42 protein-coding genes and 3 pseudogenes (1 of these 45 only partly in view) are annotated in these 57,671 nt (G+C 70.9%); 13 read left to right on the forward strand and 32 right to left on the reverse strand.

Going from position 1 to position 57,671, the window contains the following annotated elements; genetic code table 11:
• The 6 genes from AB0L21_RS22165 to AB0L21_RS22190 all read right to left on the reverse strand — a co-directional run.
• Positions 1 to 120: the start of an excinuclease ABC subunit UvrA gene (locus tag AB0L21_RS22165; protein ID WP_365785877.1), read on the reverse strand. The gene continues 2,175 nt to the left of window position 1, outside the view; only the first 120 of its 2,295 coding nucleotides appear in the window; it begins with the start codon at positions 118 to 120; its stop codon lies beyond the left edge, outside the window.
• Positions 121 to 184: 64 nt separating this feature from the next.
• Positions 185 to 1,978 carry a gamma-glutamyltransferase family protein gene (locus tag AB0L21_RS22170; RefSeq protein WP_365785879.1) on the reverse strand — a complete coding sequence of 598 codons (1,794 nt, stop codon included), beginning with the start codon at positions 1,976 to 1,978 and terminating at the stop codon, positions 185 to 187.
• 123 nt (positions 1,979 to 2,101) lie between these two features.
• Entirely contained in the window at positions 2,102 to 2,977 is an 876-nt protein-coding gene (locus AB0L21_RS22175) for a PhzF family phenazine biosynthesis protein (RefSeq protein ID WP_365785881.1), read from the reverse strand.
• The gene (locus tag AB0L21_RS22180; RefSeq protein ID WP_365708071.1) at positions 2,974 to 3,873 is read right to left on the reverse strand and encodes an LLM class flavin-dependent oxidoreductase; all 900 of its coding nucleotides are present in this window, start codon (positions 3,871 to 3,873) and stop codon (positions 2,974 to 2,976) included. Before AB0L21_RS22180 ends, AB0L21_RS22175 begins: the two co-directional genes overlap by 4 nt.
• A 43-nt stretch (positions 3,874 to 3,916) precedes the next feature.
• Positions 3,917 to 4,870: a hypothetical protein gene (locus AB0L21_RS22185; RefSeq protein ID WP_365708073.1), complete on the reverse strand. Its 954-nt coding sequence runs from the start codon at positions 4,868 to 4,870 to the stop codon at positions 3,917 to 3,919.
• Positions 4,867 to 5,367: a VOC family protein gene (locus AB0L21_RS22190; protein WP_365785883.1), complete on the reverse strand. Its 501-nt coding sequence runs from the start codon at positions 5,365 to 5,367 to the stop codon at positions 4,867 to 4,869. Before AB0L21_RS22190 ends, AB0L21_RS22185 begins: the two co-directional genes overlap by 4 nt.
• Positions 5,368 to 5,620: 253 nt before the next feature.
• On the opposite strand from AB0L21_RS22190, the gene AB0L21_RS22195 reads away from it, so the two are divergent.
• Positions 5,621 to 6,289 (forward strand): O-methyltransferase, encoded by a 669-nt coding sequence (locus AB0L21_RS22195; RefSeq protein WP_365785884.1) that lies wholly within the window; start codon positions 5,621 to 5,623, stop codon positions 6,287 to 6,289.
• An 81-nt stretch (positions 6,290 to 6,370) separates the two neighbouring features.
• On the opposite strand, the gene AB0L21_RS22200 is transcribed toward AB0L21_RS22195, so the two are convergent.
• The 6 genes from AB0L21_RS22200 to AB0L21_RS22225 all read right to left on the reverse strand — a co-directional run bounded on the left by AB0L21_RS22200 (position 6,371) and on the right by AB0L21_RS22225 (position 18,376).
• A complete protein-coding gene (locus AB0L21_RS22200) occupies positions 6,371 to 7,942 on the reverse strand; it encodes a 4-hydroxyphenylacetate 3-hydroxylase N-terminal domain-containing protein (RefSeq protein ID WP_365785886.1) in 1,572 nt (523 codons plus the stop codon).
• A 4-nt stretch (positions 7,943 to 7,946) separates the two neighbouring features.
• Positions 7,947 to 8,549: a flavin reductase family protein gene (locus AB0L21_RS22205; protein WP_365785888.1), complete on the reverse strand. Its 603-nt coding sequence runs from the start codon at positions 8,547 to 8,549 to the stop codon at positions 7,947 to 7,949.
• The gene (locus AB0L21_RS22210) at positions 8,546 to 10,528 is read right to left on the reverse strand and encodes an anthranilate synthase family protein (RefSeq protein WP_365785890.1); all 1,983 of its coding nucleotides are present in this window, start codon (positions 10,526 to 10,528) and stop codon (positions 8,546 to 8,548) included. Before AB0L21_RS22210 ends, AB0L21_RS22205 begins: the two co-directional genes overlap by 4 nt.
• Positions 10,525 to 11,745: a 3-deoxy-7-phosphoheptulonate synthase gene (locus AB0L21_RS22215; RefSeq protein ID WP_365708085.1), complete on the reverse strand. Its 1,221-nt coding sequence runs from the start codon at positions 11,743 to 11,745 to the stop codon at positions 10,525 to 10,527. The genes AB0L21_RS22210 and AB0L21_RS22215 overlap by 4 nt, the downstream gene beginning before the upstream one ends.
• 119 nt (positions 11,746 to 11,864) lie before the next feature.
• Positions 11,865 to 16,472: an amino acid adenylation domain-containing protein gene (locus AB0L21_RS22220; protein ID WP_365785892.1), complete on the reverse strand. Its 4,608-nt coding sequence runs from the start codon at positions 16,470 to 16,472 to the stop codon at positions 11,865 to 11,867.
• 71 nt (positions 16,473 to 16,543) lie between these two features.
• Complete coding sequence (locus AB0L21_RS22225; RefSeq protein WP_365785894.1) at positions 16,544 to 18,376, reverse strand: non-ribosomal peptide synthetase; 1,833 nt, start codon at positions 18,374 to 18,376, stop codon at positions 16,544 to 16,546.
• Positions 18,377 to 19,086: 710 nt separating this feature from the next.
• Between AB0L21_RS22225 and AB0L21_RS22230 the strand changes: the two genes are divergently transcribed.
• The 3 genes from AB0L21_RS22230 (at position 19,087) to AB0L21_RS22240 (ending at position 21,488) form a co-directional block, all read left to right on the forward strand.
• A complete protein-coding gene (locus tag AB0L21_RS22230; protein ID WP_365708091.1) occupies positions 19,087 to 19,527 on the forward strand; it encodes a MarR family transcriptional regulator in 441 nt (146 codons plus the stop codon).
• A 985-nt stretch (positions 19,528 to 20,512) separates the two neighbouring features.
• A complete protein-coding gene (locus AB0L21_RS22235) occupies positions 20,513 to 21,115 on the forward strand; it encodes a GNAT family protein (RefSeq protein WP_365708118.1) in 603 nt (200 codons plus the stop codon).
• A gap of 40 nt (positions 21,116 to 21,155) precedes the next feature.
• Positions 21,156 to 21,488 (forward strand): antibiotic biosynthesis monooxygenase, encoded by a 333-nt coding sequence (locus AB0L21_RS22240; RefSeq protein ID WP_365785896.1) that lies wholly within the window; start codon positions 21,156 to 21,158, stop codon positions 21,486 to 21,488.
• Positions 21,489 to 21,616: 128 nt separating this feature from the next.
• Here the strand turns inward: AB0L21_RS22240 and AB0L21_RS22245 are convergent, their stop codons facing one another.
• Both AB0L21_RS22245 and AB0L21_RS22250 read right to left on the reverse strand, forming a co-directional pair.
• A complete protein-coding gene (locus tag AB0L21_RS22245) occupies positions 21,617 to 22,933 on the reverse strand; it encodes a N,N-dimethylformamidase beta subunit family domain-containing protein (RefSeq protein ID WP_365708097.1) in 1,317 nt (438 codons plus the stop codon).
• A 629-nt stretch (positions 22,934 to 23,562) separates the two neighbouring features.
• Positions 23,563 to 23,703, reverse strand: a pseudogene (locus AB0L21_RS22250) (IS5/IS1182 family transposase); the annotation flags it as partial.
• Here AB0L21_RS22250 and AB0L21_RS22255 point away from each other — a divergent pair.
• Positions 23,689 to 23,974: pseudogene (locus AB0L21_RS22255) on the forward strand (transposase); the annotation flags it as partial. The pseudogenes AB0L21_RS22250 and AB0L21_RS22255 overlap by 15 nt on opposite strands.
• A 36-nt stretch (positions 23,975 to 24,010) precedes the next feature.
• On the opposite strand, the gene AB0L21_RS22260 reads toward AB0L21_RS22255, so the two are convergent.
• Positions 24,011 to 25,126: an acyltransferase gene (locus AB0L21_RS22260; RefSeq protein ID WP_365708120.1), complete on the reverse strand. Its 1,116-nt coding sequence runs from the start codon at positions 25,124 to 25,126 to the stop codon at positions 24,011 to 24,013.
• Between the two features lie 558 nt (positions 25,127 to 25,684).
• Between AB0L21_RS22260 and AB0L21_RS22265 the strand changes: the two genes are divergently transcribed.
• Positions 25,685 to 26,227: an RICIN domain-containing protein gene (locus AB0L21_RS22265; RefSeq protein ID WP_365708099.1), complete on the forward strand. Its 543-nt coding sequence runs from the start codon at positions 25,685 to 25,687 to the stop codon at positions 26,225 to 26,227.
• 388 nt (positions 26,228 to 26,615) lie between these two features.
• Here AB0L21_RS22265 and AB0L21_RS22270 read toward each other — a convergent pair.
• The 9 genes and pseudogenes from AB0L21_RS22270 to AB0L21_RS22310 form a co-directional block, all read right to left on the reverse strand.
• Positions 26,616 to 26,717, reverse strand: a pseudogene (locus tag AB0L21_RS22270) (IS5/IS1182 family transposase); the annotation flags it as partial.
• A 146-nt stretch (positions 26,718 to 26,863) separates the two neighbouring features.
• The gene (locus tag AB0L21_RS22275; protein WP_365708101.1) at positions 26,864 to 27,139 is read right to left on the reverse strand and encodes a DUF6510 family protein; all 276 of its coding nucleotides are present in this window, start codon (positions 27,137 to 27,139) and stop codon (positions 26,864 to 26,866) included.
• A 37-nt stretch (positions 27,140 to 27,176) separates the two neighbouring features.
• Entirely contained in the window at positions 27,177 to 27,875 is a 699-nt protein-coding gene (locus AB0L21_RS22280; RefSeq protein ID WP_365785898.1) for a ferredoxin reductase, read from the reverse strand.
• A complete protein-coding gene (locus tag AB0L21_RS22285; RefSeq protein WP_365708104.1) occupies positions 27,872 to 28,474 on the reverse strand; it encodes a sulfite oxidase-like oxidoreductase in 603 nt (200 codons plus the stop codon). Before AB0L21_RS22285 ends, AB0L21_RS22280 begins: the two co-directional genes overlap by 4 nt.
• 259 nt (positions 28,475 to 28,733) lie before the next feature.
• On the reverse strand, positions 28,734 to 29,459 hold the full coding sequence (locus tag AB0L21_RS22290) for an alpha/beta hydrolase (RefSeq protein ID WP_365708106.1): 726 nt from the start codon (positions 29,457 to 29,459) through the stop codon (positions 28,734 to 28,736).
• 901 nt (positions 29,460 to 30,360) lie between these two features.
• On the reverse strand, positions 30,361 to 31,383 hold the full coding sequence (locus AB0L21_RS22295; RefSeq protein ID WP_365785901.1) for a LacI family DNA-binding transcriptional regulator: 1,023 nt from the start codon (positions 31,381 to 31,383) through the stop codon (positions 30,361 to 30,363).
• 75 nt (positions 31,384 to 31,458) lie between these two features.
• Entirely contained in the window at positions 31,459 to 32,295 is an 837-nt protein-coding gene (locus AB0L21_RS22300; RefSeq protein WP_365708110.1) for an ATP-binding cassette domain-containing protein, read from the reverse strand.
• The gene (locus tag AB0L21_RS22305; protein WP_365708112.1) at positions 32,292 to 33,305 is read right to left on the reverse strand and encodes an ABC transporter permease; all 1,014 of its coding nucleotides are present in this window, start codon (positions 33,303 to 33,305) and stop codon (positions 32,292 to 32,294) included. The genes AB0L21_RS22300 and AB0L21_RS22305 overlap by 4 nt, the downstream gene beginning before the upstream one ends.
• Positions 33,306 to 33,448: 143 nt before the next feature.
• Positions 33,449 to 34,471, reverse strand: a complete 1,023-nt coding sequence (locus AB0L21_RS22310) for a sugar ABC transporter substrate-binding protein (RefSeq protein WP_365708114.1) — start codon at positions 34,469 to 34,471, stop codon at positions 33,449 to 33,451.
• Positions 34,472 to 34,693: 222 nt separating this feature from the next.
• Here AB0L21_RS22310 and AB0L21_RS22315 point away from each other — a divergent pair, with 222 nt between their 5' ends.
• From AB0L21_RS22315 to AB0L21_RS22325, 3 genes are all read left to right on the forward strand, one after another.
• Positions 34,694 to 35,656, forward strand: coding sequence for a carbohydrate kinase (locus AB0L21_RS22315; RefSeq protein WP_365708116.1), 963 nt, complete (start codon positions 34,694 to 34,696; stop codon positions 35,654 to 35,656).
• Positions 35,657 to 36,056: 400 nt separating this feature from the next.
• Complete coding sequence (locus AB0L21_RS22320; RefSeq protein WP_365785903.1) at positions 36,057 to 38,618, forward strand: GH32 C-terminal domain-containing protein; 2,562 nt, start codon at positions 36,057 to 36,059, stop codon at positions 38,616 to 38,618.
• 37 nt (positions 38,619 to 38,655) lie between these two features.
• Entirely contained in the window at positions 38,656 to 38,949 is a 294-nt protein-coding gene (locus AB0L21_RS22325; protein WP_365710943.1) for an antibiotic biosynthesis monooxygenase family protein, read from the forward strand.
• A 245-nt stretch (positions 38,950 to 39,194) separates the two neighbouring features.
• On the opposite strand, the gene AB0L21_RS22330 is transcribed toward AB0L21_RS22325, so the two are convergent.
• The 3 genes from AB0L21_RS22330 to AB0L21_RS22340 form a co-directional block, all read right to left on the reverse strand.
• Positions 39,195 to 40,469: an MFS transporter gene (locus AB0L21_RS22330; protein WP_365785905.1), complete on the reverse strand. Its 1,275-nt coding sequence runs from the start codon at positions 40,467 to 40,469 to the stop codon at positions 39,195 to 39,197.
• A gap of 251 nt (positions 40,470 to 40,720) precedes the next feature.
• Positions 40,721 to 40,912 carry a hypothetical protein gene (locus tag AB0L21_RS22335; RefSeq protein WP_365785907.1) on the reverse strand — a complete coding sequence of 64 codons (192 nt, stop codon included), beginning with the start codon at positions 40,910 to 40,912 and terminating at the stop codon, positions 40,721 to 40,723.
• A 116-nt stretch (positions 40,913 to 41,028) separates the two neighbouring features.
• The gene (locus tag AB0L21_RS22340) at positions 41,029 to 41,385 is read right to left on the reverse strand and encodes a hypothetical protein (protein WP_365710949.1); all 357 of its coding nucleotides are present in this window, start codon (positions 41,383 to 41,385) and stop codon (positions 41,029 to 41,031) included.
• A gap of 204 nt (positions 41,386 to 41,589) precedes the next feature.
• Here AB0L21_RS22340 and AB0L21_RS22345 point away from each other — a divergent pair, with 204 nt between their 5' ends.
• Both AB0L21_RS22345 and AB0L21_RS22350 read left to right on the forward strand, forming a co-directional pair.
• A complete protein-coding gene (locus AB0L21_RS22345; protein WP_365785909.1) occupies positions 41,590 to 42,078 on the forward strand; it encodes a hypothetical protein in 489 nt (162 codons plus the stop codon).
• 3 nt (positions 42,079 to 42,081) lie between these two features.
• Entirely contained in the window at positions 42,082 to 46,653 is a 4,572-nt protein-coding gene (locus tag AB0L21_RS22350; RefSeq protein ID WP_365785911.1) for a caspase family protein, read from the forward strand.
• Between the two features lie 26 nt (positions 46,654 to 46,679).
• Here the strand turns inward: AB0L21_RS22350 and AB0L21_RS22355 are convergent, their stop codons facing one another.
• The gene (locus AB0L21_RS22355; RefSeq protein ID WP_365710955.1) at positions 46,680 to 47,051 is read right to left on the reverse strand and encodes an antibiotic biosynthesis monooxygenase; all 372 of its coding nucleotides are present in this window, start codon (positions 47,049 to 47,051) and stop codon (positions 46,680 to 46,682) included.
• 220 nt (positions 47,052 to 47,271) lie between these two features.
• Complete coding sequence (locus AB0L21_RS22360; RefSeq protein ID WP_365785913.1) at positions 47,272 to 48,552, reverse strand: MFS transporter; 1,281 nt, start codon at positions 48,550 to 48,552, stop codon at positions 47,272 to 47,274.
• Between the two features lie 348 nt (positions 48,553 to 48,900).
• Between AB0L21_RS22360 and AB0L21_RS22365 the strand changes: the two genes are divergently transcribed.
• Positions 48,901 to 50,823 (forward strand): hypothetical protein, encoded by a 1,923-nt coding sequence (locus tag AB0L21_RS22365; protein ID WP_365710959.1) that lies wholly within the window; start codon positions 48,901 to 48,903, stop codon positions 50,821 to 50,823.
• Positions 50,824 to 51,075: 252 nt separating this feature from the next.
• Here AB0L21_RS22365 and AB0L21_RS22370 read toward each other — a convergent pair whose 3' ends face one another.
• Entirely contained in the window at positions 51,076 to 54,831 is a 3,756-nt protein-coding gene (locus tag AB0L21_RS22370) for a serine/threonine-protein kinase (protein ID WP_365785915.1), read from the reverse strand.
• A 298-nt stretch (positions 54,832 to 55,129) separates the two neighbouring features.
• Positions 55,130 to 55,600, reverse strand: coding sequence for a nuclear transport factor 2 family protein (locus tag AB0L21_RS22375; RefSeq protein ID WP_365710964.1), 471 nt, complete (start codon positions 55,598 to 55,600; stop codon positions 55,130 to 55,132).
• A gap of 100 nt (positions 55,601 to 55,700) precedes the next feature.
• Between AB0L21_RS22375 and AB0L21_RS22380 the strand changes: the two genes are divergently transcribed.
• On the forward strand, positions 55,701 to 56,279 hold the full coding sequence (locus AB0L21_RS22380; protein ID WP_365785917.1) for a TetR/AcrR family transcriptional regulator: 579 nt from the start codon (positions 55,701 to 55,703) through the stop codon (positions 56,277 to 56,279).
• A gap of 285 nt (positions 56,280 to 56,564) precedes the next feature.
• Here the strand turns inward: AB0L21_RS22380 and AB0L21_RS22385 are convergent, their stop codons facing one another.
• The gene (locus tag AB0L21_RS22385) at positions 56,565 to 57,578 is read right to left on the reverse strand and encodes a YihY/virulence factor BrkB family protein (RefSeq protein WP_365711548.1); all 1,014 of its coding nucleotides are present in this window, start codon (positions 57,576 to 57,578) and stop codon (positions 56,565 to 56,567) included.
• Positions 57,579 to 57,671: the final 93 nt, after the last annotated feature.

A 57,671-nucleotide genomic window follows, 5' to 3' on the forward strand; every position in this document is an offset into this window, starting at 1 on the left:
GCCGGTGAAGACGGTCAACCGTCCCTTGGGGATGCGCAGGCTGATGCCTTTGAGGTTGTTCTGCCGTGCTTCTCCCAGAACGATGTGGTCACCCGGGTCCAGTGACGGGTGGGGCACCATGCGTTCCCCTTCCATTCGCCAAGACGATTTCCTTTTGGAAAGTTATCGCATCCGGGTGGCATCCTCAATCCGCGACGGCGTAAGCCTGCGCGCCGCGCGGACTGGCCGCCGCGATGACCATGTCATCGCTGGCCAGGCCGGTGACACACACCTTGCTCAGGCTGTAGTCGGCGACCGTGCGCACCTGGTGGCCGCGCCGCCGGAGCTCCTGGATGGTTTCCGCCGGCATGCCGCTTTCGAGGGTCACCGTCCCGGGAGCGAAACGCCGGGGGGTGAAGGACGTCGGAACGTGGTCGGTGTGGAAGGTCCGCGCCTCGACGGCCTCCTGAAGCCCCATGCCGTGCTCGGTGTGCCTCAGGAAGAACTGCAGCGTCCACTGGTCCTGCTGGTCGCCGCCCGGTGTGCCGAACGCCAGGGCGGGCCTGCCCTCCCGGAGCACCAGGGTCGGGCTGAGGGTGGTGCGCGGGCGCTTGCCGGGAGCCAGCGCGTTGGCGTGTCCCCGGGTGAGCGTGGCCATCTGCCCACGGGTGCCGAGCGGGAAGCCCAGCCCTGGCACCACCGGCGAACTCTTCAGCCAGCCCCCGCTCGGTGTCGCGACCACCATGTTCCCGCGGGCGTCGGTGGCGGTGACGCAGCAGGTGTCGCCCCGGGCGGCCGTGGAGCGCACCACCGCCGGGATGCCCTCCTCGAGCTCGCCGAGCCAGGAGGGACCGGCCGGACCTGCGGACTCGTCGTGGACGGGCGGCAGCACCGGTGTCCGGCCTCCCGGCGAGCCCGGCCGCAGCTCCGTGGACGCCTCACTGCCGATCAGCTCGCGGCGGGCCGCCGCGTAGGCCGGGTCCAGCAGGTCGCCGACCGGCACCTGAGCGTGCGCGGGATCGCCGTACCAGGCCTCGCGGTCCGCGAACGCCAGTTTCGCCGCCTCGGTGACGGTGTGCACGAACTCCGCGCTGTGCGGTCCCATACCGGCGAGGTCGAACTCCCGCAGCAGCGCGAGCTGTTGCAGGAAGACCGGGCCCTGGGACCAGGGCCCCGCCTTGTGCACCGTCAGGCCGCGGTGGTCGAAGGAGAGCGAGGGCTCCACCGTCGCCCGCCAGCCGGCCAGGTCGGCGCCGGTCAGCAGGCCGCGGTGGCGGCGGCCGGTGGCGTCGATCTCCTCCGCCTTGGCGAGGTAGCCGTCGATGGCCTCGGCCACGAAGCCCTCGTAGAAGGCGCGCAGGGCCGCGTCGATCTGCTTGTCGCGATCGGCGCCCGCCGCCCTGGCCTCGTCGAGGACGCGCCGGTAGGTCCGGGCCAGGTCGGGGTTGGTCATGCGCTGACCGGGCCGCGGCGCGGCCCCGCCGACCAGGTACGTGCGGGCGGACTCCGTCCACTCGTCGCGGAAGAGTTCCTGGAGGGCCTCGATCATCGCCGCCGCCTTGGGAAGCAGCGGATAGCCGCGTTCTGCGTAGCCGATCGCCGGCTCCAGGACGTCCTCCAGACGCAGGGTGCCGTACTCGGCGAGGACCCGCAGCCACGCGCCGAAAGCGCCGGGCACCACCGCGGGCAGCAGGCCGGAACCGGGGACCACGGACAGGCCGAGCTGCTCGAACCTCTCGATGGTCGCCGCCCGGGGCATGGGGCCCTGGCCGCAGACGACGTCGACCCGCCCGCTCCCGGCCCGGTGGACGAGGACGGGTACGTCTCCCCCGGGCCCGTTGAGGTGGGGTTCCACGACCTGGATGACGAACGCGGCGGCGACGGCCGCGTCGAACGCGTTGCCGCCCTTGTCGTACATGCGGAAGCCCGCGGCCGAGGCCAGCCAGTGGGTCGAGGCGACCGCGCCCCGGGTACCGCGCAGCTCTGGACGGAACAACACAGTCGGGTTCCTCTCCTCTTCGTTTCCTCTTCGTTCTGCGGTGCAGGGTTGGGCGTTGTGTGCCCTGGGTGCCGGTCCGGGTGCCTTCCGCGGCTCCGCGCGGCACACGGCCCGGGCCCCGGCTCAGCGCGCGACGGCCTCCGTGCGGGGCAGGCGCATCCGGCCGCTGGCGGTGGCCACCACCTCCCCGGTCACCTCGGCGGCGACCGCCCGGCCATCGCGTACGGTCACGGCGCAGTCGAGCCGGGCGGGGCGGCCCAGCCCGTGCCCCTGCCGGACCCGGTAGGCGCGGGTACCGTCCGTCGCCGGCACCAGGCCCGCGCAGGTGAGCCAGGCGCCCAGTGCCAGGGCCGCGGAGGCGCACGCCGGGTCCTCCGGCATGCCGTAACCGGGGGCGAAGACCCTGACGTCGGCCAGGTGTTCACGGCTGTCGTAGGCGACCACCACCGCGTCCGGGCAGGTGGACCACACCGGGTGCGCCGGGTGGTGTCCGGCGCGGGCGACCGCCTCGGGTCCGACCGGCAGCACGTGGAAGGCCGGCCCGAACCCGGTCACGCGGGGCTCGGCGACCAGATCGTCCTCGGTGAGGCCGCACGCCTCGAGCAACGGCACGGGATCCCAGGCGCCGGGTGCCACGGGCTCCCCCCGGACGCTGAGCGTGGCCTGACGGGCACTGGCGCGCACGGTCATCAGGCGGCCCCCGCACTCCTGCACCAGCTCCCCCGCCCGCAGACGGCCCAGCCGCACCAGGGTGGTGGCCGTGCCGATGGCGGAGTGCCCGCCGTACGGTGACTCTCGCTCCGGGGTGAAGACCCGCACCCGGTGGGTGGCGTCGGGCGACTCGGGTGGCAGGACGAACGCCGTCTCGGTGAGGCCGGTCTCGCGGGCCACCGCCTGCATGCCGTCCTCGTCGAGTGCGGTCGCGTCCGGGACCACGCCGAGCGCGCAGCCCTCGAACGGCGTGCCGGTGAACATGTCGACGATCTCGTAGGCGATCACGGCCGCTCCTCCCCCCGGACGGTCAGCACGTCCCGCGCGACCTGCTCCAGCACCCCCACCCTGCCCTGGTAGGGGAAGGAGGGCCGCGGCCAGTGGACGACGAAGTCGGTGACGCCGAGTTCGCCGAAGCGGCCGGCGGCGTCGCGGTACGCCTCGACGGAGTCCAGCGTGCCGCCCACCATGGCGCCGGTCAGCAGCAGCCGGCGCAGGGTGGCGGGATCCCGCCCGGTCTGCTCGCACGCCTCGTCCAGGCGTGCCAGCTGCTCCTTGATCACCGGCAGTGTCTCCTCGTACGGGAGGGCGTCGAAGTCGCCGGGCCGGCCCGCGGTGATCCACACGTCGGCATGGCGGGCCGCCAGCCGCATGCCGCGCGGCCCGGTCGCCGCGATGGCGAACGGCACCCGGGGCGTGGCCAGGCAGCCCGGGTGCATGGGCACCTCCCGGACGTCGTAGTAGGTGCCGGCGTGTGTGGTGCTGCGCCGGCTCAGCAGCTTGTCGAGCAGCTCGACGAACTCCGAGAAACGGTCGGCACGTTGCCGCGGCGAGTAGGCGGCCGGATCGACGACGCGGTCGTCGAGGCCGCCGGCCCCGGCTCCCAGCCCGCAGATGAACCGGCCGCCCGCGATGTCCTCCAGGGTCATCACCTCCTTGGCCAGCGTCACCGGGTGCCGATAGGTGGGTGTGGCCACCATGGTGCCCAGGGTCAGGGTCGAGGTGGCCTCGGCCGCCGCCGCCAGGGTGGGCACGGCGCCGAACCAGGGCTCGTCACGCAGCCACCGCCACATCAGCTGGTCATAGGTCCAGGCGTGGTCGAATCCGAACTCCTCGGCGCGGACCCATTGTTCACGGGCCTGCCGCCACCGGCGTTCGGGCAGGACGACGACTCCGTACCGCACGGTCCACCGCTCCTTTCGTGTCGCGTGATCGGGTGGCGGAGGCTCAGCGGGCGATCGTGCCGTCGAGCAACCGCCGGTCGAGTGCGGCGGCAAGGCCGTCGACGCGCCGCAGGACGGCGTCGAAGTCCCGCTCGCAGGCCTGTGTGTCCTCGCTGCGCAACTCCTCGGGCAGTGCGGCGTCCTCCTGCGCGGTCAGCCCGGGGTACAGCCCGTTGACCGAGACGTCCAGGCGCACCGCGGCCAGCCGGCGCCGGAGCTGGTCGACGACCTCGGCGGTCGGGACGTCGGCGCGCAGGGTGAGGAAGTAGTTGTCGTAGACCAGCGCCTGCATCCGGGGGTCGTGCGGCCGGGCCGTCGGGGCGGTGTCCTGAAGCAGGGACCTGCCGCCGGGCACGAGTTTCGCGGCGACCCCCGAGTGCACCAGGTGGTAGAGCCGGACCTCGTCGGCCAGCCGGCCGCCCTCCGGGGTGTCGTGCCACGGCGTCTTCCTGCCCCGCAGCAGCCGGCGGACGGGTACGAAGTCCGGCGCCCAGGTCCCGCTGAAACCGCGGTGCTGCAGGAACATGCTGGGCCGGATCACGTCGCTGTAGACGTCCTTGGGGCAGGAGCCGGTGTAGAGCAGCATCGCGGTGTACGCCCGTGTCAGGTCCGTCATGGCCCTCAGCGACGGGCCGGGATCGGTGCGGGCGTGCGCCTGGTGCAGCGCGTGGCCGAGTAACTGCCAGATGGCGAAGGTCACCTGGTGTCCGGTGATCCAGCGGAACCAGAAGAGCTGGTGGGCCAGCTCCGGGACGCCGGGCGCCGGTCCGGTGCGCGGGCAGGACGGCCGCGCACCGCCGGGGGCGGGCTCGGCGCACAGCACGTCCGGAACGTCGGCAGCGGGCTCGTGCGGGGGCTCGGGCAGGGTCAGCGGCTCCAGGCCGTAGGGGAAGTCCCCGAAGTCCCAGCCTTCGGGGACCGGCAGTTCGGTGACGGTCCGGTGCGGTCCCGCGCTCATGCCGCACCTCCCGGGACGTAGGTGAACTCGAACTCGAGGCCGTTGGGGTCGAACAGGTAGCAGCTGTGCACTCCGTCGGCGTCGACCACGATGTCCGTGGGCTGCTCCTCGGTCGCGAAGTCGTAGCGGCCCGAGCGGTAGAGCTCGATCCAGCGTTCGCGCCAGGCGCGCAGTTCCTCCGGGGAACCGGTGGCGAGGCAGACGTGCTGGAACTGGGCCTTGTTGCCGCCGGGCAGGGCCGGGTGGTGCCCGTCGCGTTCGAAGAGGTGGAAGCGGACGTCGGCGACGCTGATCTCGGTGAGCCGGGTGATGCCGGGGAGCCTGCTTCGGGTCAGGTCCGAGAACGTGCTGAGCGTCCATGTCTCGGCGCAGCCGAAGAAGTCCTTGTACCACGCCAGGGAGTTGTCCAGGTCGCGGGTTTGGACGCCCAGGTGGTGCATCGCCGGCACCAGGTGCACCGGGGGTGCGGCCGTTGTGGCGGCAGAGCCTTCTCGCATGGAATGACACTCCTGTCCGGGATAGGTTTTTCCACCAGGTTCCAGAAAGGGAGGCTAGGCGACCGAAAGGACGACGGTCAACGCCACACCCAAGGAATTTCCGAACATGACCGACCGCCTCATGAATTTCTTTGACGGAGGTTTCTGGGCAGCCTTAAATAGGCCGCTGACCTGGCCCTTCCCAGGTTGGCGACAGCATGGACGCCGAATTCAGCTCTTGCCATCCACGGGTTTCTCGTGAATTATTGCAACCATGGAACAAGAGCGATGGAACAGTGTCGACGCCTATTTCAGCTCCCTTCTCGTGAAGGAGGACGAAGCACTTTCGAAGGCCGCCCGGGCCCATAGGGACTTCGACCTGCCGGACCTGGCCGTCAGCGCCCCTCAGGGAAAACTGCTTCATCTGCTGGCGCGTGTGCGGCAGGCGCGGCGCATCCTGGAGATCGGCACGTTCGGCGGGTACAGCAGCATCTGGCTGGCCCGCGCGCTGCCGCCGGACGGCCGCCTGGTCACCATCGAGTGGGAGCGGTCCTTCGCCGAGTCGGCCGCGTCGCGCCTCGCCGAGGCGGGGGTCGCCCACCTCGTCGAACAGCACGTCGGCCGGGCGCTGGACATCCTGCCGGCCCTCGACCGGCCCGGTACCGCCCCCTTCGACATGGTGTTCGTCGACGCCAACAAGCCCGACATCCCCGAGTACTTCACCTGGGCGCTGAAACTGTCCCGGCCGGGCTCGGTGGTGGTCGTCGACAACGTCGTCCTGGGCGGCGCGGTGACCGAACCGGACCATCCCGACGCCGGCGTCCAGGGCGTGCGCCGGTTCCACGAGATGCTGGCCGGCCGCTCGGACGTCACCGCCACCTCGATCCAGACCGTCGGCACCAAGGGGTACGACGGTTTCACGCTGGCCCTGGTCACCGGCTGAGCGGCAGGGGCGGGGGGCCTCCTCCCGCCCCCCCTGCCGTTCCGCCCGGCGGGCCCGTCCGGCCGGGCGGGGCCGCGGCGCTCAGTCGACGTCGGGCGGCACCAGGTCCGGTGCCGTCCAGCCGTCCAGGTCGTACTCCGCCATGCACTGTTCGGCGAAGCCCCGGTACTGGTCGACGAGACCGGAAGCCGTCTGGGCGTGCAGCAGTTCGATCCGCACGCTCTCGTGGTTGCCGGAGTAGTTCCGCTCGTACAGCTCGTGCCGGCCCGCGAACTCGGTGCCCACCGAGTCCCAGATGAGCTTCATCAACTTGGCGCGCTCCACCGCCTCGTAGCCGTTGGAGCCCCGCATGAAGCGGTCCAGATGGGGGCGGAGTTCAGGTTCGTTGAAGTCCTTGGCGTGCGACGTGAGGTAGATCAGCCCGCTGCTGAGGTCCTGCAGGATGATCTCCCGGACCCTCGGGTAGCCGACGGTCATGAACCACCGGTAGGCCATGCCGTAGTCGAGGTTGGGCAGCAGGGCTCCGTCGTGCCACGGGTCGGGGTTGTGCGCCATCGCGTCGCTCAGCGCCCAGAACATGTTGCGCCAGGCGAGGACCTCGCCGACCCGGGTCTGGATGCCCCGGAAGTCCTTGGTGCCGGTGACCTCCACGCCCTTCAGCAGCAGGCCCGCCAGGAAGTCCAGTTTCACGGCCAGCCGGGTCACCCCGTGGAAGGTGAGCCGGTGGGTGAAGCCGGAGGTCTGCAGGAAGGTGCCGGCCCTGGCGGTGTCCCCGTAGATGAGGACGTTCTCCCAGGGGATCTTCACCTTGTCCAGGATGAAGATGGTGTCGTTCTCGTCGAGCCGGCTCGACAGCGGGTAGTCGAACGGGCTGCCCGTGCGGCTCGCGGCCAGTTCGTAGGACTGGCGGCAGATGAGCTTCACACCGGGTGCCGCCAGGGGCAGGGTCGCGACGAGGGCGAACTCCTTCTTCTTCACGGGCAGTCCGTAGTGCGCCACGAAGTTGAAGTGGGTGAGCGCGGACCCGGTCGCCACCACCTTCGCCCCGCTCACCACGAGTCCGTCGTCGCACTCCTTCTCCACGTGCACGAAGACGTCGTCCACCTCGTCGGCGGGACGGTGCCGGTCGACCGGAGGGTTGATCACCGCGTGGTTCCAGAACAGCACGTTCTCCTGGGCGGTGGCGTACCACCGGCGGGCGTTGTCCGCGAAGTCGCCGTAGTAGTCGGGGTTGGCGCCGAGGGTCACCAGGAAGCTGGCCTTGTAGTCGGGGCTGCGTCCCATCCAGCCGTAGGTCAGCCTGGCCCAGTCGGCGATGGCGTCCCTGTCCCCGACGAGGTCCTGCACGCTGCGCGGCACCCGGTAGAACTTGTGGGTGAAGCCGTCGCTGCCGGTGTCGGTGGGCGCGGTGAGGGTGTCGTGGTGCTCGGGGTCGTGCAGGGCGTCGTACAAGCGGGCCGTCATCCGCACGGTGTTGCGGAACGCCGGGTGCTTCGTGACGTCGTCGACCTTCTCGCCGTACGCCCAGATCTCCCGTCCGTCGCGGATGCTCTCGATGTACTCCTCCCCCGTCAGCGGCCGGGTGACCCGGGCCTTGCCGGTGGACGCCCCGGAGGTGCCGGGTGCTGCGGGCTGTCCGTTGTCGGGTGCCATGTCCCTACTTCCGTGTCTCGTGATCGGTGACGAACTGATCCGTGGCCGGTCCTGGGCCGTCCAGGCAGAGCGACCACACCTCCGCGGGTCCCTCCGGGTCTCCTCCGTCCGGCATGAGACGGGGGAAGACGCCCCGGTAGAAGAGCAGCGGCCGTCCCCCTCCGGCGGCGAACTCCTCGACACGGCCGACGTGCAGCGTGTGGTCGCCTCCGTCGTAGGTGCGCCAGGGGCGGCACACCAGGTGCCCGAGGGTCCCCGCCAGCCGGGGCCGGTCGCCGTCGCCGTCCACCCACGGCACGGAAGCGGCCGGCGAGCCGCCGGCGAAGTGCAGGGCCAGGTCCTGCTGGTGTTCGCCGAGCAGGTTGACGACGAACGGGCCGTCGTCCAGGAGGCCCGCGGCGCGGGTGCGGCGGTCCAGGGCGACCAGGGCGAGCGGCGGATCGAGCGACACCGAGGTGAAGGAGTTCACCGTCGCCCCGTGCAGCCGGTCGCCGCGCCGGCAGGTCACCACGGTGACGCCGGTTGCGAAGTGCCCCATGGTCCGGCGCAGCTCCCGGGGGTCGAGGGCGGCGCCGGCCACGGCGATTGCGGTCCGGGGCGGGTTCACGCGTGCTCCTTGGCCGGGCGGGACATCAGGACCTCGGTGCGCCGCCCGGTCCGGGCCGCCCGGTCCACCAGTTCGCGCAGGATGTCCGGGCCGTCCTCGGTGAGCAGCGACTCGGCGTGGAACTGGACGGTGGCCAGCCCCGGGCCGTCCAGCGCGACCACGTCTCCCCCGTCCCGGCGCCACACCCGGGCCGTGGCGTCCCGGCCGGGCAGCGGGCGGCGATCGGTGTCGGAGCGCGCGGTGAAGCTGTTGTAGAAGCCGACGTACCGGTCGCGTCCCCACAGGCCGACCCGCATCCGGGCGCCCTGGCGGGGCCGTGCGAGCCGGACCAGGGGCAGGCCCAGCACCCCGCAGACGGCCTGGTGGCCGAGGCACACCGCGGCCAGCGGCAACCGCCGGGCGAGCCGGCGGCCGGCCAGGGAGCGCAGCCGTGCCACCCGCGGGTCGGCCACGTCCCGTGGGTCGCCGGGCCCCGGCCCCAGAAGCAGCACGGTGCCGGGGTCGTCGGCTGCCTCCGGGACCGACCACCAGGGGTGGAGGGTGACGTGGCAGCCCACCGCGCGGAGCTGCTGCGCGAGCATGCTGGTGAACCGGTCCTCCGCGTCGATCACCGCCACCCGCGGTCCGTGAGGCGAGGGCGCCGGCAGGCGCGCCCCGCCGTCGAGCCAGAAGGCGGCGATGCCGTCGTTGCGGGAGCGCAGCGCCGAACGCACCGCCGGATCGGCTCCCAGGGAGCCGTCCGGTGCCGCGGGCGCCGCGGCCGGGGACCGGCCGGCCGGGCCGCGGGTCAGCGCGGTGAGGAGCCCCGCGGCCTTCGCCGTGGTCTCCGCCGCCTCCTCGCGGGGCACCGAGTCACGCACCACGGTCGCGCCGGTGGTCAGCCGCACGGATCCGTCCGCGGTGATGTCGGCGGTGCGCAGCACGATGACCGCGTCCAGGGCGCGCCGTCCCCCTTCCTGGCCGGCCAGCGCGAGCACACCGCTGTAGTAGCCCCGGCCTCCCGGTTCGTGGCGGGCGATGACCCGGCAGGCGTTCTCCACCGGGCTGCCCGTCACCGTGGGCGCGGGCAGTGTCCCGCGCAGGATGTCGGTCAGGGGCAGCGGGGACTCGCCGTGCAGGTGGTACTGCGTGTGGGCGAGACGCGACATCCACGCGAGCGTGGGGCCCGACACGCGCACGCGGGAACCGCACAGTTCGGTCATCATCTTCAGTTCCTCGTCCACCACCATGTACAGCTCGTGGATCTCCTTGGGGTCGGCGAGGAACCGGAGCAGGCTTTCGCGGTCGGGGCGGCCCCCCTCGGGGTAGCGGTAGGTGCCGCTGATCGGGTTCATCGACACCCGCGAGCCGGCCACCCGTACGTGCTGCTCGGGGGAACTGCCGATCAGGTACCGGTCGCCGGTGCAGACCAGGTAGGTCCAGTAGGCGCCGCTCTCCGTGATCAGCAGCCGCCGCAGTGCGGCCAGGGCCCGGGTCCGGTCGAAGTCGCGGATCCGGCCGTGCAGGCTGCGGGCGAGGACGAAGTTCGCGCCCTGCCCTCGCTGGATCTCCTGGCGGGTGAGCGCGTCGACGCCGGCCGCGTACCGGTCGTCGTCGAGGTCGAACCCGGTTTCCTCGACGTGCAGTTCGCGGTCGGGCAGGAGTGCCAGCATCCGCTCCAGCGGCACCGTGTGCTGGGTGTCGATGTCCATGGCCAGCAGCGGGGTGCCGTCGTCGGGAGCCGCGAAGCCTCGTTCGGCGATCTGCCGGTGGGGCACCAGGGCAAGGACCCTGTGCGCCGGTCCGGGACCGTGGCAGGCCGGGGCGGGCTCGTCGTCGAGGCTCAGCTCGGCGAGGGTGGCGGCGGTGCGGAGTGGTCCGCTGACGACGTCCACGGTGCCCGGATGCCCGGCACCCGGCCGGTGCAGGACGGCGAAGGGGGTGCCCGGCGGGGGCAGCAGGGCGGCCGGGCCGCGCGCGTTCTGCGCGGTCTCGCTCATGCGGCGGCCTCCAGGGCCGGCAGCCGCCAGTAGGCGGTCGCCGCGACGGCCTGGACCAGGTTCAGGCGGGGATCGCACAGCGTGCGGTAGGCCGGCCCGGGGGCCGGGGTGAATCCGGCGCCGGTGCACTCGACGATGTCGTCCGGTGAGGCCTCCAGGTGCAGGCCGGCGCTGCGGCCTCCCTCGGCGGAGACGATGTCCACGAACCGGCTGATCTCCGCCATGACGGCGCTGAGCCGGCGTGTCTTCAGCCCGTGCGCGGTGCGTTCCCCGTTGCCGTGCATCGGGTCGCACAGCCACAGCACCGGGTGACCGGCCCGCCGTACCGCGCGCACCAGGGGCGCCAGAGCGTCGACGCGGGAGGCGCCGAACCGGGCGACCAGGGACAGCCGGCCCGGTGAGCGCTCCGGGTCCAGCGCGGTGCACAGGGTGAGCACCTCCTCCACGGTCGTGGTCGGGCCGATCTTGCACGCCACCGGGTTGTCCACTTCCGCCAGCAGCCGTACGTGGGCTCCGTCCGGCTGCCGGGTCCGTTCGCCGACCCACGGCCAGTGGGTGCTGGCGAGGTAGCTGCCGCCCGAGCGGTGCCGGCGCACGAGGGGCAGCTCGTAGTCGAGCAGCAGTGCCTCGTGGCTGGTCCACACCCGGGTCTCGGCGGGCGACCCCTCGCCGCGGCCCAGCCGGTCCAGGGACTCCACGGCCCGGCGGGCGGCCTGGTAGCAGCTCAGGATGCGGGCGGGATCGGGCCGGCGCGCGTCGGCGTCGGGGTGGGGGGCGTTGACCATGGGACCGCGGTAGACCGGCAGCCGGACGCCGTCGTGCAGCTCCTCCGGCTGGGAGCGTGGTTTGGCGTACTGCCCGGCGACACGGCCCACCCGGACGACCGGCCGTCCGGCGCCCGTTCGCACGATGTCGCTGAGGACGTCCAGCATCTCGGCCTTGCGGGCCAGCGGGTCCGGGCCGCACTCGGCGGGGTCCTCCGCGCAGTCACCGGCCTGCAGGACGCACAGTTCGCCTTCGGCGGCGCGGGACAGCAGCCGGCGCAGGGCACGCACGCTGTCGTACGTCACCAGCGGATCCGCGCGGGCCAGTTCGGTGTGGACGAGGGCGAGTCGTCCGGGGTCCGGCCACTGCGGCTGCTGTGCGGCCGGGAGTGCCGCGACGACGGAGGGTATGAGGGTGTCGTATGCGGTGTCGGGGCAGGAGCTCGTTGGCATGGCTGCTGGTGCTTTCGGTGTCCGGCGACCGCTTCGGCGATTGCCGTGGTGGTGGATGGTCGGATCGGCGCCGGCGGCTGCGCGGCGCTGCCGGGAAGGCCCGGGACACGGAAGTCCCCTCAGTCGCCGGTCAGTTCTCCGACGGAGCGGAAGTAGCGGAGCATCCGCGTGATCGCCTGCTCGTCGATGGCGGGCCAGGGCAGTCCGAGGTCCGTCAGCAGGCGGGTGGTGGCGGCGTTGCCGTAGGTGTTGTCGCCCAGTTCCAGGGCGCCCTCGCGGAAGAGGGGCACGGCTGCCGCCAGGGCGTTGCCGCCGGGCCGCCGGGCGGACTCCTCCAGCCGGGCCAGCCAGGTGTCGGCCGGGACGATCTCCAGGCGGTGGCCGTTAGCGCGCAGGGCCGCGTGGACCGGGGTGAAGTCCGATCCGCTCGGGTGGAAGACGTGCAGGGTGCGGTTGTGGGCCGCGGGGTGGCGGGAGAGGGCGACGACGGCGCGGGCGACGAAGTCGACGGGCAGCAGATCGGTGGTGAGGTCCTCGGCCGGCGGGGCCGAGCCGAGTTCGATGAAGCTCTTGATCTGCCGCCACAGGAAGTCGTCGCTCTGGCAGGCGCCTGTGACGCTGTCGCCCGAGATGCGCCCGATGCGGTGGATGGTGACCGGGACGCCGTGGGCGCGGGCCGCGAGAGCGATGCGTTCGGCGACCCACTTGCTCTGGGTGTAGCCGATGCCCAGCCGTTCGCACGCCTCGGGCACGTCGTCCTCGGTGAGGACCGTGCCGTCGGGCGCCTCGTCCGGAGGGAACACGGCGATGGTGGACATGTACTGCACATGCTTGGGCCGGTCCGTCGCGGCGAAACGGACCACGTGGCGGAAGCCGTCCACGTTCGTCGGTTTCACCGAGGCGTACGGCAGCACGAAGTTGATGTGCGCGGCCGCGTGGTAGACGACGTCGACGGTGCCGGCCAGCGCGTCGTACTCCTCACCGGGCAGGCCGAACCCGGGCCGGCTCAGGTCGCCGGGCACGGCGCGCACCCGGTCCCAGTCGATCTGCCCGTCCAGCCGGTAGCGCTCGGCGGTGGCCCGCAGCCGCCCCATGCCGGCCCGTTCGTCCGCCGCCCGCACCAGACAGTGCACCCGGCCGCCGGCCGTCCCGGTCAGCTCCCGCAGCAGGTAGCTCCCGAGGAATCCGGTCGCGCCGGTGAGCAGGACCTCACGGGCCCGGGCGACCGGTGCCGGGGTGCCGGTGACGGCGGGCAGGTCGTCGGGAAGTGTGGCGTCCTCCCGCAGCGCGGCGGGGGCGGTGGTGGGAGCGCCGGGGCCGGAGCGCAGCCGGGCGGCCATGCCCGCGACCGTCGGATTCTCCAGCAGGGCGCGCAGCGAGAGGTCCTGGCCGAACGCCCGGCGCAGCCGATAGACCAGGTCCGTGGCGATGATCGAGTTCCCTCCGACGGAGAAGAAGTCGTCGTCCCTGCCCACGGCGGGCACCTTCAGCACATCCGCCCACTCCCGCGCGATCCGCTGCTCCAGGCCCGGCCTGGGCGGCCGGACGGGTGGCGCGGGCGCGGTCCGTGCCGCGGTCGCCTGTGCCGCGGCCAGGCCGGCGACGGCCCGGCGGTCGATCTTCCCGCTCGGGGTCGTCGGCATGTGTTCCACCGCGACCACCAGCGCGGGCACCATGTAGTCGGGCAGCGTGCCGGACACGGCGCGGCGCAGCTCCGCGGTCTCCCAGGTACGGGAGGTCTCCAGGACGGCCACGAGTCGGCGGTCGCCGGGGGCGACGTCCACGGCGGCGACCGCGCAGGAGGCGACGCCGTCCAGGTCGTCGAGTGCGGCCTCGATCTCGGCGGGCTCGATCCGATAGCCGCGGATCTTGATCTGGTCGTCGGTCCGGCCGAGGTACTCCAGGTCGCCCTCGCTGTTCCAGCGCACCAGGTCGCCGGTGCGGTAAAGCCGGTCGGCCGGGCCGCCGAAGGGGTCCGGGAGGAACCGGCGGGCCGTCTCGTCGGGCCGGTTGCGGTATCCGGGGGACAGCACGGGCCCTCCGATGTACAGCTCGCCGGGGACACCGGGGGGGACGAGCCGCATGTGGGCGTCCAGGACCACCAGCCGCACGCCGTCCACCGGGCGGCCGATCGGCGGCCTGTCGGGCCAGGTCGCGGGCGAGCCGGTGAGCGGGTACCAGCTGGCCAGGTGGGTTTCCGACGGCCCGTACATGTTCACCAGCCGGAGCGCCGGGTGACGGGTGGCGAACTCCCGGATCTGCGGGGAGACGACGAGGGCCTCGCCGACGGAGGTGATCTCGCGCAGGTCGCCCAGGCGCACACCGGCGTCGGTGGCCAGGGAGGCCAGCTGCTGCAGCGCGATGTAGGGCAGGTACACCCGGGTGACACGCCGCTCGGCGAGGAATCCGGCGAGCGCGTGCAGATCTCTGCGCAGTTCCTCGGAGACCAGAACGAGGGTGCCGCCGACGCACAGGGTGCCGAGGATCTCCATCACGGACACGTCGAACGACAGCGACATGTACTGGAGCGTCCGTCCGGTCGCGCCGGCCGGCGAGCAACGGTGCTGGGCCCGCACGAGGTTGGCGACGGTCCGGTCGGCGATGACCACCCCCTTGGGCAGGCCGGTGGAGCCCGAGGTGTGCACGACGTAGATCTCGTCATCGGGTGTCTTCACCCGGCCGAGGCCGGTGGCGGGGGCCGCGGCGATCCGCTCGGCGTGCCGGTCCAGCACGAACAGCGCTTCTCCCGGGGGGAGTTCCCGGGCCAGTGAGCTGTCCGTCACGGTCAGGAAGACCCCGGCGTCGCGCAGCGTGTGGGTGATCCGCCGCCTGGGATAGGACGGGTCGAGCGGTACGTATGCCGCCCCGGTCTTCAGGATGGCGAACAGGGCGACGACCATGTCGTGGGAGCGCGGCAGGCAGATGCCGACCCGGGTGCCGGCCGCCGCGCCGGACGCGCGCAGCACGTGGGCGAGCCGGTTGGCGCGCTCGTCGAGTTCGCGGTACGACAGGGTGGTGTCGCCGTCCTCCAGCGCCACCGCGTCGGGGGTCGCCCGGGCCTGGGCCTCGAACAGTTCCATGACGGGTGCGTCGTGCACGGCGTGCGCGGTCCGGTCCCCGCGGACCAGCACCGACCGCCGCTCCTGCGCACCGAGCGCCTCCAGTTCGTGCAGGGACGCGTCGGGACGCCGGACGAACTGCTCCATCAGGTGCCGTAGCCGGTCGCCCATGGCCCGTACCGTCGGCTCGTCGAAGAGGTCCGCGTCGTACTCGATCAGGCCGTGCAGGCCCTCGGCGTCCCGCTCGAAGACCAGGGACAGGTCGTACTTGGCGCCGTGCGCGGCCCCGCGCTCGATGCGCAGTTCCGTGTCGCCGTGGGAGATCCGTCCGGCGCCGCCCTGGGTGAGCACGAGCATGGTCTGCACGAGCGGGGTGTAGCCGCTGCTGCGCGGCGGCTGCAGACGCTCGACAACCTTGTCGAAGGGCGCCCACTTGTGCCGCAGCGCCTCGCTCACCTCCTCCCGCGCCCGGCGGAGCACGTCCCGGACGGTCATCCGGTCGTCGATCTCCTGCTGAAGGACGATCAGGTTGACGAAGTAGCCGATCAGCTCGTGGGTGGCCGGGTCGTCGCGGAGCGAGACGGGGCTGCCGATCAGCACGCGCCGCTGACCGGTGTGGCGGGAGAGGAAGACCGCGTACGCGGCGACGAGGGCCATGAACAGGGTCACCCCCTCGGCCCGGGCGAGCGCCTCGAAGTCGTCGGCCGCGGCGGCCGGCACGTGCAACGGGACGGTGCCGCCCCGGTGTCGTTTCACCGGGGGGCGGGGCCGGTCGGTGGGCAGGTCGAGCACCGGGAGTTCCCCGGCGAGCCGGGCGGCGAAGTGGTCGAGGGAGCGGGTGAGGGCCTCGTGGTTCATCAGCTCCCGGTACCACTGGCTGAAGTCCCCGTAGGTGGGCCGCAGCGGGTCGGCCTCGACGGGCAGACCGCGGCCGAGGCGGTCGTAGGCGTCGAGGAGTTCCCGCAGGAAGACACCGGCGGAGGCGGCGTCGGAGGCGATGTGGTGGATGTTGCAGATGACGGCCGACCGGTCCGCGGGACCGAGCGCGCACGTCACGGCGATGACCGGCCCGCGGGCCAGATCGAGGCGGAGATTGGCCACCCGGTGGACGAGGGCGTCGAGTTCCTTGTCGTCGCCGTAGCGGGCGACCTCGAAGACGACCGCGTCGTCGTCCTGCGAGACGTTCTGCCGGAGCGTGCCGTCGCTCAGGGCGTAGGTGGTGCGCAGGACCTCCTGGCGGCGCAGCATTCCGCGCACGGCCGCGTGCAGGCGGTCGGGACTGGCTGAGAACGGCAGCCGGACGAAGAAGGGGCCGTTGTAGGCGGCGGGGTTGGGCAGGTACTGGTCGATCAGCCAGATGCCGCTCTGCCCGAAGGACGCTTCCACCGCCCGGCCGTCGCGGGGGGCGAGCCCGGCGCGCAGTTCCGGGATCCGGGGGGCGCCGCGCCGGTCGTCCAGTCGCGCGGCCACGTCGGCGACGGTGGCACCGGCCGCCAGCTCCGCGCCGGTCATCTCGACCGCGAAGACGGCGGTCAGCGTGGTGGCGAGGTCGTCGAGCAGGGCCGGGTGTGCGCACCGGTCGGCTAACGGTTCGTGCGCGGTGAGGTCGGCGCTGCCGAGGGTGGTCCGCGCAAGGTCGAGTACGGCGGTTCGGAGGGGGGAGTTCACCGGTCGTTGTCCTCTGCAGAGATGCCCCGGCCGCCGGCGACGGGCGCCGCACGGCCGCAGCCGGATAACGCCTACTGGGTCTGTGCGGCGGGGTTGCGCCCGGTGTCCCGTGACTGCTCGACGAAGCGCGCCAGCTGCTCCACCGTGCCGTGCCGGAAGACGTCCTCGGTGCTGACCTCCACACCGAAGATCTTCTGCAGCCTGGAGGCGAGCTGGACGAAGTGCAGGGAGTTCCCGCCGTGGCCGAGGAAGGAGTCGGTGGTGGTGAAGTCCTCGGCGCCGGAGATGTCCTTCCACGCCTGGAGTACGACGGTCTCGAGCGGGTTCTGCATGGCTGTGTGGCCTTTCTTCGGGTTGCGGGAGGTGTCCGACGGGTCCGTGAGGGCGGACTGGTCGATCTTTCCGTTCGCGTTTCTCGGCAGGTCGCCGAGGTGGTGGAACGCGGAGGGGACCATGTAGGAGGGCAGTTGGTCTCCCAGGCGGCGTGCCAGGTCGGCGCCGTCCAGCGGCCGTCCGTCGACCGTGGTGTAGAAGGCGGTGAGCGACTTCTCCCCGGCGCCCTCCGGGAACGCCTTGACCACGGCGTCGCCGATCCCGTCGAGAGCGCGCAGGGCGAGGGTCACCGCGGTCAGTTCGACGCGGTAGCCGCGGATCTTGACCATGCTGTCGGCGCGGCCGATGAGGACGATGTCACCGTCCTCGGTGGCGCGGGCCAGGTCACCGGTCAGGTAGCGCGGCCGTCCGTCCGGCCCGGTGACGAACTTGCGGTCCGTGAGTTCCGGGTCGTTCACATAGCCCTGGGCGAGTCCGAGCCCGCCGATGACGAGCTGTCCGGGCGTTCCGGGCGGGCAGGGCCGCAGCGAGTCGTCAAGTACCTCCAGGGTGACCCCGGGCAGGGGGCGGCCCACCGGCACCCGGTTCTCGCGGGTGACGTCCCCGGCACCGTGGATGGGGTACAGGGCGGTGATGGAGGAGTTCTCGGTGCAGCCGTAGCCGTTGTAGATGACCGCGCGCGTCGACCGTGCCGCGCGGCTGAGGTGCTCCGGCGACGGAAAGTCGCCGCTGAGCAGGATCGTCCTGAGGCCCCGCAGGCATTCCGGCTCCTCGTCCACCAGGAGGTTGAACAGACCGCAGGGCAGCGACAGCGCGGTGACGCCGTGCCGGACGATGGCGTCCTTCAGGGCCGGGAGGCTGGGCAGCCCCTGGGGCATCACGACGAGTCGTGCGCCGTGCAGGAAGGCGAGCCAGATCTCGATGGTGGACGCGGCGAAGGAGAACGCCGCGGACTGGACCAGGCAGTCCTGCGGGCCCATGCGCAGGTCCCCGCTGTACGGACCGAGTCGGGCCAGCCCGCGGTGGGCGATGCGGACGCCCTTCGGCCGGCCGGTGGATCCGGAGGTGAACATCAGGAACGCGGTGCCGTCCGGATCGGACACGGCGGGCAGCGCGGCGCCGTCGTCCGGTTCCGCGGCCGTGGTGAGCTCCTCGACCGGTATCCACAGCGGTGCGCCGGGAACACCGGCCGCGACGCCCGGTGTTCCCGCATCGTGCACGACGGCACGGGGCGCTGATTCGGCCACCACGCGGGAGACGAACGGCGCAGGGTGGTCCGGGTTGACCGGCACCACGCAGGCGCCCGCCTTGAGGACGCCGAGCATGACCGCGTAGAGGTCGGGAGACCGGCGCAGATACACGCCGACCCGGTCACCGGGCACCACCTTGCGGGCGCCCAGCCCGCGGGCCACGCGCTCGGCGCGCTCGTTCAGTTGCCGGTAGGTCACGGTCTCCGTGCCGGAGACGAGAGCGACCTGGTGACCGGCGGTCCGCACCACGCGGTCGAAACCCTCGGTGAGGGTCAGGGGAACAGCGGATCGCGCCTCGCCTGATGCATTCTCCGTGAGCACACGTGCTCCTTGCCTCGCTGGCGGATGGCCACGGGGCGTCCACAGCGAGGAGCACATCCGACGTCCAGTGACCGGCTTTTCAAGGAATAAGCACAAATCAACCGAAAGGTGATGGTTGCTGTTCGGAAATCACGTTAGGTCGGTGCTCTTCGGCGTGTCAACCCCGATCTTGAGGCTCCGGACCGGCGCACCGCCCACGCCGGAGCTGCCACTACCCCCGCTCTTCGCGCCCATGCCTGGGCTACCGGCCCCGAACAGAGGGAATTTCGCAGCCGTCGCCGCCGCCGGACCCATGACCGGCACGGCGAACCCTGGCGCCGGGGAGCGCGTTTTCAGCCACCTGTTCACCGTGGGCAAAGCAAACGAGTTACTGACGATGCGTCAACCACTGGTTAACCGGAATAAATCAGTCCGCCCGATGGGAGGAGCCGGAGCGCCGCGCGGCGCGCGTCCGGTCTCGATGGCGCTCACCAGAGATCATCGAACAGATGTTTTCCCCATGGAAATAACTGTTGCGCGAGGGATCGCCTCACCGAGTGGAGCGGTAGACGCTGCCACCCCCGGATCGTTGATAATGGGTAACCAATAGGAGGTCGCCGTCGGCCCGCTCCCGCCCCGAGCCGGCCATGGCGCCTCGTCCCCGACCTGATCATCCGAGGGCGTTGATGACCCGAACCGACAGCCCACGAAGCGCCTCCGAGACCTCGGCCGTGCCAGGCGAACTCGAGGACGCGCTTTCCCACTTGCAGTGCATCCTGGTCGCCCGCCGCACTCGCTCGAATCCGGAAGGCGTCACCTGGCAGCAGTACGACGTCCTGGAGCTGTTGCGCATCCGCGGCCCCATGACTCCCTCGGTGCTGAGTGCCTCGCTGGGGGTGTCACGGGCGACCACGTCCAAGGCACTGCGCGTCCTCAAGGACCTGGAGCTGGTCGGCCAGCGGACGCTCGGCGAGGACCGGCGTGAACTCACCACCTCGCTCACACCGGCCGGCGAGGCCTTCCTCACCCGCGTCGCCGAGCAACGGCGTGAGAACGCCCGCATCGTGGAGGCCGCACTGAGCCCGGGTGAGCGGGCGATGTTCGTCGAGCTGTGCCACAAGGTCGCCGGCGCCCTGGAACCGCACCTCGAACCGGTGGAGGCGCGTCCCTGAGCCGCGGGCCGGGGTGCCGGCCGCGCGGCGCCGCCGGCGTGGGTGGTACCGCCTCGGCCGGGCCAGGCAGGCCCCGCCCGTCCGGGCCCCCCGGCGTGCGCGGCGGCACCACCCGGGGTCCGTACCCACCGGACCTGCTGGTGAGCGCCGTACGGCGGTGCGACGCGCTGTCCGGCCGAGGAGCCGGCGCTGCCGCGCGGGCTCGCACACCACGGCCTGCCCGGACCGCGGCGTGACGTCGCGGGCCCCGCCCTTCATCGCCCCGTTCAGGGTGTCCGCGACCGGTGCGCCGCGGGGCCTGCCCGGCGCCGCCCCCGTAACGCGCCGCCCGTTCGCCGGCAGCGGACGGAGCTACGGGATCGCCGCGGGTCACCGCCCGCCCGGCGGGTTCTCGCACACCGGGTGCGGGTGGAAGTCGTCGAGCGCAGCCCGGCCGGGACGGGGTCCGTGCCCCGGCACAAGCGGTGGATCGGTCAGCAGACGAACGGGATCTTGATGCTCCACCGCGGGCTGGTACGCGACCACGAGCACCGGCCCGCCCGGCCGGGTCCCGGGGGTACCGGGCGATGAGCGACCGGATGTCGAAGATGCCCACCGGCACCTCCACGCCCGCCTGGCGCGGAGCATGACCGGCGGGGAGCTGACGTTGGGGGCGCGGCCGGCGCGGCTGGAGGAGCGGGACCGGGAGATCGCCGAGCAGGCCGAAGGGGCCGCGGAGAGCACCGCGGAGCCGACCGCACTGCTGGACGGGTTCGACACCGCCGCCGAGGAGATCCGGATCACTCGCAAGACGCTGCTGGAGCTGCCCGATCCGCCACTGCCCGTGCCGCCGGCCGCGAAGCTGCCGGACCATCCGGCCTACCGGCAGATCAGCTCCGTCGCGCCGATGAGCGGAGCGGACACGTCTGCCGGCCCGCCGGGAAAACCCGTTGCGAGTGACCCGCGTCGGATGTCTGATGGGTCGGCCACCGACCAGGGAGGGAACATGAGGGCGTCGCTGCCCACCCCCTCGTTGCACACCGCTCGCCTTCGACTGCGTGCCTTCGAAGACGCGGATGCGGACGACCTCTTCGCACTGCAGAGCAGCGCCCACATCCTGCGTTACTGGGACTCGCCACCGTGGACCGAACGCTCGCGCGCCGAGAAGTTCATCACTGCTTGCCGGCGGATGGAACAGGAGGGCACCGGGGTACGGTCGGCCGTGGATCGTGTCTCCGACGGGGCGTTCATCGGCTGGTGCACCCTGAGCAGTTGGAATCCGGACTTCCGCAGCGCGTCGCTCGGCTACTGCTACGACGATGCGGCGTGGGGCCAGGGCTACGCGACCGAGGCCGCGCGCGCTCTGCTGGGGTGGGCGTTCGACACGCTGGACCTGAACCGCGTCCAAGCCGAGGTCGATACGCGCAATGTGGCTTCTGCCCGCGTGCTGGAGAAGCTCGGCTTCGTGCGTGAGGGGACGTTGCGGGAGGACTGCGTCGTCAACGGCGACGTCTCCGACTCGTGGGTCTACGGGCTGCTCAGGCGGGAGTGGCAGCCGTCGTCCGAGCCGGTTCCCGAGGCCGTAGCCACCGAACGATCATGTCAGTAGCCTGGGCTTCATATGCGCCTTACTGTGGAGGGCTTCTCGCATGACCACCTCGTTCGTCCGTCCCGAACCGCCGTATTACGCAGTGATCATCACCACCCGGCCGGCCGCGGATCTCGAGGGCTACGCGGCGATGAGCGAGCGCATGGCCGAACTCGGTGAGATGCAGCCCGGCTATCTCGGCCGCGAGTCACTGACGGACGAGGACGGCCGGGACCTCGTCGTCATCTACTACGCCGACGAGGCGTCGATAGCGGCATGGAAGGCTCACCCCCAACATCTCGAGGCGCAGCGGCTCGGACGTGAACGCTGGTACTCCTCGTACAGCGTGGAAGTCGCGCGGGTGGAGCGCGCCTACGCCTTCAGTCGCGACTGAGGGCGGGATCCCGAGTGCCGGCTGACGCCGGGCCCGTGGGCAGGGGTCGCGGTCCTGCGCGTTGCCTCCCCGGATCTTTCCGTCGTGGGTCCCTACGAGTCGCAGGGCAGGGTTCCGCGGATGCCGCCTCATGCCGGGGTCTTGTACAGCTCGCTGACGTTCGGGCGGGCTGCCGGGCGGTGATGGGCGGCGGGGCCCTGCGCGAAGGCTCGTAGGGCGTTCTCCGTGGTGCGGGTCACGAAGGTGCGGGTACGGGCATCCATTCCGTGGTCGCGGCCACCGTCGGGGGTGCCGGCCATGAGGGCCTCCACCCAGCGCATGGTGCCGGTGGCGAACACGCCCGCGCCGCTGGCAGCCGTGTAGTAGGCCGAGTCGCTGTGGCTGCGGCGGCCACCGCACACCAGGGGAGAGTGGGCCGTTATCTCCAGCGGCTCGGGGACGGGGGCAGCAGGTGTGACCCGGTCGTATTCGACGCCGACCAGGTGGTCGAAGCCGTCGCCGGGCCGTACGCCCGTTCCTTCGTAGAGCCAGTGGTCCGCCGCGTGGACGACGTACGGCGCGTCCGTCGGGTAGCCCTCGTAGAGCACTCCGGTGAGGGAGGACTCGGGGTCCGGTGCCGGGGCCTGGCGGAAGTCGGTGGTCACCAGGGCGGGCTGGGTGGTGTAGAAGGGGTCGTCCTGGGCGGAGGACTTGTAACAGACCACCGTACGGTCCGGCTGCGTGTGCCCCTGCTCGAGGCGGACCCGGCGGAAGCAGGTGTTGGCGCCGAGGAAGAGCACGTTGGTGCCGGTGTCGCGGGCCTTGGTGACATTGCGGCGCTGCTGTGGGGTCCAGTACTCGTCGTGCCCGAGGCAGACGACTGTGGCAGCGCCGTGCAGGACCTCCGGGTCGCGGTGTACATCGGTTCCGGTGGTGTAGGCGAGGGGTATGCCGAGCCGTTCCGCCAGCACCACCGCCGCCCGTTCGTACACCATGAACTTCTCCGCGCCGTCGGCGTCGTAGGGCCGGTCGAAGCTGACGGCCAGGGAACGGGTGGCGTACGCGCCGGAGGCACCGGCGTAGAGGCTGTAGCCGCCCCACCGGTTGTAGGCCTGCCAGGTGGCCGGGGCGTGGATCAGGACGGTTCGGCCGGTGCCCTGCGTGGAGCGCACGATCAGCGGGATGTAGCGCTGGTGGCCGCTGTCCGCCTCCAGCCGCAGCAGATACGCGCCCTCCGGCCACCCGGCCGTGCCGAAGGTGAGCGTGCGCGGCCACTGCGCGCGCACGGTGCGGGTCTCCGGCAGGAAGCGGGGTTCCGGCTGGACGCGCCCGCGTATGCGCTCGGACGACCACACGAGGCGGGCCTGGCTGCCGCCGTACCAGCCGACGCGGAAGGCCGAGACCCGGAAGGACGACGCGGTCGTCGAGACGTACAGGCCGCACTCCTCGCCCGGCGTCACGCTCACCCGGTCCGCGTAGCCGGCGACGGCTTGGGCAGGACCCCGGGACGTGATACGCCAATCGGGTGTCCCCGGCCGGTCCCGTTCCGTTTCCGGCCGGTGGGAGAGGGTCGTCCGGTGGTGCCCGCGCGCGGGAGTGGCCGCGTCGCAGGCCGCGGCCGTCACCGAGGCCATCCCGAGGCCGGCGCACGCTCGGAGAAAGCGCCTGCGTCCCGGCCGCCCCGCGTGTGCCGTCCCGTGGTCCGGACCCCCTTGCCGGGCAGGATCCCTCACCATAACGCCTCCCGTGGTCGGGGCTCGCGCGTCATCCGTCTGTCCGGGCCAAGGTGACACAGCCATGCGGGCCGCGCGCTCTGCTCCCGGGCGCTGGGCGTCACCGGGGGCCGCGGGCGGCGGCGCCCGTGCCACCGCCTGGACCATCCAGACCGTCCGGCGCCGGTGCGCCGGACGATTCCGCGGCGGTTTCCTGAGCCGCGCACGGCTGTCATTCGCTGGGCGGTACGGGGTCCTGGGTCCGCCGCAGGGGTGTCGGTCAGGCGGATGGGGTGGGGCCGGCGGGAGGCATCCCGCCAGCGGCCCGGCCCGGGGTGGAAGGCGTCGGACAGGGGGGACGCCGCCCGGTCTTGGGCCGTGTCCTATGTGGTGAGGCGGACGAGGCGCTTGTAGCAGCAGAGGGCTGCGGCGAGGCCAAGAAAGGCCAGGTAATTGCGGGGATTGCATTCGTAGCGGGGGCTGAGTCGGCGGTAGCCGGACGGCCACGCCCCTCGCCGGTCGACCGGGGCCGGGCCGGCTCAAAGCACCGTCTGATCACCGACGGGCACGCAACCCCGCTCGCGGTCCTGCTGACCGGCGGCAACCGCAACGACGTCACCCAGTTGCTGCCTCTGCTCGACGCGGTCCCACCGGTTCGCGGTCGGGTCGGTCGGCCCCGCCGCAAGCCGGACTCGCTCTTCGCCGACCGCGGCTACGACCACGTGGCTCCCCATCCGCTGGGAACGACGAGCCGACATCCACGAAGCCTTCCTCGCACTCGCCTGCTGCCTGATCACCCACCGACAACTCAGGTCATTATGTTGGCCGTTGTTACTCGCAAAGCCGCTGTCCGTCTTTCGTGCTCCTACCGGACCAGAGGGAACTTCCTTGCGCAATCAAGGACTTCCAGGATCTGTTCTGCTTAAAGGGCATCTCGAAGATCTGGGAGAACAGCCACGCCCCGAGCACCGAAACCGGCAAGGCCAGGACAAGCGTGAACCAGAATGTGGGCAGACCGGGCGACACGAAATGCGGGGCTACTCGGCGAATCACGGCCATGACGATCGGCAGATGGATCAGGTAGAGACTGTAGGAGAAGCTACCGAGGCTCTGAATGGGGCGCGTGGTCAGGAGCCACACGAGGATGGCGGGCCTGCCGGTGGCAACCGCGGCGAGCAGCATCGTCATGGCGGGAGCGATGGCGAGATCCACCCAGAAGTAGTGGTTCACCGTCCAGACGGAACCCTGGATGAGGCCGAGAGCCAGGACGGGCAGAGCGGCCAGTCCGGCGAACCATGCCCACGGCAGGCGTTGGACTCGTTCCGACGCGACAACCACCCCTGCGCCGATCATGCCGGCAACGAATACGGGAGCGAGATGTGGAGCGAGCCAGTTGTTGCCCTCCACGGGAGATGCGTCAGCCGCCATCAGCCCACGGGCGATCACCGGTAGTGTCACGCAGGCGATCAGTACCGTCGCGCTCAACCGCCGCCGCACGAAGAGGAAGAGCGGGAAGAGTAAATAGAGTTCGGCCTCCACTCCGATCGACCAGAACGCGCCGTTCGGTGTGGGAGCGGTGAACATGTCTTGGGCAACGAGGCCGTACACCAGGATTGACGCGCCGGTCGGTGATCCGTAGTGCGAAGCCGACACCACGAACCAGGAAATGATCAGGCTCATGGCCAGCGCTGCCCAATACGGAGGCAGGATCCGCCAGGCGCGCCGGCGCAGGAACTCGCCGACGCCACCCGACCGCCAGTCCTGACGCGCTGGGGAGATCGCCAGGGAGAAGCCGGACAGCACCAGGAAGAAGACGACGGCGAGGCGCCCGAACTTCAGCCCGTCTAGCCACGCAGGCGCGGAACTGTCGGGATAGCCCGGGAAGGTGTACAACCAGCAGTGGAACAAGACCACATACAGTGCCGCGAGTCCACGGAGCCCATCCAGACCCGGTACTTGCCGACGGACGCGTGTCCGGCTCGTCCTCTCCTCCTGTCCCGCCGGGGCGGCTTCATCGAGAGCACTGCTGACTGGACGGCTCGAATCCACTGAAATCGTTCGACCCTTTCTATAGGCACCGTGTACCACACCACCAACGTCTCGGCGGTACGCCGCACGATGCAACCCGCGACCGGCGCGTGCCCGCCGACCCGTTTCCCTGGCAGTACGCCAGGCGGCACGGTGCCGCCCGCAGTGACTGGTACGTAGCGTCCGGCCGGGCAGTTCAAATCCAGGCCCACATGATCCTCGCGTCGCCGGGAGTGGACCTGCGCTCGTGCAGAGGGGTTTCCATCCGGGCCACAAGAACAAGCCAGGGGAACGCTCCCTGGAGCCGGTCCACCCGATGAGCGGTGATCAGCAGCAACGCCTCTGGGGACACAATCGGCGTACCTCATCGAGTAGTTACTTCCAGCCCAACTGCTCGATGGATCTAGCGAACCGCCGCTCACAGTTGGTTGAGTACTACCAGCGATGTCAACACAATCCCATGTAAGGAAACTTGCCATGCGCACAACAAACATAAAAAGGGCACTGCCCGTCATCCTCACCGGCGCGCTGCTGGCGGTGGCCAGTCCGGTGATCGCTCACGCGCAGTCGTCGCAGGGCAGTGACCCCAAGTCGTCCGAGATCAAGACCGGGTATTCGCACCTGAAGAACCTAAAGTCCGGCAAGTATCTGCAGGCTGCGAGCACCGCCAACGGCGCCAAGGTCACCCAACAGACCTACGACGGTCCCAGCACCTTGCAGCAGTGGGACATCTACACGTTCGACGGCTACTACACGTTCGAGAACGTCGCCGCCGGCAGAAACCTCGGCATCGACGGTGCCAGCACGTCGGCCGGGGCGGCGGCCATCATCGCAAACGGGTCCAGTGACCTCAATCAGGACTGGGCGGTGGACTGGACCGTCTACGACGGGGACTACTTCGCGCTGAAGAACCGCAAGAGCGGTCTGTGCCTGGGCATTTCTGGCGCCAGCACCGCCAACGGTGCACAGGCCGCCCAGTTCAAGTGTGACGGATCAGCCAACCAGGGCTGGGCCTGGTGATGCAACGAGCCGATCGCCATGGGTTCGGGTTCGCGGCTTTGTCGACGTCGTCCAGCGGTGGGGGGCCAGTCGGCTCGCTCCAGCCGAGTTGAACTTCCCTGGTGAACACGAGAGACCTCTGCCTCGGCCTCCTGGGCGCGAGCACCTGCGGCGGCGCGCGGTCACCCGAATGCTCCGGCGTGCTCCCGACTGAGGAGCTCCTGGCCTTGGCTTGAGCTGTTCCGGGTATGCGCCGCCGTGGTGCCCCGGCCTTCCCCGGTCTGGGCGCAACGGCTTGTTCCCGGAGCCGGCGACCTGTGGATGGGAGGCCGCCGCCGACGCTGGAACGAGCCGAGCTCGTCGGGGAGGTCCCGCCAGGGCGAGTTGGTGCGGTACTTCCACGCGATGAGGGCCGACCGACCCGACCGCCAACCGGCGGCACCGCGTCGAGCAGGGGCAGCAGCTGGGTGACGTCGTTGCGGTTGCCGCCGGTCAGCAGGACCGCGAGCGGGGTTGCGTGATCGACCGTGCTCTGGACGCCGGTGCGGTGGGGGTTGCCGATCGCCGAGTGCGGCGCGCAGCTGGGCCACGGGGTCGACGTCGGCGGCGGTGACTGGCCCCCCGTACGCCAGAGCACGATGGGTTGTGCAGGCCGGGTCACCGCAGGGTGAAGCGAAAGGAGCCGCCACTGCCTCCCAGTTGGAGCCACAGGTGCTCGGGCTGTCGTACCAGGTTCAGGGCGATGGCGGAGCATCCCGGGCAGCGGGCGGTCAGCCCCGGCTGGGGTCCGTAGACGTGGAGTTGGGCCGTCGTCGACGGGATACGGCAGGTGGGGCAGAGCCACAGGGCCGTGGTGGGGTCGACGGCGAGGACCTCCGACAGCGGTCCGGCCAGTGCGTTGCCGTCGAGGTGACGAGGGGGATGCTGGTGCACAAGGACTCCTGGACATCAGGGCTGGACGGCGATGGGCTCAGCCGAAGCGTTCCGTTCGGATGTGGTCGGCCGGATACCCCGCGGCGATGAGCAGGCCGGCGACATGTTCGACGAAGCCGGTCGGACCGCAGACGTAGCAGCGGGTCCGGTCAGGGGGGAGCAGGCCGTCCAGATCGCGAGCGGTGATGCGTCCGGCCGGGCGGTCTGCGCCCTCCGGCGCCCGCCGGGTGTACACATAGCGCGTCCGGACGGTCCTGTCGCGGTCCAGTTCCGCCCGGTACCAGATCTGGTCGGGATCGCGTACGGAATAGACCAGGGCGAAGGCGGTGTCCGTCTCCGCCGCCTGCCGCTGTCTGAGCATCGCCATGAGGGGGACGATGCCGGATCCCCCGGCGATCAGCAGCACGGGCTCGCGGTTCTCGGGCCGCCACACGAACCAGCCGCCCAGCGGCCCCTTGACCTCGACCTGCGCACCGAGAGGCAGGGTGTCCGCGAGATAGGGCGACACTTCGCCGCCGGCTACCGCCTGCACGCCCAGCTCGATGGCGCCGTCGCGCGGGGGTCCGGCGAGGGAGTAACTGCGTACGGCCTGGTAGCCGTCGTCAGCGGTGAGCCGTACGTCGACATGCTGCCCCGGCAGGTGCCCGGGCCAGCGTGGCACAGCGAAGCTGAGCGAGCGGCCGGTCGCCGTCAGGTCCGTACGACGTACGAGACGGGCCGGCTGCCAGCCGTTCACTGGTCGTCCCAGTGACGCTGCTCGCGCCAGGGGTCGCCGTAGTTGTGGTAGCCGGCCGTCTCCCAGAAGCCCGGCTCGTCCTGCAGCGTCAGCCGTAGCGTCCTGACCCACTTGGCCGACTTCCAGAAGTACAGGTGCGGAATCACCAGTCGGGCGGGCCCGCCATGTTCGGGTGACAGCGGATAGCCGTCGTAGGTGTGCGCGAGCCACGCCTTGCCGTCGGTGAGGTCCTCCAGCGGCAGGTTCGTGGTGTAACCGTCGTACGACTCCGCGACCACGAAGTCCGCGGCGGTCTCGACCTCGTCGAGGAAGACGTCCAGGGAAACGCCGCGCCAGGTCGTGTCGAACTTCGACCACCGCGTGACGCAGTGGATGTCGACGGTGGGCTCCTCCTGCGGCAGAGCCATCATGTCCGCCCAGGTCCAGGACCGGCTCTGCCCGTCCTCACTGGTGACGGTGAACGACCACGTCTCGGTCGGCACGTGCGGGGAGGGGCCGGCGGACAGTACGGGGAACGATTCCGTCGGATACTGCCCCGGAGGCAGCCGATCCTCGAATCGATGCGTGCGCCCCTGGAATCCAGGAGAGAAATTGCCCATGCCCGTCTATTCCTCCCGTTCCGGTTCGGATCTCGCCCGCCGCGCATCGAGGTCGGCCTGCGGAATATCATCGGCGAGGACCGGTAGTGGGTCGACCCACGACGCGAGCGGGTCGCGTGTTTCTTTCATGGCGTGCACTCCTGGACGTGCACGGTTTGCGGTTTCTCAGTCCTCTGTCCGCTCACACGTGTGCGCTGATGGTGCGCGGCCATGAGCCGCGCACCTGCACCCCTTCCATGGCGTGCGGACTGACCCGGCGCTACTTGGTGGTGGCCTCGATGGCCTCTTCGATCAGGGCCACGACGCGCTCAGGGTGGGCGAGCATGACGAGGTGGGAGGAGTCGACCTCGATGGTCGTCATGCCGGCTCGCTTGTAACCGAAGCGCTCGACATCAGGGTTGATGGTGTGGTCCGAAGAAGAGACCAGGCCCCAGGACGGCTTGGTCTTCCACGCCGCGGCCGGAGCGGCGTCCGCGAAGGCCTGCGCGGCCAGCGGACGCTGGGACACAGCCAGAACGGCCGCCAGGTCGGGGTCGACATCGGCGGCGAAGATGGCCGGGAACTTGTCGGTCTCCACCGACACGTCGGTGCCCGGCGTGTCCGAACCCTCGATCGGGAAAGGCGTGTAGACAAGGGCCGCCGCCAGATCGGAGTCGGGGAACTTCCCCTGCAGCTCCCCCAGACTCTCACCCTCCTCCAAAGCGTAACCGGACAGATAAACCAGCGCCCGGACGTTATCCTCCACACCGGCGACCGTGATGACGGCACCACCGTAGGAATGGCCGACCAGGATCACCGGTCCCTCGATCTGACGGATGACCGAGGCGACATAGGCGGCGTCCCCGATCAGACTGCGGTTCGGCACAGCCGGAGCGACAACCTTCAAGCCACGTTTCAGCAGCTCGGGAATGACACTGGCGTAACTGGAAGCGTCGGCGAACGCCCCGTGTACCAGGACGACAGTCGGACTCTCGGAACGGGACATGACATCTCTTTCGCTCAGTGATTCAGGACCTGGTCGTAGAACCCGACCAGGAGAGTCTGACGCGCTGTGCCCATCAGCCGGTAGCTAGTCGGCTTCTCGCCGGCGCGAAATCGCAGGGGGACGGAAAAATCCCGGAAAGCGTCATCGACAACCAATACGAACACGAACGACACTAGAGCAAAATCAAGGCCGGACTTGCCCGTGTGTGCACACGCTCGGGTCCAGGGGCGCCCTACCGGGGCCGCGGGGTCTGGTGTCCAAGGCGGCGGGTAAGCATCAACGGCCGTCCTTCGGCCGCTCCCCGGGGCGGCCGACCGCGTGGGCTACCGGATCGAATCGATCGAGCCGGCAAGGGCCGGCGGTACCGATCGGCTCGTCGCGGTGGGGCGCGGCCTGTTCGCGACGTTCCCGACCGATCCGGTCCGAACATCGTGGAACTGCCGGGCGGACCGGGTATCCGCCTCGTCCACGCCGTGCGCGGCGGCGGCAAAATCCACGTGGCATCCGACGGGTCGGCATTGTTCGCCGGCTCGGCCGTCGGCTTCGATGACGGGCTCGGCGCGTTCCGCGAGGCGTGCGTAACCCCGTCGAGAAGGTGGAGCCCTCGCGTGGGGGTGCGAGCGAGTGATCCGGCGGCACGCTTGCGACCGATTCCGCCCAGCCGTGGTCGCCGCAAGGCGAAGGGAACGGACGTCGGACAGATGCTTGCCGCGCCCACTCCCGGCGCTGGAAGTGGGCGCGGCTTGAGTGGCGGCACCGGTTGAGCCGAGGCCGCCGCGGTGGTCGGCCTCCAGCGTTCAACCGGCACATCCATGAACCCCTCGCAAGAGGGGCAGAGCCACCCTGACCTGTAGCAAGTCCGTCGGTCCAGGCCCGGACACCGCCTCCCTGGTCATGCCTCCTACGGCATCGGAGCGGGCCGTTCCCCCGAACCGCGGACGATCAGGCGGGTGGGAACGGTGATGCTGCGGGCGCGGGAGCGGTCGCCGTCCAGACGGGCCAGGGCGGTGGTCGCCGCCGTTCGGCCGATCTCTTCGGGGTTTTGTGCGACGACGGTCAGGGCCGGTTCGAGTGCCTCGGCGAGTTCCACGTCGTCGAAGGCGATGACGGCGACGTCCTTCCGTTTGGTGCGGGCGAGTTCGGTGATGATGCCCAGGGCGACAATGTTGTTGCCGGCGAACAGGGCGGTGGGAGGATCCGCCAGGCTCAGGAGCCGGGAGGTCGCGGTGGAGGCCCCGTGCTGGTCGTGGGCATCGGTGACCAGGGAGCGGTCGTACGGGATGTCGGCTTCCTGGAGGGCCGCGCGGTATCCGGCCAGGCGCTCGCGCCGGGTGTAGAGCTTGGTGGGGAGGTCGCCGACGAAGCCGATGCGGCGGTGGCCGTGGGCGATCAAGTGGGCGACGCCGTCGTGGGCGCCCGCGCGGTTGGAGCTGACGACGCTGTCCGTGGACAGGCCCACGCCCGGACGGTCGAGGAAGACGACGGGCAGGCCCGCGGCGCGGTGGGTCTTGAGGTGGGAGTGGTCGGCGCCGACGGACGGCACGACCATGAGGATGCTGACGCGGCGGGCGAGGAACTTGTCCGTCAGGGCGCGTTCGCGGTCGGGGTCGTCTGCGGAGGAGCCCATGAGCAGGGTCAGTCCGCGGTCGCGGACGGTGTCCTCGATGCTGCGGGCCACGGCTCCGAAGAAGGGGTTGCCGAGGTCGGGGATGACCAGGCCGATGGTGGTGTCGGGTCCGCCGACACGGATGTTGCGTGCCATGAGGTTCGGCTGGAAGCCGAGCTTGGCCACGGCGGCGAGCACCTGTTCCCTGGTCTGGGCCGAGGCGGGCCCGTCCTCGTTGAGGACGCGGGAGACGGTCTTGGCGCTGACGCCCACTTCTCGGGCGACGTCGGCCAGGGTGGGCCTGCGGTTCGCTGCCATGGAGGAACGCTCTCCTGTGCTCGTCGGTTCCGGCCGCGGCCTCGGCCGGATTCCGTCGAGCGTCGAGTGATGTGGTCAGGTGGCCTGGACTCCCGCGGCCTTCGCCGCTTCGGAATCCGCTACGACAGTATCTCCGGCCGCGTCCACGGTGAGTGCGCCGGTCATGATGGCGACGACCTCCGCCATGGAGTAGTCGGAGGGCTTGATCACGGCAGCGCGCCGACCCAGCCGGTGGACGTGGATCCGGTCGGCGATCTCGAAGACGTGGGGCATGTTGTGGCTGATCAGGACGACCGGCATGCCCTTGTCCCGGACGCGGCGGATGAGGTCGAGGACCTGGCCGGACTCCTTGACACCGAGGGCGGCGGTGGGTTCGTCCATGACGACGACGCTGCGGGCCCAGGCGACGGAACGGGCGACCGCGACGGCCTGCCGCTGCCCGCCGGAAAGGGTCTCGACCGACTGGGTCAGCGAGCGCAGGCCGATCTTCAGGTCGGCCATGTGCTCGGCGGCCTCCTGGCGCATGCGCTTCTTGTCGAGCATGCGGAAGACATTGCCGAGGACGCCGGGGCGGCGCAGTTCCCGGCCGAGGAACATGTTGGACGCGATGTCCATGGAGGCGGCCACGGCGAGGTCCTGGTAGACCGTCTCGATGCCGTGGGCCCGTGCGCTCTGCGGCCCGGAGAACTGGATCGGCTTGCCACCCAGCCGGATCTCGCCCGCGTCGGGGACCAGCGCACCGGTAAGTGCCTTGATCAGGCTGGTCTTTCCGGCGCCGTTGTCGCCGATGACGGCGAGGACCTCGCCGGGCAGCAGGTCGAAGTCGGCTCCGTCGATGGCGGTGACATGGCCGTAGCGCTTGACCAGACCGCGGGCCTGCAGGACGGGGGTGGGGGCGGAGGTGGCGGTCATCGGGCCTTCTTCCGGGAGATCTGGTCGACGGTCACCGCGAGGATCACCAGGACTCCGGTGATCAGCGTCTGGTAGATGGAGGCGACGCCCATCAGCTGCAGGCCGTTGCGGAAGACGCCGACGATGAGGACGCCGATGAAGGTGCCCAGCACCGAGCCGCGTCCGCCGAAGAGGCTGGTGCCGCCGAGCACCACGGCGGTGATGCTGTCGAGGTTGTCGGTCTGTCCGGCCTGGGGGTCACCGACCCCGGTGCGGGAGATGAGCAGCAGGGCTGCGATGCCGTACAGCAGGCCGGCGACGGTGTAGATGCCGATGGTCAGGCGGGAGGTGCGGATGCCGTTCAGTCGCGCGGCTTCCTGGCTGTTGCCCAGGGCGTAGACGTGCCGGCCCCAGCTGGTGCTGCTCAGCGCGTAGGCGAGGAGGAGGAACAGGGCGATCGTGACCAGGGAGCCGTAGGTGATGTCGGTGTGGCCGAGCGGGAAGGTCTGGCCGAGGGCTGTCAGCGGGCCGGGCAGGTTGGTGACCGTCTGCTCCTCGGAGTAGATGTGGGTCAGTGCGAACGCCACGTTGAGCATGCCGAGGGTGACGATGAACGGAGGCAGCGGGATCTTCTGCACCAGCAGTCCGTTGAGCAGCCCGAAGCCGGCGCAGACGGCCAGGCCCAGCGCGATGGCGAGGAGCGGGGGCAGGGAGCCCTCGGCGGCCATCTTTGCGATCATGATGCTGCCGAACGCCATCACGGCACCGCACGACAGGTCGATGCCCGCGGTGAGGATGATCAGGGTCTGACCGATGGCGAGGGTGCCGACGACCATGACCTGCTGCACGATCAGCGAGAAGTTGCCGCCGGTGAGGAACTGGTCGGTGGAGAAGGAGAAGAAGACGCAGGCCAGGAGGAGGGCGACCAGCGGGCCGGTGGTCGGTGCCGTGAGCAGTCTGCGGGCCGTGGTCGGCGCTTTGAGCTCGGCGTACGGCGAGGACGTGCTCGGGGGCGTGGACGTGGCGGTCATGCGAAGTCCTTGTCGGAAGACAGAAGTCCTTGTCAGTCCTTGTCGGAGGACAAGGCGAGAAGGAGGCGGCCGTCCCTGGTCGGGGAGGGGGTCGGCCGCCCCGACCAGGGGTGTCGAACGGTGGGTCGGGGGCCAGGAGCGGCTCAGCCCCAGCAGTTGTCCAGGCCGTAGGCGGTGTCCTTGGAGGCGGCACCGTCCTGCGCCTTGTCGGTGATCAGGGTGACGCCGGTGTCGGTGTAACCGGACGCCTTCTTGCCGTCCTTGGCGTACGTCACGACGGCCTTGACGCCTTCGGCGGCCATCTTCAGCGGGTACTGCTGCGAGGTCGCCGCGATCTTGCCGTCCTTGACGGCCTGGGTGCCGGTGCAGCCGCCGTCGACGGAGACGATGAGGACGTCCTTCTCCCGGCCCTTGGCCTTCAGTGCGGTGTACGCGCCCAGCGCGGCCGGTTCGTTGATCGTGTAGACGACGTTGATGCCGGGTTCCTTCTGGAGGCAGTTCTCCATGGCGGTCTGCCCCTTGGCCTGGTCGCCTCCGGTGTCCTGGGAGCAGACGACGGAGGGGTCGCCGTCCTTGATGCCGAAGCCCTTGAGGAAACCGTTGTGCCGCTGGACGCCGACGGAGACGCCCGGCGCGAGGTCCAGGGTGGCTATCTTCGCGGGCTTGCCCTTCATGGCGGCCTTGGCGTACTCGCCGATCAGCTCACCGGCCTTGAGGTTGTCGGTGGCGAAGAGGGCGTCGACCGCGCTTTCCGGGTCGGTCGGGGTGTCCAGGGCGATGACCAGGACTCCCTTGGCCTTGGCCTTCTCGATCGCCGGCACGATCGCCTTGGAATCGCTGGGGGTGATCAGGATGCCCTTCACCCCGGCGGCGACCATGTTCTCGATGGCGGTGACCTGACCGGCGTTGTCCCCGTCGAACTTGCCCGCGGCGGTCATCAGTTGGACGCCGTCCGCCTTGGCGGCCTTCTCCGCGCCTTCCTTCATCTTCACGAAGAACGGGTTGGTGTCGGTCTTGGTGATCAGACCGACCTTGACGCTGCCCGAACCGGAGCCGGCGGTGTCCGATCCGGAGCCGGATCCGCAGGCCGTCAGGGTGAGGGCTGCCAGGCCGGTGCACGCGGCGGCTCTGAGGAGGGCCGAGGGCAGACGAGGGGTGCGAGACATGAAGGACTCCTGCGGGATCGCGGGCGGTGCGGCGGCATCGGAGCATGCCGTCCCGTGGTGTCATCGTTGACTTATGTCATCGTTGACACTGCTTGCCGAGGATGATGGACTCCGCCTCCCGGCAACGTCAATGCCTCGCACCCGACACAAGTCCGTAACGGCCGCGGCGGATGCCCGATCCGTGCCCGCTGCCGCCCGTGCGTTCGCAGAGAAGAGCAGCCCATGAGCCCGAGCCAGATCACCGTCCTGGGGGAGTGCGTCGCGGACGCGTTCACCGAGCCCGCGAGCACCTCCAGCGAACTCGCCCTGCGCGTCCTGCCCGGCGGCGGACCTGCGAACACGGCCGTCGCCCTGGCCCGCCTCGGCACCCCGGCCCGCTTCCTCGCACGGCTGTCAGGCGACGTGTTCGGCCGCCTGTTCCGTGCCCACCTGGAGGCATCCGGGGTGGACCTGTCGAGCGCTGTCGAGGCCGCGGAGCCCAGCACACTGGCCGTGGCGGAGCTGGACGCCGACGGGCAGGCCGCCTTCTCCTTCCACGCGCAGAACACGGCCGACTGGCAGTGGACAGCCGAGGAGCTGGCGGGGGTGGACCTGACCGGGACCACCTGCGTGCACACGGGATCCCTGGCCCTGGTCCGGGAACCCGGAGCAGCGGTGGTGGAGGATTTCCTGGCGGCGGCAGCCCCTCGGACGACCGTCAGCATCGACCCCAACGTCCGGCCACTGCTGGTGGATCCCGAGGTCTACCGGGCCCGGCTGGCGCACTGGTGCGATCTGGCCGATGTGCTCCGGCTGAGCGAGGACGACCTGCACCTCCTGCTGCCGGGCACGCCGCCCGAGCAGGCGTGCGACATCTGGCACGCGGCCGGGGCGCGGCTGGTCGTGATCACGCGCGGTGCCGACGGCGCCCTGGCTTCACTCGACGGCGAACGGCTGCAGGTGCCCGCGGTGGCGACACGGGTCGTCGACACGGTGGGGGCAGGGGACTCCTTCACGGCCGGGCTGCTGCACCACCTCGGGGCCCGCGGCCTCCTCGGCGGCCGGCTGACGGAACTCCGCCTCGACGATGTCGCCGAAGCCTGCCGGTTCGCCGCTCACGTTGCGGCCGTGACCTGCTCGGTCGCCGGTCCCAACCCGCCGTGGCAGAGCGAGTTGGCACGGCCCGCGCCAGTCGGGCGCGGCTAGGTCCTGTCGTCAAACTCCCGTCGTCCGCCCGGAGGGCGGGCCGCGCGGCGTCAGGTGCGTGCTCTCGGCGTGCCGGGCCCGGGCCCTCGTACTGGATGTACTTGGGTCGGGGCCCGGTGCGGCGAGAGTGCGTGCATGGCGTCGCGCGGCAGACGGGAGTTCGACGACAGGGCCTAGACGGGCAGCCCGGCCGCGCCGGGGAATCAGGACCGCACCGTTGACGCGATAGCCGGATTACCCCCATCATCGGGCCCACTTGATGTCATCGATGACACAAGTCAACGATGACACCTCCTTGCCGAGGCGCCGCGGACGACGGCGCCGGCAAGGCGTCACTTTCCGTCCGTCCGTGCCGGGCAGCAGGCCCCGCGGCGTGGACGGCCGCAGCACAGGAGACACCATGAGCCCTGGACGTGTATCCCCTCATGCCCGCACGCGGCTGATCGCGGCGGTGGCGACCGTCTGCGCCCTGTCCGCAGCCCCGCTCGCCCCGCAGGCCGTCGCTGCCGACACCCCGCCGTACTCCGAGACCTATCGCCCCCAGTTCCACTTCACCCCGGGGACGAACTGGATGAACGACCCCAACGGCCTCGTGTACTACAAGGGCGAGTACCACCTCTTCTACCAGTACAACCCGAACGGCAACTCCTGGGGTGACATGTCCTGGGGGCACGCGGTGAGCAAGGACCTCGTGCACTGGAAGGAGCTGCCGCTCGCCCTGTCGCACGACGACGAGGAGATGGTGTTCTCCGGCAGTGCCGTCGTCGACCGGGACAACACCACGGGCTTCGGCACCAAGGAGAACCCGCCCATGGTGGCGATCTACACCAGCGCCTACAAGAACGGCGGCAAGCAGGCCCAGTCGCTCGCCTACAGCACCGACCGCGGCCGCACCTGGACCAAGTACCAGGGCAATCCCGTCATCGACATCGGCTCCAAGGAATTCCGCGACCCCAAGGTCCAGTGGTACGCACCCACCAAGAGCTGGCTGATGACGGTGTCGCTGTCCACCGAGCACAAGGTGCGGTTCTACTCGTCGAAGAACCTCAAGGACTGGCGTCCGCTCAGCGAGTTCGGCCCGGCCGGTGCGACGGGCGGCGTGTGGGAGTGCCCCGACCTGTTCCCCCTCGCGGTCGACGGCGACGAGAACAACATCAAGTGGGTCCTGGTCGTCAACATCAACCCCGGGGGCATCGCGGGAGGTTCGGCCGCCCAGTACTTCGTCGGCGACTTCGACGGTGAGAAGTTCACCGCCGAGGACAAGGGCACCTACACGCCGCCCACCGGCACGGTGGTGCAGGACTTCGAGAGCGGCGACTTCGGTGCGTGGACGACCACCGGCACCGCGTTCGGCCAGGCACCGGCAGCCGGGGCGCTGGACGGGCAGGGAACGGTCGACGGCTTCGACGGCAAGGGCCTCGCCAACAGCTTCCACGGAGGTGACGGCACCACCGGCACCCTCACCTCACCCGAATTCACCGTCGACAGCCCCTACCTGAACTTCAAGGTCGGCGGCGGACGGCACCCGCACGTGTCCGGAACCGTCATGGAGCAGGGGCCTCCACCCGCGGGGACGCTCCTCGCCGACTTCGAAGGCGGCAGCTACGGCGACTGGACGAAGACCGGAGACGCCTTCGGCCCGGCACCGGCCACCGGCACCCTCCCCAACCAGCAGGAGGTCTCCGGATTCCTGGGCAGCGGCCTGGTCAACACCTACCTGGACGGGGACTCGGCGACCGGCACCCTCACCTCGCCTGCATTCACCGTCGACAAGAAGCACATCAACTTCCTCATCGGCGGCGGCCACCACCCGGCGGGCTCCGCCGACCCAACCGCCGTCGAACTCCTCGTGGACGGCCAGGTCGTGCGCAGTGCCACCGGAAAGGACGCCGAGGCGCTCAACTGGGCTTCGTGGGACGTCAGCGACCTCGCCGGCAAGGAGGCGCGGATCAGGATCGTGGATGACCACACCGGCGGCTGGGGCCACATCAACGTCGACCACATCATGCTGTCCGACACCGAGGCCCAGCCCGTCTCCCAGGAGACGTCCGTCAACCTGATGGTCGACGGCGAGGTCGTCCGCAGCGCCACCGGCTCCAACAGCGAGACCCTGGACTGGGCCTCCTTCGACCTGCGTCCCTACGCCGGCAAGAAGGCACGCATCCAGATCGTCGACATGAACACCGCCGGCTGGGGCCACATCCTGGCCGACCGGTTCACCTCGGCCGACGAGCCCGCCGAGTCCGTCGTGCAGCGCGCCGACTGGGCGGACTACGGCAAGGACTACTACGCGGCGGTGTCCTGGGAAGACGCGCCGGGCGGCAAGCGGTACATGATCGGCTGGATGAACAACTGGGACTACGGCGGCGCCATCCCCACCTCACCCTGGCGCGGCGCACAGAGCGCCCCCCGGGAGATGGCCCTGCGCACCGTCAACGGCCGACTCCGGCTGACCAGCGAGCCGGTGAGCAGCCTGGAGTCCCTACGGCAGAAGCGCCTGGTGACGGCGGCCGGCGTCACCGTCAAGAGCACCACAAAGCCCCTGACCGGCCCCGCGGCCCAGGGCAAGGCACTCGACATCGAGGCCACCTTCGCCCTCAAGGACGCCGAACGCTTCGGCCTGAAGGTGCGCACCGGCGCCGGAGGCGAGGAGACCGTCATCGGCTACGACACCACGACACAGGAGCTGTACGTCGACCGAACCCGCTCCGGCGCCGTGGACTTCGACAGCACCTTCCCCGGCGTCCAGCGAGCACCGCTGCGGGCCGAGAACGGCAAGGTGAAACTGCGGATCCTCGTCGACTGGTCGTCCGTCGAGGTCTTCGGCGGCAGCGGCGAAGCGGTGATCACCGACCAGATCTTCCCCGACCCCGACAGCCAGGGAGTGCAGGTCTTCGCCGAGAACGGCTCGGTGAAGCTGGACCGGGCCCGCGTCTGGCACCTCGACTCCTACCGCGACTGACCTCACCTCACGCCCCTGCAACGGAGGACACCACACCGTGAACAAGACCCTGCTCGCCGAGTTCACCGCACGCGAGGGCGCGGAGGACGAGGTCGCCCGCCTGATCCTGGACTACGCCGAGAAGGTGCGCGAGGAAGACGGCAACCTCGCCTTCGACGTCTACACCAAGGCGTCGAACCCGCGCGCCTACTGGATCTTCGAGGTGTACCGGGACGAGGACGCCTTCCAGGCACACCTGAAGGCCCCGTACGGGGGGCCGTTCAACACCGCCCTCGCCCCGCTGATCGAGGAGGACGCCTCGGTGCTGACCTTCCTCGATCCGGTGGCCTGACCGTGGCCGGCCCGCCTCGCGGGCCGGCCGTCACACGGTGAGCCGTACGGGCAGATGCGTGCCGCGCCGCGCCGTGGCCGAGTGATACGGCAGAACGTGGCGGGCATCTCCCGGCACCCACCATCCCCGGCTGACCTGGTGGAGAGGTGTCCTGTTCCTCGGTACGGCGCGTTCCCTCAGCTGACCGAGGGCAGGACGTAGGCGGCCGAGGTGTCCCAGGCGCGCGGTGTCTCAGGCGGCAGGGATCAGGGGGCGACTTCTTCGTCAGCCTGGTCGCTCCTGGCGGCAGATGCCTGGAGCGGGGACGCGGAGCGCCGAAGTGCCCGGACTTGTGGAGACGCCAGGGCGGCAAGAGTGGCGAGTACGACGACAGCCGCGCAGCCGGCCAGAGCCGTGCCCGAGCCGACACCTTGAGCAACAGGGCCGGCGGCGAGGAGGCCGAGCGGGGCGAAGGCCAGGGAGCCGAACACGTCGTAGGAACTGACGCGGGAAAGTACCTGTTCTGGGATCTCGCGCTGCAAAGTGCTGGCCCACAGCACGTTGAAGACGTCGCTGGCCACGCCTGCGCAGAAGGTGGCGGCGGCGGTCAGCCAGACCGGTGCCGAGACACTCAGGAAGACCATGGGCAGAGCTGCCGGGAACGTGGCGATGACCGCGACCAGGACGGGTCGGCCGACCCGGACCCGCACGGCCAGTCCGGCGCCGGCGATGGCTCCCAGAGCCTGGGCGGCCACGATGATCGACCAAGACCTGGCCCCACCCAGATGCTGCTGGGCTTGCAACGGCCCGAGAACTCCGAGGGTCGCGCTGAAGACGGCGACTACGGCCGTGCACTGGGCGACCACCACCCACAGCCACTGCCGTGAGGTGAACTCCTGCCAGCCCTCCCGCAGGTCCGTCCACACGGACGACGTCTTGACCGGCCTTGCGGGCAGCCTCAGCCGGCCCGTCAGCACTGCACTGACCACGAACGAGACGGCGTTCAGGGCCAAGGCCCAACCCGCACCGACCCACGCGACGACCACGCCCGACAGCGCTAGCCCGAGAAAGAGGCAGGTGTTCGTGCTCATTCGCAGGAGACCGTTGGCCTGCTGCAACCGGTCCGCGGGGACCACGAGCGGCACGACGCCGTCCATCGCCGGTGCGAAAAGAGCGGTCGCCAGCCCCGCCATCACCGCCAGTGCGCACATCAGAGCCAAGGGTGCGTGCCCGGTCAGGGTGATCGCCGCCAGTCCCGTGTAGGCAAGCGCTCCGACGCCGTCGGCGACGACCATGAGACGAGACCGTGACATCCGGTCAGCGATCACGCCTCCGAGCAGGACGAACACCAGTTGGGGCAGCGACTGGCAGGCGAGGACCGACGACAGCTTCCCGGGGCTGGCGCCGGGAAGTGCCAGCACGGAGAAGGCCAGGGCCACCCGAGCGAACCCATTGCCCAGAACCGAGATGGTCCGAGCTGAAGCGAGCAGAACGAACCGCTGGTCAAGCCACAGCGCCGACCTTCCCGAAGTGATCGTCATGGACATGAACTGTAGGACGCCGCGTGGATCACACAGACGCGGCGGTCCGGAGGCGGGAAAGTCCCACCGGGGCGTCGAGCGGGCGGTGGCCGGGCGGGGCAGGTGGACGCTGGAGCGGCGGGCGTTGGAACAGGTCAGGCACATGGTCAGCAGCGGCAGGGGCCGGCCCGCGTGCTGGGCTCGCTGTGCGCAGAGGGCGGTGGAGGGCTGGTAGAAGCAGTCGTTGAGGACGTCGGGGTGAAGGGTCTTCATCAGGGGCTGCGGCATGAGCCGGCGGTGCGGGTCACCCCGGCGACGTCGAGATCCTCGATGGCCACGTCGGCGAAGCGGGTGGTGAGTTGCTCGGTCAGCGCGTGCGGGACGGTGCCGTGCCGCACGGTGACCTCGTGGTGCAGCGGTGTCACCCGGCGCCGCGCCGCCGTCCTCGGCACCCGAACAGTCACCGGACCGACACGCTGACGCCCTCCCCCACCCGCCGCCACAGCGCCGGCGAAGCGTTCCTCAGACCGCCTGCCGCCCGATCACCCGCCGACAACTCACGTCATGGCGTCAGCCGCTGTCACGCGGCGCGGTAGACCCCTCGGGCCACTCGAACGACGCGGCCTTCCTTGAGCAGGCCATCGAGATAGACGGAGGCTCCGTCCGGCTTGAGCACCTTGCCGGCCGCGGTCACGGTTTCAGCGATCTGCTTCAACGTCATCGGTTCGGACGACTCCCGCAGCGCCTCCACGATGCTGTCCGCCTTCGTCATGGTGGCGATCCGTTCCGTCAGCGTCGACGGGGGCGCGACCTTCTTGGCCAACGCGTTGCGCTGTGCCTTCAAGCCCTCGATCTGGACACCCAGGCGCTCGTATTGCAACTCCGCCTGCTTGAGGGCAGCTTCCACCTCGGCCAGGTCCTTCTGCAGCTCGTCCATGACAAGGAAGCTTAAGGTTTCTCCCTTAAGACGTCTAGGGATTTTTAAGATTCCGCCCGGCAGGGGCTCCGAACGCGTGGGGGAAGGGCCCCCTGCGTCGTCCGTGCTCCCGACAGGCTGTTTGGCCGAACTCCTCTCTATGGACGATCTGTTGGCACTGATAGGGTCGGCTGGCTCAGAAGCCGCTCCCGTCACGGAGGCCAAGTGGAGATCACTCTTTCCTCTAGCGATCCGGATGGGGGGCGAGTCGCGGCCACCAGCGATCTGCACAGATGGCTGCAGCGTCAACCGGAGCTGCGTGGCCGCCTCGTCCGGCAGTCGGCGACCGCGCCACCGCCCGGGACCATGGGCGCGTCCGGGGAACTACTGACCCTGCTGCTGGCACCCGGCGGTCTCACCGCCGCCCTGGCGGCGGCCGTCGTGGCCTGGCTGCAGAACCGGCGCGGCGACCAGACCGTCACCATCACCCTGCCCGACCAGACGCAGATCACGGTCTCCTCGACCAAGGTGTGTGGACTCACCGCGCAGGCCACCGGCGACCTGGCCCAGCGCGTCGCGGCGGCGATCGACCGGTCCGGGCGGACCCCGGACGGCGACACCGAGCGCGGTGCGCCGGGAGACGGCGCGGCTCCCGAGGAGGGGAACACCGACAGGCCGGCGCAACGGGCGGGAAACGGCGGGGAAAGAGCCTGAACCATGGCGGGAGCGAACGGGGGAGACCCCCGCGGTCTGCTGGGCGATGACTGCCGGGCCCTGGTGGTCGGCACCGGCCGGCACGTCGAGGGCGCGCTGCTCGCCGACCTGCCGAGCGCGCAGCGGACGGCCCGCGCGCTGGCGGACACCCTCACATCGGCCTGCGGCATGGCCGTCGGCCAGGTGCGTCTGGTCACCGATCCGCCATCGGCCGCCGACATCCTCGGCCCGCTGGAGCAGGCCATCGACGAGGCGCGGGGCGGAGTCCTCGTCTTCTGCTTCGTCGGCCACGGGCTCCTGGGCCCGGGAGGGAAGCTGTATCTGGCCACGACCGCGACCCCCTCCCACGACAACACCGTTCACGCCGTCCCCTACGCCGAGATCGAGAACCGCCTCGCCGACGCCCCGGTGCGCCCGGTCGTGATCCTCGACTGCTGCTTCTCGGGACTCGCCGAGGCCGCCGACGGCGGACGACACCAGGACCCCTACCTCTCCGTACGGCCGCACGGCAGCTTCCTGCTCGCCTCGGCCACCCACTACGCGGCCTCCTTCGCCCCCGAGGGTGAGCGGTACACCCTCTTCGGCGGTGAACTGCTGCGGCTGCTCCGGGACGGCGAGAGCGGCGGGCCGCGCTGGTTCACCCTGGCCGACGTCCACCGCCACCTCGACCGCCGTTTCGAGGACTCGCCCGCCCGGCCCCACGCCGGCAGCGTCGGACGACTCGGCGACCTGGTCCTGGCCGCCAACCCGCGCTACACCCTGCTCACCGCCCCGGACCCGGGCCCGGCTCCGCCGCCGAGCGACGGGCCCTGCCCCTATCCCGGCATGCGGCCGTTCCTGCCGGAGCAGCGCCATCTGTTCCACGGCCGGGAGGAACTGACCCGGCGCCTGCTGGAGCGGGTCACCGCGGCCGACCCCGCAGTCCCCGTCGTTCTCGTCGGCCCTTCCGGTGTGGGCAAGTCGTCGCTGCTCCGGGCCGGCCTCGGTGCCGCGCTCGACAGCACGGACCTCAAGCCGGTGCTCCTGGTGCCCGCCCCGGGGGCGCTGCCCTTCCGGACGCTTTCGGCGGCCTGGGCGCGAGCCGTCGGCCGGCCGTTCGGCGAGGTGGAACGCGACCTGGGCGCCGGACGGTTCACCGCACCGGCCGACCGCCGCGCGGCCCCGCGCGTGCTGGTGATCGACCAGCTGGAGGAGATCTTCACCCACTGCCGGGACACCGAGGAACGCCGGCTGTTCGCCCGCGCCCTCACGGGCCCGGGGGACGGCACGGGCCCGCGGGTGGTCCTGGGACTGCGTGCCGACTACCTCGGCCAGTGCCTGCGCGACCCCCGGCTCGCCCGGATCGTCAGCGCCGGCCAGTTCGCCGTACCGGTGATGAACGACGACGAGCTGCGCGCCGCCATCGAGGAGCCCGCCCGGAGCGCGGGACTGCGCTGGGAGGAGGGCCTGCCGGACCTGCTGCTGCGCGAACTGGCACAGGAACGCGTGGGCGCCGGTGATGCCATCGCCCTGCCGTTCCTCGCCCATGCCCTGCAGGAGACCTGGCACCGGCGGCGCGGCACCGAGCTGACCTTCGCCGGCTACCAGGCGTCCGGAGGCATCCGCACCTCCGTGGCGCAGACCGCCGAGGACATCCACAACGCGCTCGACGCCGACGGACGACGGCGTTTGCGCGAACTCCTGCTGCTGATGGTGCATCTGGTCGACACGGAGGGCAGAGCGGTACGGCGCCGCGTACCCCTGGAGGATCTGGACGGCGCCGGCGATCTGCTCGGCCGACTGGCCGACGCCCGGCTCGTCGTCGTGGACGACGGAGTGGCCCAGCTCTGTCACGACTCCCTCCTCCACGGCTGGCCGCGGCTGCGTAACTGGATCAACACCGACCTCGACGCCCTGCTGGTGCGCCGCAGGCTCGGCCAGGCCGCCGACGCCTGGGCCGAAGCGGGCCGGCCGGCGAGCGGCCTGTACGCGGGAAGCCACCTCGCCGGTGCGCGGGCCGTGCTGGAGGACGACGGGCACACCCTGGGACTGCGCCCGGTGGAACGGGACTTCATCGCGGCCGGCGAGCACGCCGAGCGCCGCCGCAGGAAGCTGACCCGGACAGGACTCGCCATCGTCCTGACCCTGGCCCTGCTGGCGACGACCCTGGCCGTGCTCGCACGCCGGGCCCAGGGCGACGCCGAGGCGCGGGAGACCCGGCTGATCGCGGAGCAGGTGGCGAGGCAGGCCGACGAGATGAGGAAGCAGGACCCGCAGACGGCGCTGCGGCTGAGCCTGGCCGCCTACCGCACCGCGCGGACCCCCGTGACCAGGTCCGCCCTCTACTCCTCGTACATCTCGACCGTGCCCGTCGACCTGAAGAACGGTGTCGAGCAGCCCGTGCTCAACGTCGCCTACCGGTCCGACGGTGACGTCCTGGCCACCAGCCAGCGCGGCGGGCGGGTCCAGCTGTGGGACATCACACGCCCCACCGTTCCCCGCAAGGGTGCCGCCGTCGAGCCGGGCACCACCGCCGTCCTCGCCTTCCAGCCGGGCAGCCGCCTGCTCGCCGTCCAGACAGAGGACCGTCTCCTGCTGTGGGACACCACCGACCCCCGGCACCCCCGGAAGAAGGCGGAGCGCCGCACGACCGGGGGAACGACGTACTCCCTCGCCTTCAGCCCCGACGGCACGATCCTGGCGAGCGGCTCGGACGAGGGCCGGCTGCGGCTGTGGGACATGACCCGGGCCGACCGGCCCCGGCTGCGCCACGAGAGGTCGGTCGGAAAGGACCTCCAGCTCATCTCAGTGGCGTTCACCCGCGACGGGCGGCATCTGCTGACCGGCAACGGCAATCCGGCGAGCGAGACGTCGGGCCACGCCGCGGTCAGACTGTGGGACGTGCACGATCCGGCCCGCCCGGCGCTGCGCGACACCGCCGCGGCCGACACCGTCATGGCCGTCGCCGCGCATCCGCGCAGGGACCTGGCCGTGGCCACGGGAACGAGCGGCAGGATCGTCTGGTGGCGGATCGAGGACGGACGACGGCTGCGCCGGGTCGAACCGCAGAAGCAATCCTCCTTCTTGGGAGAATGGGGCATCATCAGCTCGGACGCCGGCATTCCCTCGCTCGCCTTCCGGAAGGACGGCGAGGTCCTCGCCGGTGCCGACAACGACGACTTCCATCCGCAGATGCTGCTGCGCAAGGTGGGGGCGGAGTCCTCGCTCTACTACGACAGCTTGGTGGAACGCAGCGAGCGACCCGCGGGCGAGCCCGTCCAGTCCGTCGCCTACAGTCCCGACGGCGCGTACATCGCGGCGGGGGACATGGGCGGTTCGGTGCGGATGTGGCCGGAGCGTCCCCCGGCGCCGGCGTTCCCCGGTGAGCCCTCCGACACCGACCCCGGCACCGAGGCGGCCAGCCCCGACGGTCGTTACCTCCTCGGCAAGGAGCAGAAGGACGGGGAGGACTACACGGTCACCAACCGCGTGTGGGACGTCGGTGCGGCCACGCGGCCCCGTCCGGCCTTCACGGTGCCCGAGCCGTGGCGGGCGCGGTACTTCCTGCCCGACAGGAAGAAGCCCCCGGTACTGGTGGCCCACTCGTTCGAGAGCGGAACCAGGAAGCATGTGTTCCGCTTCTGGAGCTTCGACAGCGTGGGCGGTCAACCCCGGCACGGTACGGACATCCCGCTCACGGCCGACGATGTGGTGACGGCCGTGAGCCCCGACGGCACACTGTTCGCCATCGGCGCGGTGGGCACCCGCCGCCTCGACGTGTGGGACCTGAGCGACGTGCACAAGCCGGTCAGGCGTTCCGTGATCGACGCCCGGACCGATCAGGGCCACGGCCAGCCGTGGTTCCTCGGCAACCGGACCCTCGTCACGACGGAGGACAAGGAGGCTTCCCGGGACCTCCGCCTGTGGAACCTCGCCGATCCCCGAAACCCTCGCAAAGGCGCCACGGTCCCCGGCGGCGCCGACGGAGCGGGATTGGCCTACCTGCACGGGTCCCACACCCTGATCGTGGAGGGTGAGGGGGAAACCCTGCGACTGTGGGACATGAGTGATCCGGACAAGCCCGGAAAGGGGGGCGTACTGCGCGGCACTTCGCAGGGGTACTACCCGGTCACCGGCGGTCGGCTGGCGACCCTCCTACGGGACGGGTCGGTTCGCTTCTGGGACATCAGCGACGTCGATCACCCCGATCGTCAGGAGACTCTCCGGCTCGACCACACCGTGAACTCCATCAAGGTGACCCCGGACGGACGGCACGTCGTGACCGGCATGACGCTCGACGGCCAGTTACTGGACACGCCCTCGGAGTTCCGCATCTGGGACACCGAACCGGACGGACGATGGCGCAGCCCCGCCCAGACCAGCCTCGCGGGCGTGTCCGACATGCAGGTTCTCCCGGGCAACACATCCCAGATGGCGGTCGTGGCCGAAGTCGACAGCGAGAAATGGACGTTCCTGCTCGACCTCGACAGCGAACACATCTACGAGGAACTGTGCCGCACTCAGCCGCTGAGTGTCCCCGAGAGCCAGTGGAGCACCCTGTTCCCGCACCTGGCGCACCGGGCCTCCTGCGGATGATCCGCAGCGGGCGCTGCCCCTCGTCGTCATCGATCTCGCGGGACCTGCGCTCGCGTGAACCCGTGGCTCCGCTCCACTTTCGCCACGTGCAGCGTGTAGCTCTGGTACCACTCGGTTCGCCCACGCTTTTGTGCCGCCCGGTGCTCGGCGTTGCTCCGCCACTCCGCGAGGGCGTCGGCGTCGCGGAAGTACCCGACAGTGATGCCCAGCCCGCCGGGAGTCTGCGCGTGGTCCATCCCCAGGAACCCGGGGACGTCCTTGACCAGGTCTTCCATGCGTGCGTTGGTCTCGCTGTAGCCGCTCTGGTCCTGGGTTCGCACCGTAGTGAAGACGGCCACGTAGTAAGGGGGTTCATAGGCCTCGACGGGCGCGACAGGCGCTTGCGGGTGATCGCTCATGGCGCCACGGTAAGGCGGGATGCGCCCCCGATCCAGCGTCTTTCCTGAACGGGACACATGAGGGATCGGACTCTTGGCCGAAGCCGTCTGAACGCTGCCTGATGCGGCACTGGGCTAAGGGCCCGGACACACCCGCCGGGAGAAGGTCCCCGAACCGCGGCCCCCGAGCACCACTCCCCCACCCCCGACGAAGCCGCATCGCTGCGATCCGGCCAAACCGCTACGCGGAGGGACTGTCCGTGGCCGGGGACGGAACCGCTTCCGTCGTGGGCGCTGGAACATTCCCTGTGGAGGTGCGTGCCTTGCGCCATGGCAGGAGCAGCGCGCTCGCCATGCACAGCAGGCCGGCGATGAACAGGGCGCCGCGTACCCCCGCTGCGGCGGCGACGAGGCCACCGGCGATCATGAAGGCGGCCTGGCATGTCTTCGAGCCGACGGACCAGGAGGTGCCGACGCGGGACATGAAAGCGTCCGGTGTGGTCGCCATGCGATACGTGGTGAACGACGGGTTGAAGACCCCGGCTGCGAAGAGCAGGCCGAAGTCGGCGGCCACGATGACGAAGACGCCGAGGGCACCGGAGGGCGTCAGTGGCAGCAGGATCGTCCAGAGCGTGCGTGCGACACCGGACAGCAGCAGAACGCGACGCTGTCCGAATCGCCGGGTGAGCAGCGGAGTCAGGCGTGAGCCCAGCACGCCGCCCAGGCACGGCAGGCCCAGAGCGAGTCCGTACTGCCATGGTGCCAGGCCCAGGTCATCCAGCATGAGGACGGCCATCAGCGGTGATGCCATCATGACGGAGCCGCCGAAGAGCAGCGCGTTGAAGAACAGCGGGCGCAGTCCCGGGTGCCGCAGGAGGTACTGCCAGCCGGCGATGATGTCGCGGCCCAGGCGAGAGGTGGCGGCGCGTGCCGGTGGCTCGGGTTCAGGCTGCCGGATGCGACGGATGCCCAGGGCCGACCCGAGGAAGGACAGTGCGTCGACCACCGTCGCGGCTGACGTGCCCAGCACTCCGATCAGAAGCCCGCCGACGGGCGGTCCGGCGCTGACGCTGATCCAGTTGGTGGTCTCGAACAGGCTGTTGGCACGAAGACGGTGCTCGGGCAGGACGAGTGCCTTGAGATGGGCGCCGCTCGCCGCGTCGAACGCGACAGACGCCGCCGTCTGGAGAACGCCGACGGCACACAGCTGGGTGAAGGTGAGCCCGCCGAAAGCCATGGCGACCGGAATGCTTGCCAGCATCACGCATCGGACCAGGTCGGCGGTGATCATGACCGGCCGCTTGTACCGGTACTCGATGCGCACTCCGAGCGGCAGGGCGATCACCCCGCTGGCCACCGCGGACAACGCAGCGAGCAGAGAGACCTGGAACGCCGAGGAATCCAGCACCAGCAGGGCAATGAGCGGCAACGCCCCCATGCCGACGGCGCTGCCCGCCGCGCTGACCACGTAGGCGCCCCACAACCGCCGGAAGTCCTGCCCGAGCGTGTTCCGCGGTACCAACCGAACCTCCCGAGGTGTGAAGGCGCTCAGCGTAGTGATGCGGACTGCTCACCCGCGCGCGGGCCCGCGGGGGGGGGGACGTCGAGCCCACAGTCGCAGAACGCGCTCTCTGATCAGCAGGCGGGCTTGACGTCGCGGTGCTTGCAGACCTCGCCGTCGAAGGCCCGCCGGACTTGCAACGACCGGACGAACTCCCCCTTTGCCCGCAGCCGTGACCACGGCGGTGCGCGGTCCCGCGGGACTGTCCGAGGCCTGGCGGAAAGCGGCGGGAACCGGCGGGAACCGGCGGCCGCAAGCTGGCATCATGCGCAGCGAGGACCGAGCCGAGCGCGGGGAGTTGGGGGATCCATGACGGGGCCGTCGGGTGTGGTCGAGCGCCTTTACTTCGGGCGGGAGGATGCCGAGCGGGACATGTCCGACGGCCTGCTGCGCGAGGGGTTCCTGCGGACCGCCGCCTACGACGCTGCCGTGTCCGGCCGCAAGATGCTCATCATCGGCCGCAAGGGCTCCGGCAAGAGCGCCATCTGCATGCATCTGACCGCCGACGGCGTCCACCCCGGCGGCACCGCCCTGATCACCCCCGACGACGCGGCGGGCGACGAGATACGCCGGTTCGAGCTGCAGGGGCTCACCGGTGACACGGCCAAATCGCTGATCTGGCGTTACGTCTTCGCTGTCCAAGCCGCGCGGCACATCGTCGCCCACGCCAAGCAGGTCCACGGGCTGCGGCGACTGCCCCGCCCGGTCAAGACACTGCGGCGATTCCTCCGCGCGAACGGCGAGTCCGCGGACGAGCCCGGCCTCTACGACCGGCTGCTCCGCGGCGTGAGCGGGCTGCAGACGTCGCTGTCCCTCGAAGCCTTCGGTGTCAAGGCGGCGGTGGATGTGGGCGGTGCCCCGCCGGCCTCCGAAGGCGCCCGCGCCGCACGTCAGCTGGAGGTCGTCGAGCGGGGCGTGGCGGAGGCGTTCGCCGGTCTGGACTGCGCGGGCTCGCACGCCCCGCTCCTGCTGCTCGTGGACCAGCTGGAGCAGATATGGTCGAGCGACCCGGACAGCAACGCCATGGTCATCGGGCTGCTGCTGGCGGCGAAGCACGTCTCGGGGGCGTACGGCAAGGCGCTGCGCTGTCTGCTCTTCCTGCGTTCCGACATCTACGACACCCTCAACTTCAGCGAGGGCGACAAGTTCCACAGCGAGGAGCTGCGCATCCAGTGGACCGCCACCGGCCTGCGGGACCTCGCTCTCGCCCGGGCCCGCGCGTCGGCCGGCGCCGAGCTGACCGGCGACCGGCTGTGGCGGGAGGTCTTCCCGCCGGCCGTGGGCGGCCAGGACACCGCTGACTTCCTCTTCGGCCGCGCCCTGCCCCGCCCGCGCGACGCGATCCAGTACCTCAACGTGTGCCGGGACACCGCCGTCGAGCGGGGGCACGAGAGCATCCACGAGAGCGATGTCCTGCTCGCCACCCGGCAGTTCTCGGAGTGGAAGCTGCAGGACCTGGCGAAGGAGTACCTGGTCACCCACCCCTTCCTCGCACAGCTGTTCGTGATGTTCCAGAACACCGGCTACGTGGTGACGCGCAGTGCGCTGGAGGCCCGCTTCGACACCGTCGCCGAGACGCTCCACCGCCAGTACCCCGCGTACGCCGAGGGGCTCACCGCGCCCGGCGTGATCGACACGCTGTACGGGGTGGGCTTCCTGGGGGTGCGGCGCGGCAACGACGTGGTCTACACGGGCGGGGCCCACGTGCCCGTACAGCCGCACGAGACGGAGTTCCACATCCATCCGTGCTTCCGGCCCGCACTGGGTGCCACCCACGCCATCGACCTGCACCGGTACGAGCCGCAGGCGCTCACCCACCTGCTGCTGCGGAACAACTCGTACCCCTCGGCGGGGGTCGGCCCCCCGGTGCGCCGTGACTTCACGCTGCTGGAGGAGCTGGAGCGGTCCTGCAACAGCATCCAACGGCAGGTGGGCAGGGCGGTGGGGCTGCCCGCCGAGACCCGCGCGCAGCTCTCGCAGCAGGTCGTCCGGGTGATGAGCGACGCTTCCCAGGCACTGCTGCGGCTGCGCGACGGCGAGGCCGTCGACGCGTACGGCCATGTGCTGGCCGCCGCGCAGTACTTCACCACGGTCGCCGCGCAGTTGCTGGCCAGCGGGGTGGACGACGGCAGCGGCGGCAGCGTGGTCCGCAGGATCGAGGACGAGGCCCGGCGGCTGACCCGTACGGCAGGCGGCAGTCACACGGGAGGCGGGGGATCCTCCAACTCCTGATTCCCCGCCTCCTGTTGCCCGGGCCCTGTCCTCCGTCCCCCCGCGCTGCTACGGTCCGTTCCATGGCCGTCATGATGTGTTCCCGGAGGGGCTGTGATCGCCTGCTGTCGGTGTCGCGCGTCGCGGGGGGCAACCCGGTCGCCCGGAGCGACCCGGAGCACTGGGCCGTGGTCTTCTGGCATTGTGCGGGCTGCCGCGCCTACTTCTGCGACCGGTGCGTGACCCGGCGTGTGTTGCGCAGGCCGGTCTGCGTCAGCTGCGCAGGCGTCCTCGCCAAGCCCGATATCGAGTCCTTGCTGAACTGAGCGCCCGCGCCGGCCCCCGCCGCGGTGCGGGCAGCGGACGCGGTCCCTGCCACGCCGCGGCCATCCGCTCCAGCTCCGCCCGCACGCCGTCCGCCCGCAGCCACCCGTATCCGGCCCGTGCGAGGTGACGCAGCAGCAGGTCCGCGTCGGCCTCGGACCACACCGGCTTCCCGTGCCGGGCCAGCCCGGGGTCGTACGACACCGCCTGCAGGCCGGGCGGCACAGGCCGCCCGAACGGCGTGTGCGCGGCGAGGAACGCCTCAAGGTGTGGGCGGGCGCCCTCGTCCCAGTCCGCCGGCTCCCTGGCCTCCAGCTCCCAGTCGAGCTCCCACCGGCGCAGGGTCCGGTCCGTCCCGGTGGAGACCGCGTAACGCCCGTCGGCACTCAGGTGGACCGACAGCACCCAGCGCCGGTGCCCGCCCAGGGTGCGCAGGCAGCGTCCGGCCCGCAGATCCAGCAGCCGCACGGTCGTGTCCCAGTTGGCGGCCAGCGCGAAGCGGCCGTCCGTGCTCAGGGACACCGCCGTCATCGGCTCCGCGTGCCCGTCGCTCCCGGCGTGCTCCTCGAAGACGTGCACACGCCGCCCGTCCGCCACGTCCCACAGCGCCACCCGCCCGTCGCCGTTGGCGGTCACCGCGTGCCGTCCGTCCGTGGTGAGCTGGGCCGAGTACAGGAGTCCCAGCAGCGGCGACCGCGACCTGACGTCGCGGCTCAGGTCCTCGAAGGTCCGCACGCGGTGGCCGGAGTCCAGCTCCCACATCCGCGCCCTGCTGCCCTGGCCGCAGGAGAGAACGAACCGCCCGTCGGCGCTGGGGCACACCGAGTGCACCCCCTGCCCTCCGTCCGCGTAGGCCCGCAGCATCCGTCCGGTCGCCAGTTCCCACCAGCGCACGGACCCGTCCTCCCCGCCGGAGAAGGCGAAGCGCCCGTCGCCGCTGAAGCTCACCGAGCGGACCTTCGCCCCGTGCCCGTCCAGGACGCCCAGGCAGCGACCGGTGTGGACGTCCCACAGGCGGACCGTCCCGTCCTCCCCGCCCGACAGGGCGAGGCGTTCGTCGGCGCTGAGAGAGACGGCCTCGACCGCTCCGTCGTGCCCGTCGAAGGTACGCACGCACCGGCCGCCGTCCTCGAAGTCCCACAGACGCAGGGTGTCGAGGTCCGCGCACAGCGCGCGCCGGCCGTCGGCGGTGGCGTGGGCCTGCTTACCGGACGTGGGCAGCTCGACGGTCCCGGCGGGCCAGGCTCCGCGCACCCCCGTCCGTACGGTGACCAGTGAGAGCCGGTGCCAGGCCGCCAGGGCACGGGTGTCCCGCTCGTGCCCCGGCAGGGCGCGTGCCTCGGCCACCAGGGCGAGCGCGTCCGCGTACCGCTGCCGCCCCGCGGCCGACTCGGCGTCGTCCAGCAGCGCGGCGACCCGGTCGTCGTACCGGGTGAGTTCGGTGTGGGAGCGGGGGCGGCAGATCTGGAAGGGCGCGGTGTACGCGTCGGGGGTGGGCAGCTGCCACAGTCGTACCCGGTGGTCGCCCCCGGTCAGCACCCGCCGTCCGTCCGCGCTCAGGCTCACCGAGGTCACCTGGGAGAAGTGCGCGTCGTAGGTGCGCAGACAACGCCCGGTGGCGGGTTCCCACCAGCGCAACGTGCCGCCGATGGCCCCGGACACCGCGAACCGCCCGTCGGTGCTCAGCTCGGCCGTCCAGGGGGGCCGGGCGTCCGCCCGCAGGGTGCGCAGGGACCGGCCGGTCGCCAGGTCCCACCACACCAGAGCCCGGTCGTCCCCGCCGGTCAGCGCGTGCCGCCGGTCGTGGCTCAGCGCGGCCGGCCAGATCGTGCCGCGGTCCAGGGTCCGCACGCGGCGGTCGTCCACCAGGTCCCAGAGCACGGTCTGACCGCCCACGAACAGGGCGAGCCGGCCGTCGGCGCTCAGGCAGGCGGCGTTGACCTCGGGGCCCGCCCCGCCCAGACCCGCAGGGGAGTCGACGACGCGCAGACAGCCGCCGGTGGCCACGTCCCACCAGCGCAGGGTGCCGTCCCAGCCGCCGGTCAGGGCGCTGCTCCCGTCGGGGGTGAGGCAGACGGCGCGGACGGAGCCGGTGTGCCCGGAGAGCCTGCGCAGGCAGCGGCCGGTTCCGGTGTCCCACAGCCGTACGTCGCCGTCATGCCCACCCGTCAGGGCGAGACCGCCGTCCGGGCTCAAAGACACCGCGTGCACGGCGGCCCGATGTCCCCTGAGAGCGCGCGAGCGGCCGGTGGCCGTGTCCCACAGCCGTACGTCCCCGGCGTCGTCACCGGACAGCGCGCGGCTGCCGTCCGCGCTGAGACTCACCGCGTGCACGAACGCCCGGTGCCCGGTGAAGGTGGCGAGCAGGCGCCCGCCGGCGGCGTGTTCGCGCTCGGCGTGCGCGAGCGCGTCGCGCAGGGCCGTGCCGGCGTCCGCGTCCGCGGTCGTGGCCGACGCGCGCAGGAGGGGCAGGGCGGACTCGTGATCGCCGCGTTCGAGGTGCACCTGGGCGAGGAGGTGGTCGGCGGGCGAGGGCCCTTCCGCGCTCGCCCTGGCCGACTCCATCCGGTCCACCAGCGCGTCGTCCGCGAGCGTGCCGGACCGCCACCTCAGCAGCCCGAGGTTGTACGTGGCCTGCGGGTGCTGCGGGTCGGCGGCGTGCGCCTCGGCCAGAGCAGCCTCCGCCTCCCGCGTGCGGCCGAGGTCGAGCAGGGACATCGCCCGGTTGTTCAGCCCGTCGGCCCGGTGCACGGCGGCGTTCTCCGCCCGGCGCGGATACGGCCGGCCAACCTCCCGCGCGTACACCTCGGCCAGCTCCCCGGCCACCGCCGCCAGGTCGTCCGGCCGCTCCTCGACGCGCTCGCGCAGACAGCGTTCCAGCAGATCCGCGAGCGCTGGCGGCATCGAGGTCACCGCGGCCTCGGGCGGCGGGCTCAGCCGGTACGCGGCGAGCGCCGCCCCCGCGGCGGACCCCACGCCCCACGTCACCGCCCCGGTGAACATCTCCAGCACGCTGACCGCGAAGCTCCACACATCGGTGCGACGGCTCAGGGGCGCGCCCCGCACCTGCTCGGGTGAGGCGTACGCGGGCGTCAACCCGCCGTGCGTGACCAGAAGTGTTGCCTCGTCGGCCACGTGGCCCGAGGACGGCGGCCGGGTACCGAAGTGCCGGGCCCGCGCGAGCCCGAAGTCGGTGATCTTCGCGGTGCCCTGCCGGTCGAGCAGCACGTTGCCCGGCTTGACGTCCTGGTGCACCACCCCGCTGAGGTGGGCGTGCGCCAGTCCGCGCGCCACCTGGACCGCGATGTCCAGAATCCGGCCCACCACCTCGTCGCGTGCTCCCCGGTGGAGCCGGCCCCCGTCGATCGACTCGCGCAGGCTTCCGCCGTTCACGTACTCCGCGAACACCCGCGGCACCCCGCCGATCGTGCGCACGTAGTGACATCCGCACAGGTGCGGATGGAGTTCCAGCCCCACCCACGTCTCCGCCTCACGGACGAACCGTTCCTTGTCCGCCTCGTCCCGGAAGAGTTCCGGACGCGGGCTCTTGACGGCGAGATCGGTGCCCCACCCCAGGTGCCGCACCCGGTGAACCAGCCCCATGCCGCCCTGACCGAGAGCACCGGTCACCTCGTACACCCCGAGGACCCGGTCACCGACCCGCCAGTCCCGCCACTGCCCCGCCGCTGCCGCCCCCTGCCGCATGAACTCAGAGTAATGCGCCCGGTACGGCTTGCGCTGCACCACTCGTCGGTGCCGGCGGGTGCTGGCGGTGACGCCGTCCATGCAGGGCGTGCACACGCCGACGAGGGCGGCATCGATGCGGTGGGCGGTGGCCTTGTCGAGGATCTGGAAGCCGTCGGCGGCTCGGGCGACTACCGCGATCCCCGTTCGCCTTCACGTGCGGGCGGTGGGTGCACGGGCGGCGATGACGGCGCGGCCGGAGTGGCGGGTGACCGGGTGAACTCCCCGTCACGTGCCTCCCCGCACAGCGCCCTGGTTTTCACAGCCCGAGGTCGGACAGGCCCGGGTGGTCGTCGGGCCGGCGGCCCAGCGGCCAGTGGTACTTGCGCTCGGTCTCGGCGATGGGCAGGTCGTTGATGCTCGCGTGGCGCGCGCGCATGAGGCCGTTGTCGTCGAACTCCCAGTTCTCGTTGCCGTAGGCGCGGAACCACTGGCCGGAGTCGTCGTGGTACTCGTAGGCGAACCGCACGGCGATGCGGTTGCCGTCGAACGCCCACAGCTCCTTGATGAGGCGGTAGTCCAGTTCCCGGTTCCACTTGCGGGTCAGGAACTTCACGATCTCGTCGCGGCCGGTGAGGAACTCCGCGCGGTTGCGCCAGCGCGAGTCGGGGGTGTAGGCGAGGGCGACCTTCTCGGGGTCGCGGGTGTTCCAGCCGTCTTCGGCGTGGCGGACCTTGCTGATCGCCGTTTCCCGGGTGAACGGCGGGAACGGGGGGCGCTGCTCGGACATGACGCACTCCTCGGGGAAGCTCCACGGCAGTGAGAACGGTCGTTCTCGCTTCCCCCTACACTAGGAGAACGATGGTTCTCACGCCAAGGGGGCAAAGACCTTGGACACCGATCCGGCGCGCGAGCGCATCCTGGACGCCGCCGAAGACCTCTTCTATGCCCGAGGCATCCAAGCCGTCGGCATGGACATGATCCGGGACTCCTCGGGCGTCACTATGCGGCGCCTCTACCAGCTGTTCCCCTCCAAGGGCGACCTCGTCGAGGCCTACCTGGCCCGCAGGGACACCCGCTGGCTCCACAGCCTCGCCGCCCACGTCGACACGGCCGCGGAAACTCCACGGGAGCGGCTGCTCGCCGTCTTCGACTGGCTGGAACACTGGTTCACCCAGGCCGACTTCCACGGGTGCGCCTTCGTCAACTCCTTCGGCGAGCTGGGCGGCACATCACCCCAGGTCGCTGCGGCGGCCCGGCGCCACAAGGACGCCTTCCACGCCTACGTGCGGGAACTGGCGACAGCCGCGGGAGCGGCGGCAGACACCGGCACCCAGATCGCCCTGCTGGCCGAGGGAGCCATGACCACCGCCGCCATCTCAGGCACATCCGCACCGGCCCGCCAGGCCCAGCAGGCGGCGCAACTGCTGCTGACGCCCGGCACACGCCACGTCGCCTTCCCCGCGTAGCGCGGAGTCGTCGGCGCCTTCGCGGTACGGGAGGATGACGCATGCTCGCACCGCCGGCACACCAGCAGCTGACTCTCCTCGGCTGCCTTGACCGGTCGGCTCGGCCGGCTGGTCGCCGCGTGCGTTTCCGCAGGCCGGGCCAGTCGCGATTCTTCTCGACGGCGAGGCCGGCTTGGAGGACCCGGCGGGATTCGCGCCGCTGATGCTGTCGCTCCAGCCGGTGCGGCTTCGTCGCGGCGAGCGGGTGTTCCTGTCCCTGGCCGGCCAAAGGGCGCGCTCACCGCCTCAGCGGGCGTCGTCGGGGGGTTCGTCGTGCCGCGGGTCGGGCGGCGGTTCGAAGTGCACCCGGATCTTCTGGAAGCCCTTGAACGCCTCGGTCGCCGCGTACGACTGGTAGGCACGGCGGTCCGCCGGGCTGAGGTGCACCCGGTCCGTGAACGGTGTCAGCAGGCTGCGCGGCCACAGCCGCATGACCCGCACGGCCCCCACCTCGGCGGCTGTGACGAAGATCAGCGCCCCTGCGTAGAGCCAGGCGAACAGCCCCAGAACGATGCCGAACAGGCCGTAGGTGGCTGTGGCCCCGCGCAGGACGTGGCTCACGTAGTAGGAGCCCACCCACTGCAGCGCCTGCCATGCGAGAGCAGCGCCCAGCGCCACGCCGAGGAGCCGGCGCAGCGGCAGCGCCCGGTGCGTCAGCAGCCAGTAGCTCAACAGCAGCAGCATGGTGTTGAGACACACGGAACCCGCGGTGGCGACCAGCCACGTCCCGCCCCGCAGCCGTGCGCCGAGGACGTGTGTCGCCGAGCCCGCCACGGACAGCAGAGTGAAGGCACACAATCCGAGTGCCAGGATCAACAGGAAGATCAGGCCCTTCAGTCGCGACCGCAGCGGATCGGGACGGGCGTGCCTCGGGACGGCCCAGATCTTGTTGAGCGCGTACTGCGCGGCCTGGGCGACGCCCAGAGAACCGTAGAGGCTGGCGACGATACCGGCGGCCAGTGCCGCACCGTTGCCGTGGAAGGAGCGGATGTTCTCCCCGATCTGGTCACCGATGACCGGGAACTCGCTCAGGGCGGAGTCCAGGACACGTTGCCGCAGGGCGGGATCCTCACTGAGGAAGGTGCTCAGGACGACGACGAGGATCAGCAGCAGTGGGAACAGCGAGAGGAAACCGTAGTAGGTGAGAAGGGCCGCGAGGTACAGCGCCTGGTCGTCGTAGAACTTGTACAGGACGGCGAGCGGCAGGCCCATCCAGCGGTGCCGTCTCTGATAGGCGTCCAGGCGCGCGAGAAGTCTCATGATTCATTCCCGGTGAACGGCCGTGGCGGATGCGAGCGCCCTTCGGGAGTGCCGCAAGTGGCGATCCGGTCCCGTGGTCACGGTGCTGCCTCC

It is taken from the genome of Streptomyces sp. NPDC052721, from assembly GCF_040678315.1.
In the GTDB taxonomy this organism is placed as follows: domain Bacteria; phylum Actinomycetota; class Actinomycetes; order Streptomycetales; family Streptomycetaceae; genus Streptomyces.

Bases quoted from the DNA above. Each gene is read 5' to 3' on its own strand.
- AB0L21_RS22200 (WP_365785886.1), bottom strand. From the start codon at position 7,942: ATGGCACCCGACAACGGACAGCCCGCAGCACCCGGCACCTCCGGGGCG.
- AB0L21_RS22365 (WP_365710959.1), top strand. From the start codon at position 48,901: ATGACGGGGCCGTCGGGTGTGGTCGAGCGCCTTTACTTCGGGCGGGAG.
- AB0L21_RS22185 (WP_365708073.1), bottom strand. From the start codon at position 4,870: ATGAGCGCGGGACCGCACCGGACCGTCACCGAACTGCCGGTCCCCGAA.
- AB0L21_RS22355 (WP_365710955.1), bottom strand. From the start codon at position 47,051: ATGAGCGATCACCCGCAAGCGCCTGTCGCGCCCGTCGAGGCCTATGAA.
- AB0L21_RS22330 (WP_365785905.1), bottom strand. From the start codon at position 40,469: ATGACGATCACTTCGGGAAGGTCGGCGCTGTGGCTTGACCAGCGGTTC.
- AB0L21_RS22290 (WP_365708106.1), bottom strand. From the start codon at position 29,459: ATGTCCCGTTCCGAGAGTCCGACTGTCGTCCTGGTACACGGGGCGTTC.
- AB0L21_RS22340 (WP_365710949.1), bottom strand. From the start codon at position 41,385: ATGGACGAGCTGCAGAAGGACCTGGCCGAGGTGGAAGCTGCCCTCAAG.
- AB0L21_RS22210 (WP_365785890.1), bottom strand. From the start codon at position 10,528: ATGAGCGAGACCGCGCAGAACGCGCGCGGCCCGGCCGCCCTGCTGCCC.
- AB0L21_RS22285 (WP_365708104.1), bottom strand. From the start codon at position 28,474: ATGGGCAATTTCTCTCCTGGATTCCAGGGGCGCACGCATCGATTCGAG.
- AB0L21_RS22240 (WP_365785896.1), top strand. From the start codon at position 21,156: ATGACCACCTCGTTCGTCCGTCCCGAACCGCCGTATTACGCAGTGATC.
- AB0L21_RS22320 (WP_365785903.1), top strand. From the start codon at position 36,057: ATGAGCCCTGGACGTGTATCCCCTCATGCCCGCACGCGGCTGATCGCG.
- AB0L21_RS22300 (WP_365708110.1), bottom strand. From the start codon at position 32,295: ATGACCGCCACCTCCGCCCCCACCCCCGTCCTGCAGGCCCGCGGTCTG.
- AB0L21_RS22350 (WP_365785911.1), top strand. From the start codon at position 42,082: ATGGCGGGAGCGAACGGGGGAGACCCCCGCGGTCTGCTGGGCGATGAC.
- AB0L21_RS22385 (WP_365711548.1), bottom strand. From the start codon at position 57,578: ATGAGACTTCTCGCGCGCCTGGACGCCTATCAGAGACGGCACCGCTGG.
- AB0L21_RS22295 (WP_365785901.1), bottom strand. From the start codon at position 31,383: ATGGCAGCGAACCGCAGGCCCACCCTGGCCGACGTCGCCCGAGAAGTG.
- AB0L21_RS22195 (WP_365785884.1), top strand. From the start codon at position 5,621: ATGGAACAAGAGCGATGGAACAGTGTCGACGCCTATTTCAGCTCCCTT.
- AB0L21_RS22370 (WP_365785915.1), bottom strand. From the start codon at position 54,831: ATGCGGCAGGGGGCGGCAGCGGCGGGGCAGTGGCGGGACTGGCGGGTC.
- AB0L21_RS22305 (WP_365708112.1), bottom strand. From the start codon at position 33,305: ATGACCGCCACGTCCACGCCCCCGAGCACGTCCTCGCCGTACGCCGAG.
- AB0L21_RS22235 (WP_365708118.1), top strand. From the start codon at position 20,513: ATGAGGGCGTCGCTGCCCACCCCCTCGTTGCACACCGCTCGCCTTCGA.
- AB0L21_RS22215 (WP_365708085.1), bottom strand. From the start codon at position 11,745: ATGCCAACGAGCTCCTGCCCCGACACCGCATACGACACCCTCATACCC.
- AB0L21_RS22190 (WP_365785883.1), bottom strand. From the start codon at position 5,367: ATGCGAGAAGGCTCTGCCGCCACAACGGCCGCACCCCCGGTGCACCTG.
- AB0L21_RS22310 (WP_365708114.1), bottom strand. From the start codon at position 34,471: ATGTCTCGCACCCCTCGTCTGCCCTCGGCCCTCCTCAGAGCCGCCGCG.
- AB0L21_RS22265 (WP_365708099.1), top strand. From the start codon at position 25,685: ATGCGCACAACAAACATAAAAAGGGCACTGCCCGTCATCCTCACCGGC.
- AB0L21_RS22375 (WP_365710964.1), bottom strand. From the start codon at position 55,600: ATGTCCGAGCAGCGCCCCCCGTTCCCGCCGTTCACCCGGGAAACGGCG.
- AB0L21_RS22315 (WP_365708116.1), top strand. From the start codon at position 34,694: ATGAGCCCGAGCCAGATCACCGTCCTGGGGGAGTGCGTCGCGGACGCG.